Annotated in this window: 53 protein-coding genes, 3 tRNA genes and 1 riboswitch; of the genes, 26 read left to right on the forward strand and 30 right to left on the reverse strand. The window is 59.1% G+C overall.

Annotation, left to right across the window (positions count from 1 at the left end):
* The 9 genes from G5193_RS06675 to pncC form a co-directional block, all read right to left on the reverse strand.
* A tRNA-Arg gene (locus G5193_RS06675) sits at nt 1–77 on the reverse strand.
* Between the two features lie 100 nt (nt 78–177).
* Nucleotides 178–254, reverse strand: a tRNA-Arg gene (locus G5193_RS06680).
* Between the two features lie 3 nt (nt 255–257).
* Nucleotides 258–350: transfer RNA gene (locus tag G5193_RS06685), tRNA-Ser, on the reverse strand.
* A 214-nt stretch (nt 351–564) separates the two neighbouring features.
* The gene (csrA, locus tag G5193_RS06690; protein WP_005336053.1) at nt 565–753 is read right to left on the reverse strand and encodes a carbon storage regulator CsrA; all 189 of its coding nucleotides are present in this window, start codon (nt 751–753) and stop codon (nt 565–567) included.
* 103 nt (nt 754–856) lie between these two features.
* A complete protein-coding gene (locus tag G5193_RS06695) occupies nt 857–2,095 on the reverse strand; it encodes an aspartate kinase (protein WP_337073158.1) in 1,239 nt (412 codons plus the stop codon).
* Between the two features lie 16 nt (nt 2,096–2,111).
* On the reverse strand, nt 2,112–4,736 hold the full coding sequence (gene alaS / locus G5193_RS06700; RefSeq protein ID WP_337073157.1) for an alanine--tRNA ligase: 2,625 nt from the start codon (nt 4,734–4,736) through the stop codon (nt 2,112–2,114).
* Nucleotides 4,737–5,031: 295 nt separating this feature from the next.
* Nucleotides 5,032–5,532: a regulatory protein RecX gene (locus G5193_RS06705; protein ID WP_201990977.1), complete on the reverse strand. Its 501-nt coding sequence runs from the start codon at nt 5,530–5,532 to the stop codon at nt 5,032–5,034.
* Nucleotides 5,533–5,576: 44 nt separating this feature from the next.
* On the reverse strand, nt 5,577–6,641 hold the full coding sequence (recA, locus tag G5193_RS06710) for a recombinase RecA (RefSeq protein WP_421205514.1): 1,065 nt from the start codon (nt 6,639–6,641) through the stop codon (nt 5,577–5,579).
* An 80-nt stretch (nt 6,642–6,721) separates the two neighbouring features.
* Nucleotides 6,722–7,213 carry a nicotinamide-nucleotide amidase gene (gene pncC, locus G5193_RS06715; protein ID WP_216949740.1) on the reverse strand — a complete coding sequence of 164 codons (492 nt, stop codon included), beginning with the start codon at nt 7,211–7,213 and terminating at the stop codon, nt 6,722–6,724.
* A 250-nt stretch (nt 7,214–7,463) separates the two neighbouring features.
* Between pncC and mutS the strand changes: the two genes are divergently transcribed.
* On the forward strand, nt 7,464–10,055 hold the full coding sequence (gene mutS, locus G5193_RS06720; protein ID WP_421205516.1) for a DNA mismatch repair protein MutS: 2,592 nt from the start codon (nt 7,464–7,466) through the stop codon (nt 10,053–10,055).
* A 104-nt stretch (nt 10,056–10,159) separates the two neighbouring features.
* Here the strand turns inward: mutS and ydiK are convergent, their stop codons facing one another.
* Nucleotides 10,160–11,251, reverse strand: a complete 1,092-nt coding sequence (ydiK, locus tag G5193_RS06725) for an AI-2E family transporter YdiK (protein ID WP_216952793.1) — start codon at nt 11,249–11,251, stop codon at nt 10,160–10,162.
* Complete coding sequence (locus tag G5193_RS06730; protein ID WP_421205518.1) at nt 11,248–12,636, reverse strand: phosphatase PAP2 family protein; 1,389 nt, start codon at nt 12,634–12,636, stop codon at nt 11,248–11,250. Before G5193_RS06730 ends, ydiK begins: the two co-directional genes overlap by 4 nt.
* Nucleotides 12,637–12,821: 185 nt before the next feature.
* On the opposite strand from G5193_RS06730, the gene G5193_RS06735 reads away from it, so the two are divergent.
* The 9 genes from G5193_RS06735 (at nt 12,822) to G5193_RS06775 (ending at nt 20,962) form a co-directional block, all read left to right on the forward strand.
* Nucleotides 12,822–13,202, forward strand: a complete 381-nt coding sequence (locus G5193_RS06735) for a hypothetical protein (protein ID WP_005340143.1) — start codon at nt 12,822–12,824, stop codon at nt 13,200–13,202.
* Nucleotides 13,203–13,456: 254 nt separating this feature from the next.
* A complete protein-coding gene (hslR, locus tag G5193_RS06740; RefSeq protein WP_227341494.1) occupies nt 13,457–13,855 on the forward strand; it encodes a ribosome-associated heat shock protein Hsp15 in 399 nt (132 codons plus the stop codon).
* Between the two features lie 83 nt (nt 13,856–13,938).
* The gene (gene hslO / locus G5193_RS06745) at nt 13,939–14,823 is read left to right on the forward strand and encodes an Hsp33 family molecular chaperone HslO (RefSeq protein WP_421205520.1); all 885 of its coding nucleotides are present in this window, start codon (nt 13,939–13,941) and stop codon (nt 14,821–14,823) included.
* 149 nt (nt 14,824–14,972) lie between these two features.
* A complete protein-coding gene (gene pckA / locus G5193_RS06750; RefSeq protein ID WP_005340139.1) occupies nt 14,973–16,598 on the forward strand; it encodes a phosphoenolpyruvate carboxykinase (ATP) in 1,626 nt (541 codons plus the stop codon).
* Between the two features lie 193 nt (nt 16,599–16,791).
* Nucleotides 16,792–17,457, forward strand: a complete 666-nt coding sequence (locus G5193_RS06755) for a GntR family transcriptional regulator (protein WP_005340138.1) — start codon at nt 16,792–16,794, stop codon at nt 17,455–17,457.
* 33 nt (nt 17,458–17,490) lie between these two features.
* Nucleotides 17,491–19,293, forward strand: a complete 1,803-nt coding sequence (locus G5193_RS06760; RefSeq protein WP_421205523.1) for an aminopeptidase P family protein — start codon at nt 17,491–17,493, stop codon at nt 19,291–19,293.
* A gap of 88 nt (nt 19,294–19,381) precedes the next feature.
* Nucleotides 19,382–19,786 carry a nitrous oxide-stimulated promoter family protein gene (locus G5193_RS06765; RefSeq protein WP_139405190.1) on the forward strand — a complete coding sequence of 135 codons (405 nt, stop codon included), beginning with the start codon at nt 19,382–19,384 and terminating at the stop codon, nt 19,784–19,786.
* Between the two features lie 112 nt (nt 19,787–19,898).
* Nucleotides 19,899–20,375: a GNAT family N-acetyltransferase gene (locus G5193_RS06770; protein WP_139405189.1), complete on the forward strand. Its 477-nt coding sequence runs from the start codon at nt 19,899–19,901 to the stop codon at nt 20,373–20,375.
* A 119-nt stretch (nt 20,376–20,494) separates the two neighbouring features.
* The gene (locus G5193_RS06775) at nt 20,495–20,962 is read left to right on the forward strand and encodes a glycine zipper 2TM domain-containing protein (RefSeq protein ID WP_421205526.1); all 468 of its coding nucleotides are present in this window, start codon (nt 20,495–20,497) and stop codon (nt 20,960–20,962) included.
* Between the two features lie 82 nt (nt 20,963–21,044).
* Here the strand turns inward: G5193_RS06775 and amt are convergent, their stop codons facing one another.
* The gene (gene amt, locus G5193_RS06780) at nt 21,045–22,472 is read right to left on the reverse strand and encodes an ammonium transporter (RefSeq protein ID WP_266134591.1); all 1,428 of its coding nucleotides are present in this window, start codon (nt 22,470–22,472) and stop codon (nt 21,045–21,047) included.
* Between the two features lie 504 nt (nt 22,473–22,976).
* Between amt and G5193_RS06785 the strand changes: the two genes are divergently transcribed.
* The gene (locus tag G5193_RS06785; RefSeq protein ID WP_421205527.1) at nt 22,977–23,900 is read left to right on the forward strand and encodes a GGDEF domain-containing protein; all 924 of its coding nucleotides are present in this window, start codon (nt 22,977–22,979) and stop codon (nt 23,898–23,900) included.
* Between the two features lie 90 nt (nt 23,901–23,990).
* Here the strand turns inward: G5193_RS06785 and G5193_RS06790 are convergent, their stop codons facing one another.
* Entirely contained in the window at nt 23,991–24,611 is a 621-nt protein-coding gene (locus tag G5193_RS06790; RefSeq protein ID WP_421205751.1) for an outer membrane beta-barrel protein, read from the reverse strand.
* Nucleotides 24,612–24,862: 251 nt separating this feature from the next.
* Between G5193_RS06790 and G5193_RS06795 the strand changes: the two genes are divergently transcribed.
* Nucleotides 24,863–25,501 carry an exopolysaccharide biosynthesis protein gene (locus G5193_RS06795; protein ID WP_058056332.1) on the forward strand — a complete coding sequence of 213 codons (639 nt, stop codon included), beginning with the start codon at nt 24,863–24,865 and terminating at the stop codon, nt 25,499–25,501.
* Nucleotides 25,502–25,567: 66 nt separating this feature from the next.
* Here the strand turns inward: G5193_RS06795 and G5193_RS06800 are convergent, their stop codons facing one another.
* Complete coding sequence (locus tag G5193_RS06800) at nt 25,568–26,842, reverse strand: amino acid permease (RefSeq protein ID WP_421205529.1); 1,275 nt, start codon at nt 26,840–26,842, stop codon at nt 25,568–25,570.
* 471 nt (nt 26,843–27,313) lie between these two features.
* The gene (locus G5193_RS06805) at nt 27,314–28,204 is read right to left on the reverse strand and encodes a sensor domain-containing diguanylate cyclase (protein WP_159158084.1); all 891 of its coding nucleotides are present in this window, start codon (nt 28,202–28,204) and stop codon (nt 27,314–27,316) included.
* A gap of 350 nt (nt 28,205–28,554) precedes the next feature.
* On the opposite strand from G5193_RS06805, the gene G5193_RS06810 reads away from it, so the two are divergent.
* Nucleotides 28,555–28,872, forward strand: coding sequence for a DUF6968 family protein (locus tag G5193_RS06810; RefSeq protein WP_058056329.1), 318 nt, complete (start codon nt 28,555–28,557; stop codon nt 28,870–28,872).
* A 23-nt stretch (nt 28,873–28,895) separates the two neighbouring features.
* Nucleotides 28,896–29,531 (forward strand): Vat family streptogramin A O-acetyltransferase, encoded by a 636-nt coding sequence (locus G5193_RS06815; RefSeq protein ID WP_421205531.1) that lies wholly within the window; start codon nt 28,896–28,898, stop codon nt 29,529–29,531.
* A gap of 89 nt (nt 29,532–29,620) precedes the next feature.
* Here the strand turns inward: G5193_RS06815 and G5193_RS06820 are convergent, their stop codons facing one another.
* The gene (locus G5193_RS06820; protein ID WP_421205533.1) at nt 29,621–30,202 is read right to left on the reverse strand and encodes a penicillin-binding protein activator LpoB; all 582 of its coding nucleotides are present in this window, start codon (nt 30,200–30,202) and stop codon (nt 29,621–29,623) included.
* 287 nt (nt 30,203–30,489) lie between these two features.
* Here G5193_RS06820 and G5193_RS06825 point away from each other — a divergent pair, with 287 nt between their 5' ends.
* Together G5193_RS06825 and G5193_RS06830 are read left to right on the forward strand one after the other, a co-directional pair.
* Nucleotides 30,490–30,918 carry a GNAT family N-acetyltransferase gene (locus tag G5193_RS06825; protein ID WP_421205535.1) on the forward strand — a complete coding sequence of 143 codons (429 nt, stop codon included), beginning with the start codon at nt 30,490–30,492 and terminating at the stop codon, nt 30,916–30,918.
* Nucleotides 30,918–31,460: a GNAT family N-acetyltransferase gene (locus G5193_RS06830; RefSeq protein WP_421205537.1), complete on the forward strand. Its 543-nt coding sequence runs from the start codon at nt 30,918–30,920 to the stop codon at nt 31,458–31,460. The genes G5193_RS06825 and G5193_RS06830 overlap by 1 nt, the downstream gene beginning before the upstream one ends.
* Before the next feature lie 182 nt (nt 31,461–31,642).
* On the opposite strand, the gene G5193_RS06835 is transcribed toward G5193_RS06830, so the two are convergent.
* From G5193_RS06835 to G5193_RS06890, 12 genes are all read right to left on the reverse strand, one after another.
* The gene (locus G5193_RS06835; protein WP_259584280.1) at nt 31,643–32,308 is read right to left on the reverse strand and encodes an HNH endonuclease; all 666 of its coding nucleotides are present in this window, start codon (nt 32,306–32,308) and stop codon (nt 31,643–31,645) included.
* A gap of 3 nt (nt 32,309–32,311) precedes the next feature.
* Nucleotides 32,312–33,139, reverse strand: a complete 828-nt coding sequence (locus G5193_RS06840; protein WP_421205538.1) for an AAA family ATPase — start codon at nt 33,137–33,139, stop codon at nt 32,312–32,314.
* Nucleotides 33,140–33,147: 8 nt separating this feature from the next.
* Entirely contained in the window at nt 33,148–33,543 is a 396-nt protein-coding gene (locus G5193_RS06845; protein ID WP_421205539.1) for a hypothetical protein, read from the reverse strand.
* A gap of 617 nt (nt 33,544–34,160) precedes the next feature.
* Nucleotides 34,161–35,417: a 2-iminoacetate synthase ThiH gene (gene thiH, locus G5193_RS06850; protein WP_421205541.1), complete on the reverse strand. Its 1,257-nt coding sequence runs from the start codon at nt 35,415–35,417 to the stop codon at nt 34,161–34,163.
* An 8-nt stretch (nt 35,418–35,425) separates the two neighbouring features.
* Nucleotides 35,426–36,193, reverse strand: coding sequence for a thiazole synthase (locus G5193_RS06855; RefSeq protein WP_421205543.1), 768 nt, complete (start codon nt 36,191–36,193; stop codon nt 35,426–35,428).
* Between the two features lie 85 nt (nt 36,194–36,278).
* On the reverse strand, nt 36,279–36,485 hold the full coding sequence (thiS, locus tag G5193_RS06860) for a sulfur carrier protein ThiS (RefSeq protein WP_167573687.1): 207 nt from the start codon (nt 36,483–36,485) through the stop codon (nt 36,279–36,281).
* Nucleotides 36,482–37,258 (reverse strand): HesA/MoeB/ThiF family protein, encoded by a 777-nt coding sequence (locus G5193_RS06865; RefSeq protein ID WP_421205545.1) that lies wholly within the window; start codon nt 37,256–37,258, stop codon nt 36,482–36,484. Before G5193_RS06865 ends, thiS begins: the two co-directional genes overlap by 4 nt.
* On the reverse strand, nt 37,248–38,864 hold the full coding sequence (thiE, locus tag G5193_RS06870) for a thiamine phosphate synthase (protein WP_421205547.1): 1,617 nt from the start codon (nt 38,862–38,864) through the stop codon (nt 37,248–37,250). The genes G5193_RS06865 and thiE overlap by 11 nt, the downstream gene beginning before the upstream one ends.
* A complete protein-coding gene (gene thiC / locus G5193_RS06875; RefSeq protein WP_421205548.1) occupies nt 38,861–40,852 on the reverse strand; it encodes a phosphomethylpyrimidine synthase ThiC in 1,992 nt (663 codons plus the stop codon). The genes thiE and thiC overlap by 4 nt, the downstream gene beginning before the upstream one ends.
* A 279-nt stretch (nt 40,853–41,131) precedes the next feature.
* Nucleotides 41,132–41,244, reverse strand: a riboswitch (TPP riboswitch).
* A gap of 271 nt (nt 41,245–41,515) precedes the next feature.
* Complete coding sequence (gene aerA / locus G5193_RS06880) at nt 41,516–42,979, reverse strand: aerolysin AerA (RefSeq protein ID WP_421205753.1); 1,464 nt, start codon at nt 42,977–42,979, stop codon at nt 41,516–41,518.
* A 260-nt stretch (nt 42,980–43,239) separates the two neighbouring features.
* Nucleotides 43,240–43,725, reverse strand: coding sequence for a hypothetical protein (locus G5193_RS06885; RefSeq protein WP_376889940.1), 486 nt, complete (start codon nt 43,723–43,725; stop codon nt 43,240–43,242).
* 86 nt (nt 43,726–43,811) lie between these two features.
* Complete coding sequence (locus G5193_RS06890; protein WP_005340092.1) at nt 43,812–44,234, reverse strand: hypothetical protein; 423 nt, start codon at nt 44,232–44,234, stop codon at nt 43,812–43,814.
* 88 nt (nt 44,235–44,322) lie between these two features.
* Between G5193_RS06890 and G5193_RS06895 the strand changes: the two genes are divergently transcribed.
* On the forward strand, nt 44,323–44,991 hold the full coding sequence (locus G5193_RS06895; RefSeq protein WP_005340090.1) for a response regulator transcription factor: 669 nt from the start codon (nt 44,323–44,325) through the stop codon (nt 44,989–44,991).
* The gene (locus G5193_RS06900) at nt 44,988–46,232 is read left to right on the forward strand and encodes a sensor histidine kinase (RefSeq protein WP_167565606.1); all 1,245 of its coding nucleotides are present in this window, start codon (nt 44,988–44,990) and stop codon (nt 46,230–46,232) included. The genes G5193_RS06895 and G5193_RS06900 overlap by 4 nt, the downstream gene beginning before the upstream one ends.
* Nucleotides 46,233–46,327: 95 nt before the next feature.
* Here the strand turns inward: G5193_RS06900 and rimK are convergent, their stop codons facing one another.
* Both rimK and metH read right to left on the reverse strand, forming a co-directional pair.
* On the reverse strand, nt 46,328–47,224 hold the full coding sequence (rimK, locus tag G5193_RS06905; RefSeq protein WP_421205551.1) for a 30S ribosomal protein S6--L-glutamate ligase: 897 nt from the start codon (nt 47,222–47,224) through the stop codon (nt 46,328–46,330).
* 231 nt (nt 47,225–47,455) lie between these two features.
* Entirely contained in the window at nt 47,456–51,151 is a 3,696-nt protein-coding gene (gene metH, locus G5193_RS06910; RefSeq protein ID WP_421205755.1) for a methionine synthase, read from the reverse strand.
* A gap of 216 nt (nt 51,152–51,367) precedes the next feature.
* Between metH and G5193_RS06915 the strand changes: the two genes are divergently transcribed.
* The 8 genes from G5193_RS06915 (at nt 51,368) to G5193_RS06950 (ending at nt 57,532) form a co-directional block, all read left to right on the forward strand.
* Entirely contained in the window at nt 51,368–52,645 is a 1,278-nt protein-coding gene (locus G5193_RS06915) for a cation:proton antiporter (RefSeq protein ID WP_019446508.1), read from the forward strand.
* Between the two features lie 506 nt (nt 52,646–53,151).
* Nucleotides 53,152–53,328 carry a hypothetical protein gene (locus tag G5193_RS06920; protein ID WP_118854342.1) on the forward strand — a complete coding sequence of 59 codons (177 nt, stop codon included), beginning with the start codon at nt 53,152–53,154 and terminating at the stop codon, nt 53,326–53,328.
* 154 nt (nt 53,329–53,482) lie between these two features.
* Entirely contained in the window at nt 53,483–54,718 is a 1,236-nt protein-coding gene (locus tag G5193_RS06925) for a tyrosine-type recombinase/integrase (RefSeq protein ID WP_421205552.1), read from the forward strand.
* A 2-nt stretch (nt 54,719–54,720) separates the two neighbouring features.
* Nucleotides 54,721–55,755 carry a hypothetical protein gene (locus G5193_RS06930; RefSeq protein ID WP_421205553.1) on the forward strand — a complete coding sequence of 345 codons (1,035 nt, stop codon included), beginning with the start codon at nt 54,721–54,723 and terminating at the stop codon, nt 55,753–55,755.
* Between the two features lie 113 nt (nt 55,756–55,868).
* Nucleotides 55,869–56,054, forward strand: a complete 186-nt coding sequence (locus G5193_RS06935; protein WP_421205554.1) for a helix-turn-helix transcriptional regulator — start codon at nt 55,869–55,871, stop codon at nt 56,052–56,054.
* Nucleotides 56,054–56,278, forward strand: a complete 225-nt coding sequence (locus tag G5193_RS06940; protein WP_016349205.1) for a helix-turn-helix transcriptional regulator — start codon at nt 56,054–56,056, stop codon at nt 56,276–56,278. Before G5193_RS06935 ends, G5193_RS06940 begins: the two co-directional genes overlap by 1 nt.
* A gap of 171 nt (nt 56,279–56,449) precedes the next feature.
* Nucleotides 56,450–57,025, forward strand: a complete 576-nt coding sequence (locus G5193_RS06945) for a YagK/YfjJ domain-containing protein (protein ID WP_421205556.1) — start codon at nt 56,450–56,452, stop codon at nt 57,023–57,025.
* Between the two features lie 3 nt (nt 57,026–57,028).
* Nucleotides 57,029–57,532, forward strand: a complete 504-nt coding sequence (locus G5193_RS06950) for a hypothetical protein (RefSeq protein WP_421205558.1) — start codon at nt 57,029–57,031, stop codon at nt 57,530–57,532.
* Nucleotides 57,533–57,671 lie beyond the last annotated feature (139 nt).

The raw sequence follows: 57,671 nt of genomic DNA on the forward strand, positions 1-57,671 counted from the left end.
TGGTGCGCCCGAGAGGATTCGAACCTCTGACCACCTGGTTCGTAGCCAGGTACTCTATCCAGCTGAGCTACGGGCGCCCTGTTTTAAAACGATAAAAAAAGCTTACTTATCAGTAAGCCTTTTCCAAAGTGTCGACTTGCTGATGGTCAACACATGACTCTTGCTTGAGTCGTAATATGGTGCGCCCGAGAGGATTCGAACCTCTGACCACCTGGTTCGTAGCCAGGTACTCTATCCAGCTGAGCTACGGGCGCAAATGGCGGAGAAGGGGGGATTCGAACCCCCGATGCGGGTATAAGCCGCATACTCCCTTAGCAGGGGAGCGCCTTCAGCCTCTCGGCCACCTCTCCGTTTGCGGGGCTGATAATACTTCACAGGGATTTTTAGTCAAACACTTTTTTGGAGAAAAAAGTGCGTTCGCTCAGCATTTGGTCAAAGCGTGGAATATTCAAACAATATCGGCACTTATCCCGCAGTTTCGCGCCCTGCAGGGCGATTTCAGGGGGGCCGGAAAAACAAAAGGCGACACATGAGGTGTCGCCTTGTCACAGCCATGAAAGTGGCTTAGAAGCCCGGTTGGCCCGGAACTTTCTCGGCCTGGATGCGCTGGTAGATCTCTTCGCGGTGTACGGAGACCTCTTTCGGCGCGTTAACACCGATACGGACCTGGTTACCTTTAACGCCCAGTACGGTGACAGTCACTTCATCACCAATCATCAGGGTTTCCCCAACACGACGAGTCAAAATAAGCATTCGCTTGCTCCTGTATCCTGTTTTGTTTTTATATCGATATGCGACATTATCTAACAAAGATACCGATATGGTAAATGGTTGAAACTAAATCAATCAGAGATTGTTAGCCCAAGGGCTGCTCTTGCGGTGCCTGATCCAACCCGAAAGCCGCGTGCAGGGCTCGCACCGCCAACTCCAGATACTTCTCGTCAATCACCACAGAGATTTTGATTTCAGAGGTCGAGATCAACTGCATGTTGATCCCCTCCTCGCCCAATACCTTGAACATGGTGCGCGCAACACCGGGATGGTTCCACATGCCGACACCGACAATGGAAACCTTGGCAATTTCGCCATTTCCCTGCACGCAGGAGGCGCCAAGTTCGGTGGCGGTCTCCTCCAGCAGCGCCCGGGCGCGGCGATAGTCGTCACGATTCACCGTGAAGGTGAAGTCGGCGGTGCCATCTCCCAGGGTGTTCTGCACAATCATGTCGACATCAATGTTGGCGTCGCTGATCGGATTCAGGATCTGCGCGGCAACGGTTGGTCTGTCCGGCACGCCCAGAATGGTCAGGCTGGCCTCGTTGCGGTTAAAAGCGATCCCGGATACCAGGGGAGCTTCCATCCTATCACCTCCATATGTGATTAAGGTTCCCTCTCCATCGATAAAGCTCGACAGCACCCGCAGCGGGACGCGGTACTTGCCCGCAAACTCCACCGAGCGGATCTGCAACACCTTGGCGCCGAGACTGGCCATCTCCAGCATCTCCTCGAAGGTGATGGTGTCAAGACGACGCGCCTTGGGCTCGATGCGCGGATCCGTGGTGTATACCCCATCCACATCGGTAAAGATCTGGCACTCATCGGCCTTGATGGCCGCCGCTACAGCAACCGCCGTGGTATCCGAACCGCCGCGGCCCAGCGTCGTGATGGCGTTATGCTCGTCACGGCCCTGGAAACCGGCGATCACCACCACCTTGCCCGCAGCCAGTTCGGCATGAACCAGCCCGGTGTCGATGTGGGTGATGCGCGCCTTGCCATAGGCGGAATCGGTATGAATCCGCACCTGATCACCGGTCATTGAGACCGCAGGACAACCGCGTTTGTTCAACGCGATCGCCAGCAGCGCTATGGTGACCTGCTCACCGGTGGAGACCAGTACATCCATCTCCCGCCGGTTGGCATCAGGATCCAGCTGCTGGGCCATGCCCAGCAGCCGGTTGGTTTCGCCCGACATGGCGGAGACAACCACCACCACGTCGTGTCCCTGGGCGCGGGTCTGCTCGACCCGCTCAGCTACCGCCTCGATCCGCTCCAGTGTGCCGACCGAGGTGCCGCCGTACTTCTGTACATAGAGTGCCACAGATCACCTCGCCCGATTACAGGCGCTCTTCCAGCCAGGAGTGAACGGATTGCAGCGCTGCCGGCACCGCCTCAGGCTGGGTACCACCCGCCTGTGCCATGTCCGGACGGCCACCGCCCTTGCCACCCACCTGCTGGGCAACCAGATTGACCAGTTCCCCGGCCTTGACCTTGCCGGTCAGGTCGTTGGTGACACCGGCGATCAGGTTAACCTTGCCGTCGGCACAGGTGGCCAGCAGTACAACACCGGACTTCATCTGGTTCTTCAGTTCGTCCAGCATGCCGCGCAGGGATTTCGGATCGGCCCCTTCCAGCGCTGCAACCAGCACCTTCTGACCGTTGATCTCGATCACCTGACCCAGCAGGTCGTTACCGGCCTGAGCGGCCAGCTTGGCCTTGAGCTGCTCCAGCTCGCGCTCCATCATCTTGGCCTTGTCCAGCATCTGGCGAACCTTGTCGGCGATGCAGAACTGGTCGCCTTTCACCAGGGCGGCAGCCTCTTCAATCTGCTCGCCAACCTGATGCATGAAGTCGATGGCCGCTTTGCCGGTCACCGCTTCGATACGGCGCACGCCAGCAGCGATGCCGCTCTCGGCGATGATCTTGAAGAAGCCGATATCACCGGTGCGCTTGGCGTGAGTACCGCCGCACAGCTCGGTGGAGTAGTCACCCATGCGCACCACGCGCACGTCGTCTTCATATTTTTCACCAAACAGCGCCATGGCACCGGCGGACTTGGCCGCTTCCAGATCCATCAGCTGGGTGGTGATTTCGTGGTTGGCGCGGATCTGGTTGTTGACCAGCTCCTCGACCCGGCGAATGGTCGCCATGGTCAGCCCCTCGAAGTGGGAGAAGTCGAAACGCATGCGCTCGGCACCAACCAGAGAACCTTTCTGGGTGACATGCTCGCCCAGTGCCTGACGCAGGGCAGCGTGCAGCAGGTGAGTCACGGAGTGGTTCAGGGCGATGGCCTGACGACGGTCAGCGTCAACCACGGCTTCCACTTCGGCGCCCTTCTCCAGGGTGCCCAGCTCCATGTAACCCTTGTGGATGATCGCCTTGCCCGCTTTCAGGGTATCAGTCACGGCAAAGATGCCGTCGTCCACTTTCAGGATACCGCTATCACCGACCTGACCACCGGACTCGGCATAGAAGGGGGTCTGCTCCAGCACGATGACCGCTTCGTCACCGGCGATAAGACCGCTCACCTCTTCCACACCCTTGTAGATACCGACCACGCGGGTACGCTCGGTCAGGGTCTTGTAACCGGTGAAGGGGGTCTCGAAGTCGAGCTTGAGCATCTCGTTGTAGTTCACGCCGAAGCTGGAAGCCTCTTTGGCACGAGCACGCTGCTTCTCCATCTCGGCCTTGAAGCCCTCTTCGTCGATGCCGATCTCGCGCTCGCGCACCACGTCGGCAGTCAGGTCGGCCGGGAAGCCGTAAGTGTCATATAGCTTGAACACCACTTCGCCCGGAATAACCTTGGCATCACCCAGGTTGGCCAGAGCATCTTCCAGCAGCAGCAGACCGCGATCCAGGGTGCGGACAAACTGCTCCTCTTCGATGCGCAGCACGCGCTCGACCAGCGGCAGCTGGGCGATCAGCTCGGCAGCGACATCCTTCATCTGCACTGCCAGCTCGGCAGCCAGTTTGTAGAAGAAGACATCGGTCGCGCCCAGCTTGCGACCGTGACGCACGGCGCGGCGGATGATGCGACGCAACACATAGCCACGACCTTCGTTGGACGGCATCACGCCATCTGCCACCAGGAAGGCGCAGGAGCGGATGTGGTCAGCGATGACGCGCAGAGACTGGTTGCTCAGGTCGGTGGTGCCGACAATCTCGGCCGCTTTCTTGATCAGCGCCTGGAAGATGTCGATTTCGTAGTTGGAGTGGACACCCTGCATGATGGCGGAGATACGCTCCAGACCCATGCCGGTATCCACGGACGGACGCGGTAGCGGCTCCATGGTGCCGTCAGCCTGACGGTTGAACTGCATGAAGACCACGTTCCAGATCTCGATGAAACGGTCGCCATCCTCTTCCGGTGAGCCGGGACGGCCGCCCCAGATGTGATCGCCGTGGTCATAGAAGATCTCGGTGCAGGGACCGCACGGGCCGGTATCGCCCATCGCCCAGAAGTTGTCGGAAGCGTAAGGGGCACCCTTGTTGTCACCGATGCGCACGATGCGATCGGCCGGGACACCGACCTCTTTTTCCCAGATATCGAAAGCTTCATCGTCAGTCGCGTAGACGGTCACCAGCAGGCGCTCTTTCGGCAGCTGCAGCACCTCGGTCAGGAAGCCCCATGCAAACTTGATGGCATCCTGTTTGAAGTAGTCACCGAAGCTGAAGTTACCCAGCATTTCAAAGAAGGTGTGGTGACGAGCGGTATAGCCGACGTTTTCCAGATCATTGTGCTTACCACCGGCACGCACGCAACGCTGGGAAGTCGTCGCGCGATTGTAGGCACGCTTGTCTGCGCCAAGGAACACGTCCTTGAACTGGTTCATACCCGCGTTGGTAAACAACAGGGTCGGGTCGTTATGCGGTACCAGCGAGCTGGAGGAGACAACCTGGTGCCCCTGGGAACGGAAATACTCGAGAAACGCAGCGCGAATCTCTGACGTGGACATATACATGGAAAATCCTGCTTGATTCGAATACGGACTTTTAACCGCATTAATGTAAGTTTTCTGCGGGGTAAAGTAAAACGGACAGGGCCGCCACGGGCGAAAAAGCGCACATAAACGGGCCAGAAAAGAGCGGCACCGCCTACAGTGGCTTTTTCCACTGTCGAGAGGCAAAAAAGCAGCGCAGAAAGAGGGATGAGATAAACAAAAGGCGGCTTTTTCGGAATTGCGCTCGCAACCTACTGAGCCAGCAGGAAAAACCAGCCACAAGGAGAGGTAAAACGACTGTTGCCACGCAGTGGCGTTACTCCTCCCGCTCCTGCAGGGCCGAGATGGCATAACGGGCCTGATCCTGGGTAAAACCGCGCCCCAGCAGATATTTGAGCCACTTCATCCGCAGCTTGAAATCCGCCAGATCGGCCACCCTGGCGCGCCGTTCGAGCAGGGCAAACGCCAGTTCGAACCAGTCCAGCTCCGGCTGATCGAATGCGGCATCAATCTGCATATCGTCGAGCCCCTTGCGGCGCAGATCGAAGCGGATCTTGATGGGGCCATGGCCCTTGGCGGCACCGGCCCGTACAGCCATACCGCCGTAACGTTCGTCATTGACCCAGTTGTAACCGCGGCAGTAGTCGACCACCGCCTCGATCACCTCTTCATTGAAGCCCTGCTGGCGCAGCCGGTTGGCCAGCTCCGACTCGGCACTCTCGCGGCGGGCCAGACTGCGCATGGCATAGCCGCGGGCCGCAGCCAGTTGTTCTTCAAAGGTGAGTTCGACAGGTTTGTCAGCAGATTCATCAACCATCATAAATAACAAGGCCGGGTATCTACCCGGCCTTCCTTTGTTCCTTATTCGAACTCTTGTTCGCTTTCGGCATCGAACTCGTCTGCCTCAACCGGAACAGCCTTGTCATCGACTGGCACGGCACCGGAGAGCAGCAGCTCGCGCAGGCGGGCTTCCACTTCACCAGCCATCACCTTGTTCTCGGCGAACAGCTTCATCACGTTGGCCTTGCCCTGACCGATCTTCTCGCCGTTGTAGCTGTACCAGGCACCGGCCTTGTCGATCAGCTTGTGCTTGACGCCGAGATCCACCAGCTCGCCCTCTTTGGAGATACCGGCGCCGTAGAAGATCTGGAATTCGGCCTGCTTGAAGGGCGGGGCCACCTTGTTCTTGACCACTTTGACGCGGGTCTCGTTACCGACCACTTCGTCACCTTCCTTGATGGCACCGATACGACGGATATCCAGACGCACGGAGGCGTAGAACTTGAGCGCGTTACCACCGGTAGTGGTCTCCGGGCTACCGAACATGACGCCGATCTTCATCCGGATCTGGTTGATGAAGATGCACAGGCAGTTGGCGTTCTTGATGTTGGCAGTCAGCTTGCGCAGTGCCTGGGACATCAAACGGGCCTGCAGGCCAACGTGGGAATCCCCCATCTCCCCTTCGATTTCCGCTTTCGGGGTCAGGGCCGCCACGGAGTCGACGATGATGACGTCAACCGCGTTGGAGCGAACCAGCATGTCGCAGATCTCCAGCGCCTGTTCACCGGTATCCGGCTGAGAGATCAGCAGGTCGTCGACGTTGACGCCCAGCTTGGCAGCATAGATAGGGTCGAGGGCGTGTTCCGCATCGACGAAGGCACAGGTTTTGCCTTTCTTCTGGGCTTCCGCGATCACCTGCAGGGTAAGGGTGGTTTTACCGGAAGATTCCGGGCCGTAGATTTCGACGATACGGCCACACGGCAGACCGCCGATCCCCAGAGCCACGTCCAGCGAGAGGGAACCGGTAGAGATGGCTTCGATATCCATGGTCTTGCTGTCGCCCAGACGCATGATGGAACCTTTGCCGAACTGCTTTTCAATCTGACCCAGCGCAGCCGCCAGTGCCTTCTGTTTGTTCTGATCCATGCCAATCTCCGCTGGAAATCGTGAGTAAGAAGTGAAGTTGGGCTAAGTATACTGTCTATTCATACAGTATCAAGCCCAATTTATCTGAGCAGGGCCAACAGACCCGACAAGGCCTGTCTCACCGCCTGCTGGCGTACCTGTCGGCGATCTCCGTCGAAGCGGGCCAGCAGGGAGTGGTGACGACCATTGCGGTCGGCCCAGGCGAACCAGACGGTGCCGACCGGCTTGCCTTCGGTGGCGCCGCCGGGGCCGGCGATGCCGCTGATGGCAACGCTGATGGAGGCAGACGAGTGCGCCAGCGCGCCGCGGGCCATCTCCAGCACCACCGCCTCGCTCACCGCGCCGTGCCGCTCAAGGCTCTCGCTGCTCACCCCCAACATCTGCTGTTTGGCCTCGTTGGTGTAGGTGACAAATCCGCGATCGAACCAGCCGGAGCTACCCGCGATGTCGGTGATGGCCGTAGCCACCCCACCGCCGGTACAGGATTCGGCGGTCGCCGCCAGCCAGCCCCGTTGACCGAGGGCCCGTCCCAGCTCGATGGCAAGGTGCTCTATCTCTGCATCCAGTTTCATCACGACTCCTTCTGATCCGCTCAAGAGGCACATTATGCGATCCCGCTAGCGCCGCCCGCAACCACGGCAGACCGCCCTTGCCTGCCGCAATGTGAGGTACCGCACCGGAGCCATGCCTTCAATAGTGCAGAACAACCGCGCCCGGAACACCCGCTCCCCCGCCGCGGCGCTTATGTGTAGAATGGCGCCATCAAGCTCAAGGCTCATCACCGCAGACACCGGCCCGCAGAGGCCCCTTCTGGAACAGAACATGACCGCACAACACCAAGCCAGCGGCGCCACAAGCTCCGCTCCCGGCGCCAATCTGAGCGCCCACACGCCCATGATGCAGCAGTACCTTGGCCTCAAGGCCGAGAACCCGGAGATCCTGCTGTTCTACCGGATGGGCGACTTCTACGAGCTGTTCTATGACGATGCCCGCAAGGCCTCTCAGCTGCTCGACATCTCCCTGACCAAGCGCGGCCAGTCGGCGGGCAGCCCCATCCCGATGGCGGGGGTGCCCTATCACGCTATCGAAGGGTATCTGGCCAAGTTGGTGCAGCTCGGCGAGTCGGCCGCCATCTGCGAACAGGTGGGGGATCCCGCCACCAGCAAGGGGCCTGTGGAGCGCAAGGTCATTCGCATCATCACCCCGGGTACCGTCTCCGACGAGGCTTTGCTCAGCGAGCGACAGGACAACCTGATCGCCGCCGTCTATCACGATGGCCGCCGCTTCGGTTACGGCACCATGGACATCGGCTCCGGCCGCTTCTTCATCAACCAGTTCGAGAAAGAAGAGACCTTGCTGGCAGAGCTGCAGCGCACCAATCCGGCCGAACTGCTCTACCCGGAATCGTTCGAGTTCCTGCACCATATAGAGGGTCGCCGCGGCCTGCGTCGCCGCCCGGAGTGGGAGTTTGAGCTGGGCACCGCCCGCAAACTGCTCTGCCAGCAGTTCGGCACCCAGGATCTGGTGGGATTTGGCGTCGACAAGAGCGAGACCGCCCTGTGCGCCGCTGGTTGTCTGATGCAGTACGTAAAGGACACCCAGCGCACCGCCCTGCCCCACATCCGCAGCGTGCGCCTGGAGCAGCCGGATCACGCGGTCATCATGGATGCCGCCACCCGCCGCAATCTGGAGCTGACCCAGAATCTGGCCGGTGGCTACGAAAATACCCTGGCCGAGGTGCTGGATCGCACCGCCACCCCCATGGGCAGCCGCCTGCTCAAGCGCTGGATCCACCAGCCGATCCGCGATCGGGTGATCCTGAAAGGTCGCCAGAGCACCATCCATACGCTTATCGAGCAGAACCTCTACGATGAACTGGGCAGCCTGCTGCGTCAGGTCGGGGATGTGGAGCGGGTGCTGGCGCGCCTCGCCCTGCGCTCGGCCCGCCCGCGCGACCTCACCCGGCTGCGTCAGGCCTTCGCCCAGCTGCCCGAGCTACAGCGTCTGCTGGCGGACAACGAACACGAAGCGGTGCAACAACTGGCCGAGCGTGCCAGCACCTTCCCCGAGCTGCTCGACCTGCTGGAGCGCGCGGTGATGGAGGTGCCGCCGGTGCTGATCCGCGATGGTGGCGTGATCCGTGACGGCTTCAATCAGGAGCTGGACGAGCTGCGGGATCTCGCCAACGGCGCCACCGCCAGCCTCGCCCGCATCGAGGAGCGGGAGAAGCTGCTGACCGGTATCAACACTCTAAAGGTGGGTTACAACAAAGTGCACGGCTTCTATATCGAGGTGAGCCGCGCCAACAGCCATCTGGTGCCGGCCCACTACATCCGCCGCCAGACCCTCAAGAACAACGAACGCTACATCATCGATGAGCTGAAGAAGTACGAGGACAAGGTACTCACCGCCCAGTCCCAGGCGCTGGCGCTGGAAAAACGGCTCTACGAAGAGCTGCTCGATGCCCTGCTGCCCCACCTCGGCGATCTGCAGGATTCCGCCGCCGCACTGGCGGAGCTGGACGTACTGGCCAACCTGGCCGAGCGGGCCGAGACCCTCGACTATCGCTGCCCGACCCTCATCGATGAGGATCAGATCCTGATCGAGGCGGGCCGCCATCCGGTGGTTGAGCAGGTAATGACAGATCCCTTTATCGCCAACCCCATCCGGCTGGAGCGGGAGCGGCGGATGCTGATCATCACGGGTCCCAACATGGGCGGTAAATCGACCTACATGCGCCAGACCGCGCTGATCGTGCTACTGGCCCATATCGGCGCCTTCGTCCCCGCCGACAGCGCCCGCATCGGCCCCATCGACCGTATCTTCACCCGCATCGGGGCGTCAGACGATCTCGCCTCCGGCCGCTCCACCTTTATGGTGGAGATGACCGAGACTGCCAATATCCTCAACAACGCCACCGCCCGCAGTCTGGTGCTGATGGACGAAATTGGCCGCGGCACCAGCACCTACGACGGCCTCTCGCTGGCGTGGGCCTGTGCCGAACAGCTGGCGAGCAAGATTGGCGCCTACACCCTGTTCGCTACCCACTACTTCGAGCTGACCCGCTTGCCCGAGCTGATGAGCGGGCTGGCCAACGTCCACCTCGATGCGGTGGAGCACGGCGACACCATCGCCTTTATGCACGCGGTGCAGGAAGGGGCGGCCAGCCGCTCCTACGGTCTGCAAGTGGCGGCGCTGGCTGGGGTACCGAAATCGGTGATCCAGCAGGCCCGCCACAAGCTGCATGAGCTGGAGAGCGCCACTCCGGTGGCCGCCGGTGAAAGCCGCCCGGCACCGGTGGCCCTCGCCCCGCAGCCTCATCCGGTGGTGGAAGAACTGGAAGCGGTGCGCCCGGACGAGCTCACCCCGCGCCAGGCACTGGACCTGCTCTATCGCCTCAAGCAGATGCTGTGAACAACCGCTGCGGCTCAGGTATGAAACAACTGGCCTGACGCTGTCATCATCAACAAAAGAGCCGCCCATCGGGCGGCTCTTTGCATCGTCTTTTTATAGAACCGTCAATCTATACTGGGCGCTGCCGCGATATGGGTCGCCTCTGACTGGTGGTCACCCTCCTTGATCCAGGCATCCAGCAAGGTATAAGCCACAGCCAGCACCACGGGGCCGATAAACAGACCGATGATCCCCATCGCCAGCAGGCCGCCGATAACCCCCACCAGAATGAGAATGAGGGGCAGATTGGCACCGCGTTTGATCAGGAAGGGACGCAGGAAGTTGTCCATTGTGCCGGCGATCAGCGACCAGACCAGCAGGAAGGTGCCCCAGGTAGTATCACCGCTCCAGTAGAGATAACCGACACAGGAGATCAGCACCGGAAAGGGACCTATCTGGGCGACGATGAGCAGGAACATTACCACCACCAGAACCATGGTGTAGGGGATGCCAGCGATCCACAGCCCCACCCCGGCCACCGAGGATTGCACCAGCGCAGTAACCACCACCCCCATGGCCACGGCGCGGATCGCCTGGGAAGCCAGCACGGTCGCATTGTCACCGCGATCCCCGGCCAGCCGGTGGGCAAAGCGGCGAATGCCGGTCGCCACCACTTCACCGGAGTGATAGAGCAGACCACAGATACCGACCGTCAGCAGGAAGTGGACCAGCAGCATGCCCAGATTACCGGCCTGAGCAGCCAGCCAGCGCGCCGTCTGGCCGAAGTAGGGCGCCAGTTTGGCAAACAGCACCTGACCACCGCTCGCCAGAATTTGCTGCCAGAAGTCATAGAGCTTGCCGCCCACCAGCGGGATCTGCTGCAACCAGAGCAGCTCGGGCGGAGGCGACTGGCTGATATTGGTCCCCAGTTCGATCAGCATGGGGGCTTTCTCCGCCACATTGGCCAGTGTCATAAAGAGCGGAATGACAAACATCAGCAATAGCACCAGGCTCATAAAGAGAGCGGCCAGCGCACGCTTGCCCCACAGCAACCGCTGCACCATCAACATCAGTGGCCAGGTAGCGATGGTGATCATGGTGGCCCACACCAGTGCGGGCAGGAAGGGGCGCAGCACCATAAAGCAGGAGATGATCAGGAGGCTGAGAAACAGCACCCCCAAGGTTATCTTGGCCAAATCCACTTTTTTCATATTCATAGAGTTCCCCTTGCAGGGCGTCCGCCCCTGGGTCGTGAGTCTTGTTTCAAGAGAGAGAGTATCCACCAGAGGCCGACGCTCAACCAGAGCCCCAGCCCGAAAAAGAGCACAAACTGTCCGAGCAGTATGATCAACGAGCTACTGGTTAGCAGCGGCAACAGCCACAGGCCGGCACCGTTCAGCAAGCCGCCCGCCAGCACGACGCCCCCTGTAAGCAGCGGGGGATAACCAGCACGAACGAGGGCAGCCTTTCCCCCGAGCCAGAGGCCCAGCGCTACCAGCCCGATACCGGTCAGATGGGCCGATTGGGTCATTCCCCCGAGCGCCAGCGCCGCGGCAATCAGCAGCAACCAGCCTGCCCCACCCCCATCGGTACGCCAGCAGGGACAAGCAGCCAGCAGTATGGCACCCATCAGCAGCCCCGCCGCTACGTCAGAGATAAAGTGCACCCCGAGCCAGACCCGCGCCAGACCTGTGGTCAGCGCCAGCAGCAGCGCCAGCGAATAGGCCAGCCCGCGCCGGGCAGGCCAGAGCCAGCCAAGCAGCGCCCCCCAGAACAGCAAGGCCGAGGCGGTATGGCCGCTCGGCATGCCAAAGCCTTGGGCACTCTGGGTTGCCAGTTCAGGTTGCAGATGGAAGGGGCGCGGCCAGCCGATCCCCTCCTTGCTTGCCTGCACCAGCAAGCCGAGCCAGAGCATGGCAAACAGCAGCTGGCGCAGTCGCGGCCACCCCAGCAGCGGGAGCAGCAAAGGTATCAGGGCAAGCTGAAAGCCGCCTGAACCAAACAGATTGCTGACCGACAGCCACCAGACATCGGGCCCCAGCCACTGTTGCATGTGCAGCATCAGCGGGATCTCGGCCTGATGCAGCGCATTGCCCTGCATCACGAAATCGGCCTGCCAGCGCACCTCGCTCTCCGGCACCTGATCAAGCCTGGCTTGCAGCCAGTCGAGCTGATCCGGGAAGCGGCGCTGCTCGCGGGGGAGCTGGTCGATGGCGATCAGCCGGGCGTTAAGGATCTCGCCACCCAGATTGGAGGCCTTCAGGATGGAGACAAACGCGGCGCCTTGCTGCGCGACAATCGGTTCCAGAGTGCGACAAGCGAAGATAACCGCCCGCTGCCAGCGACCCAGCTCCTGCACAACCCCCCCCCGCAAGCCGGTCTCTTCATAGAGTTCGCGCAGCGCCGCCTCTTCGGGGCGCTCATCGCCATCTATGTAGCCGCCGCTCAGACCGTAGCGGGAGGAGATGCGATCCTGCACCAGCAGCAGTTGATCCTGATGGCGGATGGCGCAGGCCGCCGCCGAGGGAGCCGCCGGTTCGGCACTCAGGGCTGGCAGAGCGGCAAACAGCGCCAGCAACAGTAAAAAGAGGGTTCTCGACATCAATTTGCTTTCCCTATGCACAATGGCGACAAGCCTCCCAGAAATCAGATAGTTGGGCAACGGTAGCGGCCGGATTGCCGCCGTTCCAGCCGCGCTGGCGGTGCACGGAAGATTGCGATGAAGCAGGGCACTCCCTACTATTGGCGGCTATCTTCAATTTCATGCAGCAAACGCTGGAGCCCTCCATGAGACAGTTCGGCTTTTTCCTCGGCATCGCCATCGGTGTCATTTTGATCCTGTTCGGCAGCATCGTCATCTTCCAGGCGCTCCCTGCCGCACTGGATGTACTGGAGATGCCAAGCCGCATCCCGTTCGTGCGCGAGGTCTACACTTGGCTGATGACCAGCGCCAACGGCCTGACCGCCCAGCTGGAGCAGAACTTCCTGGAAGCGTTCCAGACCGTGCTCAAGCTGATCCTGCTCATCACCTTCATGTGGGTCTGCGTCAAGCTGGTCAACATGGGGGTGCTGATTATCCGCGCCGGGGTTGATCTCATCCGCACCGCCATCGCCCACAGCGAAGGCCCCCACGACCAGAAGAAGCCGGATCAGCACGATCACTTCTGACTAAGCAGTGGTCAACGGATGTGAACGCTGCCGCCCCCAACAGGGGCGGCAGTGCTATATGCGCGGTATGAAGGCCCCTCCCTGCCCCATGGATACCCGATAAAGCAGCGCTTTCCCTTGTGAATCAGCAAACTGCCCATATGTTGCATCACCTTGACATGGTTTGCGCCCCGCGCGGTGGTTGCCCGGTTTCTATCCCGCCCCCGGGCTCTGGTATAATCGACCGCCTCTTTTCCCCGTTATGGAGCCTGTTCATGGCCAATCATGCAGAAAACGCCCTCGAGGTTCGGCTCGACAAGTGGCTGTGGGCGGCCCGGTTCTACAAGACCCGCTCGCTGGCGCGGGATCAGATTGACGGCGGCAAGGTGCACTACAATGGTCAGCGCAGCAAACCGGGCAAACAGGTGGAAGTGGGTGCGCTGATCCGCTTCTGGCAGGGGCAGGATGAGCGGGAAGTGCGGGTGCTGGCCATCAGCGATCAGCGCAAATCGGCACCGCTTGCCCAGCAGCTCTATGAAGAGACCGCCGAAAGCCTGAAAAAACGGGCAGAAAACAGCGAGGCGCGCCGCTTCAACAGCCAGTTTGCGCCGAGCCCGGAGCGTCGCCCCGACAAGCAGGAGCGGCGTCAGCTGCTCAAGGTCAAGCAGTACTGACCGACCCCGATTTGATAGCGCAGTGACGGCCACAGGCGGTCACTGCGTCCGATTTACCTCACCGAAGAACTCAGGAATATATGATGAGCAACCAAGATCTGCTGTATCGCTATCTGTTTGAAGAGTACGAAGTACGTGGCGAGCTGGTCCAGCTGGATCACACCTACCGCCACGTGGTGGAAGCCCAGAACTACCCGGTGCAGGTGCAAAAACTGCTGGGCGAGCTGCTGGTCGCCACCAGCCTGCTGACCGCCACCCTCAAGTTTGAAGGTTCCATCACCGTTCAGCTGCAGGGCGATGGCCCGGTGCGTCTGGCCGTCATCAACGGTGACCACAACCAGCAGCTGCGCGGCGTGGCCCGCTTTGAAGGCGAACTACCGAGCGACAACAAGCTGCAGAGCCTGATCGGCAACGGCCAGCTGGTCATCACCATCACCCCGGATCAGGGCGAGCGCTATCAGGGCATCATCGCGCTGGACGCCGACACCCTGGCTGGCTGTCTTGAGCACTACTTTGCCCAGTCCGAGCAGCTGGCGACCAAGCTGTGGATCCGCACCGGTTACCACGAGGGCGAACCGCGCGCCGCCGGCATCATGCTGCAGGAGCTGCCCGCCCAGAGCGAGGATCACAGCAACGACTTCGATCACCTGACCCAGCTCACCAGCACCATCAAGGATGAAGAGCTGTTCGGCCTGCAGGCAGAAGAGATCCTCTACCGTCTCTACCATCAGGACAAGGTGCGGGTGTTCGATCCGCAGGCGGTCGAGTTCCGCTGCACCTGCTCCCGCGAGCGCTGCGAAGGGGCCCTGTTGCAGATAGAAAAGGAAGAGGTCATGGAGATGGTGCAGGAGCTCGGCAAGATCGACATGCACTGTGATTATTGCGGCGCCCAGTACCAATTTAATGGGATCGATGTCGAAACCCTGTTCAGCAGGGCTCCCGGCAATGATGCAAACCAGTTACACTAATTAAAGGCGGGCAAAACCCGCCTTTAACTTTAATAACAAAAAAATACCCTATTTTATAAAGTTTGATGGCGATCGCTAAACTCTACCACCTAAGTGATAGGATGACCGTCAGATAGAACCCTACCAACCTCTGAACCCAGGAGAATACAATGACAATCGTGGCAGAACCCACCCTGGCCCAACAATTAGGACTGGACCAGTACGGCATCAAAAACAGCCAAGAAATCGTTCGCAACCCCTCTTACGAGCAGCTTTTCGCGGAAGAGACACGCCCTGACCTGGAAGGGTTCGAGCGCGGTGTGGTGACCGAGCTGGGCGCAGTCAACGTCAACACCGGTATCTTCACCGGTCGCTCCCCGAAAGATAAATATATCGTCAAAGATGCCACTACCCAGGATACTGTATGGTGGTCTGACCAGGGTAAAAACGATAACAAAGCGATTACCCCGGAAGTGTGGTCACATCTGAAAGGGCTGGTCACCAAACAGCTCTCCGGCAAGCGCCTGTTTGTAGTCGACGGTTTCTGCGGTGCCAACCCGGATACCCGCCTGGCCGTGCGCATCATCACCGAGGTGGCCTGGCAGGCACACTTCGTGAAAAACATGTTCATCCGCCCGAGTGATGAAGAGCTGAAAACCTTCAAGCCTGACTTCGTGGTGATGAACGGTGCCAAGTGCACCAACCCGAACTGGAAGGAGCAGGGTCTCAACTCCGAGAACTTTGTTGCCTTCAACATGACCGAGAAGATGCAGCTCATCGGTGGCACCTGGTACGGTGGCGAGATGAAGAAGGGCATGTTCTCCATGATGAACTACTTCCTGCCCCTGCGCGGCATTGCCTCCATGCACTGCTCCGCCAACGTGGGTCAGGACGGCGACGTTGCCATCTTCTTCGGCCTCTCCGGCACCGGCAAGACCACCCTCTCCACCGATCCCAAGCGTCAGCTGATCGGCGATGACGAGCACGGCTGGGATGACCACGGCGTGTTCAACTTCGAAGGGGGCTGCTACGCCAAGACCATCAAGCTCTCCGAAGAGGCCGAGCCGGACATCTACCACGCCATCCGTCGCGATGCGCTGCTGGAGAACGTGACCGTTGCTGCCGATGGCACCATCGACTTCGATGATGGCTCCAAGACCGAGAACACCCGCGTCTCCTACCCCATCTATCACATCGACAACATCGTCAAGCCGGTCTCCAAGGCAGGTCACGCCACCAAGGTGATCTTCCTGACTGCCGACGCCTTCGGCGTGCTGCCCCCGGTCTCCAAGCTGACCAAGGAGCAGACCAAGTACCACTTCCTCTCTGGCTTCACCGCCAAACTGGCCGGTACCGAGCGCGGCATCACAGAGCCGACTCCGACCTTCTCCTCCTGCTTCGGCGCAGCCTTCCTCTCCCTGCATCCGACCAAGTACGGTCAGGAGCTGGTAAAACGGATGGAAGCGGCAGGTGCAGAGGCCTATCTGGTCAACACCGGCTGGAACGGCACCGGCAAGCGCATCTCCATCAAGGATACCCGCGCCATCATCGATGCCATCCTGGATGGCTCCATCGAGAAGGCCGAGACCAAGGTGCTGCCGATCTTCAATCTGGAGATCCCGACCGCGCTGCACGATGTGAACCCGGCGATCCTCGACCCGCGCGACACTTACGCCGACAAGGCCGAGTGGGATGCCAAGGCCGTCGATCTGGCAGGGCGCTTCATCAAGAACTTCGAGCGCTTCACCGATAACGATGAAGGCAAACGTCTGGTTGCGGCAGGCCCGCAGCTGTAACAGGCTCGCTTCGTATCAGTGACATCATGCCGGTCAGTCACGCTGACCGGCATTTTTGTTTTTGTGGAGCCCCGAACGCCGCCATCACCCTCGTTAAAGGGGCCAAAACCTTGCCTTTGCCCATTGCGACAGGTTAGATTCAGCCAAACTTTATACAATATACAATTTTGTAACGCCCAATCGTGACCCGACCATGACCCCACCCTACAAGACCCGAACCCAGATGGTGATGGAAAACCTCCGTGGCCGGATCCTCCGTGGGGAGTTCCCCGCTGGCGCCCCCTTGCGTCAGGATGCCATCGCCAAAGAGCTGGCCGTGAGCCGCATCCCGGTGCGCGAAGCCCTGATGCAGTTGGAAGCGCAGGGGCTGGTGAAGTTCGAAGCCCATCGCGGCGCCGTGGTCACCATGCTGGACGCCTCGGCCATCGAAGAGCTCTTTTATTTGCGAGCGCTGCTGGAAGCCGATACCCTGTTTCACGCCGTCGACAAGATGACGGAAGCCACCTTCGCGCAAGCGGAGGCGATCCTCGCCCAGTTTGATCACGCCCTGGAGTCAGGCACCCAGATCGAACATTGGGCCGAGTTGAACCACAGCTTTCACGCCACCCTCTATCAGGCAGCCGGTCGCCCCCAGGCACTTGAACTGATCGCCCAGATCAATCTGAGCTGTGACCGCTATGTCCGCTTCGAGCTGCTCTTTGCCAGCGACGGCGTGGACAAGGCGGAGCGTGAACACGCCCAATTGCTGGAGCTGTGCCGCGCCCGGCGCAAGCACGAGGCGGTGGTGCTGCTCAGGCAGCATATCGAAGCGGCAGGTCAGTCGATCAAGCGGATCCTGGCCAGCGGCCATAAAAACTGAACACTCATATAGCAACCATCTGGCACTAACGACATGAATAATTTCGAGATAATTGAAACCCGCGTCGCCCAAGTCAGGGCCGAGCTGGCCATGCAGGAGTTGGACGCATTTATCGTCCCCCACGATGATGAGCACCTCGGCGAGTACATCCCCGCCTATGCCGAGCGGCTTGACTGGCTCACCGGTTTCAACGGCTCTGCCGGGGTCGCCATCATCATGGCCCAGCGGGCAGCCCTCTTTGTCGATGGTCGCTATACGGTGCAGGCGCGGATGCAAACACCCGCCGAACTGTTCGAATTCCTCCACCTCATTGAAAATCCTCATGTGCAGTGGCTGGCCGAACAGCTGCCGTCAGGCTCCCGGGTTGGCTTCGATGCCCGCCTGCACAGCCTGATCTGGTACAAGAACGCCAAGGCCGTGCTGGCCGATCGCGGTATCGAGCTGATCCGCGTCGAGCAGAACCCCATCGACCTGAACTGGAGCGATCGCCCGGAGCCGACCAAGAGCCCGGTCATCCTCTACAGCGAGGAGCTGGCAGGCCAGTCCAGCCAGTCCAAACGTGAACAGCTGGCAGCCGATCTGCGCAAGCGCGGGTTGGATGCCGTGCTGCTGACCCAGGCCGAGCCCATCAACTGGCTGCTCAACCTGCGCGGCCGCGACATCGACCGGCTGCCGGTGGTGCTGGGCTTTGCGGTGCTCTACGCCAACACCAGCATGGATTTCTTCGTCGATACCGACAAAATTGACTGCTTCGCCTTTACCCAACACGTTGGCCAGGATGTCTCCGTCTACCCCATCGACAAGCTGGGCGACGTGCTGCAGCGCATCGGTGAAGATCAGCAGAAGGTGCTGGCCGATCCGGACAGCGCCAACGCCTGGACCCAGCTCGTCATGGAAGAGGCGGGTGCCATTCTGGTGGCTGGCCAAGACCCCACCATGCTGCCGAAAGCGTGCAAAAACGAGATCGAGCTGACCGGCATGCGTGCCGCTCACCTGCGTGATGGCGTGGCCATGACCCGCTTCCTCGCCTGGCTGGATCGGTTGGTCGCCTCCGGCGAGTTCGAAGGGGTGGATGAAGGCACCCTGGCCGATCAGGTGGAAGCGTTCCGCCGCGAGCAGGAGCACTACGTCGAGCCAAGCTTCGACACCATCTCGGCGCTCGGCCCCAACGCCGCGATGTGCCACTACCGCCATACCAATGGCACCCCCCGTGCGTTTGGTCAGGACAGCCTCTATCTGCTGGACTCCGGCGCCCAGTATCTGGATGGCACCACCGACATCACCCGCACCATCAAGGTGGGTGAGGTGACCGACGAGCAGAAAGCGATGTTTACCCGCGTATTGCAGGGCCATATCGCGCTGGATCAGGCCCGCTTCCCCCGCGGCACTGCCGGGATCCAGCTCGACGTGCTGGCCCGCATGCCGCTGTGGCAAGCCGGTTACAACTACGACCACGGCACCGGCCACGGCGTCGGCCACTTCCTGAGCGTCCACGAAGGGCCCCAGCGCATTGCGCCGAAAGGGAGCATGGTTGCCCTGCAACCGGGCATGGTGCTCTCCAACGAGCCGGGCTACTACCGTGAAGATGGCTTCGGCATCCGCTGCGAAAACCTGGTAGTGGTGACCGAGCTGGAACAGGTTGGCGAGCTGCCGATGCTGGGCTTCGAGCGTCTGACCTACGTGCCGTTCGATACCCGTCTGATCGACCGCAGCCTGCTGAGTCCGGCCGAATTCCGCTGGATCAACGAATACCACGTTGAGGTGTTCCGCCGCCTGAGCCCGCTGCTCGAAGGCGAGGATCTCGCCTGGCTGGAGCAGGCAACCAGCCTCATCTGATGACACAGGGCCTGCGGGCCCTGTTTTTTATCCCCCCCTTTTGACCTGTATCAACACCCAAAGCGAGCAGGTCAGGACAATGGCGAGCATGAAAAGTCATCATGCCAGCCCAGCCCGGGGCTCACACGCCGCAGCCAGCAAAAAGGCGAGTGACCATCCCAGACTCATGCGCGAGCAGCAGACGGTCAGCGCCATGATCCGCCTCTACTGCCAGCACCATCATCAGGATCCCCATTGCCGCCACTGTCGCCAGTTGCGGGATTTCGCCCATCAGCGCCTGCGTCGCTGCCGTTATGGCCACGGCCACAAACCAACCTGCGCCAACTGCAATATCCACTGCTACGCCCCGGCGATGCGCAAACAGATCCAGCAGGTGATGAAGTGGAGCGGCCCGCGCATGTTGCTGCGCCACCCCTGGCTCACCCTTCGCCACCTGCTCGACGGCTTGCGCAAGGCTCCCAAACTGCCCCACAGCAGACCGCTGCCGCCATAACCGCCAATCCCTTGCATCCGGCAGGGGATGACCACTACCCTATGACTCCTTTTCTGCCGTTGGCCCCAAGGTCAGCGGCATTGCCGATCCGTTTTCTGCCGATGGAGTCCTGATGCACCACAACCCGCCCCTGCTACGCACCGCCACCCACAATGACATGCACGCCATCTGGCAGATCGATGCCAAGGTGTTTGGCGAAGATGTCTATCCCGCCTTCTTCTTCCGTCAGGCGATGGATTTGTGGCCCGAGTTGTTGCTGGTGGCCGAATACGAGGGGCAACTGGTGGGTTATGTGCTGGGTGGCTTTGGTCAGGAGCGGTCGCAAGGCTGGGTGCTCTCGCTGGCGGTGCTGCCCGAGGCGCGCGGTTTCGGCCTCGCGGAGCGGATGATGCGCCAGATGGAGGCCAACCAGCAGGCGCTGCAGATAAGCGAACTGCGGCTCACGGTCGATCCGGCCAATCCGGCCCAGCGCCTCTACTACCGTCTTGGCTATCAACTGGTTGAAGAGGTCGCCGACTACTTCGGCCCCGGCGAGGATCGGCTTGTGCTGGTTAAAACCCTCTCCGGTACAGCTGCGATTCAAGGATAAAACCGGTTACAGAACGCATAATTGGTTACATTTTGCCGATTTCATGTCCCGCTTGCTTGGAGTAAAGTTCAATTCATCAAACTGATTGTTTGAATTCTATTCAGCCTTGGAGGCCCATCATGTTGAAACGTATGACCCTTATTGCCCTGCTGGCCGCCACTACCGTCACCGGTTGCGCCAACAGCGATGTCTACTCTGGCGATGTCTACACCAAAGACCGTGCCAAACAGGTACAAACCGTAAGCTATGGCACCATCATCTCCACCCGCCCGGTGAAGATCCAGGCTGATGAAAACTCCCTGCTCGGCACTATTGGCGGCGCCGTGGTCGGCGGCCTGCTGGGCAGCACCATAGGCGGCGGCACCGGCCGTGATATCGCCACAGCAGGTGGTGCCATTGCCGGCGCGGCAGCCGGCAAGGCCGCTGGCGACAAACTCAACCAGGTCGACGGCGTCGAGCTGGAGATCAAGAAAGAGAACGGCGAAGCCATCGTGGTCGTGCAGAAAGCCAGCCCCACCTTCACCCCGGGTGCTCGCGTGCGCATGACCCAGGGCAATGGCAGCATCAACGTGGCCGTCGTGAACTAAGCGTGTGAACTCAGGCTTTGCAGCTTTAGAGTCATAAAAAAACCGCCGGTTCCGGCGGTTTTTTGTTGTCTGGCATTCGGGATTACATGCTGTAAGCCTTCTCGCCGTGGGAGGTGACATCCAGCCCTTCCCGCTCGGCATCGCCGTTCACCCGCAGACCCACCAGCATGTCGACCGCCTTGAAGGCAATCGCCGCCACGGCACCGGACCAGAACAGGGTGACACCGACCCCGATGGCCTGGATCTTCACCTGAGTCAGAATGGAGTAGCCATCGGCAACCTGATTGGTGACATAGTCCCACACCCCGGTGCCGCCCAGATCCGGGCTGGCAAAGACGCCGGTCAGCAGGGCGCCGAGAATGCCGCACACCCCGTGCAGACCGAAGACATCCAGGCTGTCATCGGCCCCCAGCAGACGCTTGAGACCGTGGACGCCCCACAGACCGGCCACACCACTGACAAGACCCATCACCAGCGCGCCACCGACACCGACAAACCCGGCCGCCGGGGTGATCATCACCAGACCGGACACCGCTCCGGACGCCGCACCCAGCAGGGAGGGACGCCCCTTCATCACCCACTCGGCCAACGTCCATGACAGAGCTGCCGCAGCCGGTGCCACCCAGGTGTTGATAAAGGCGAGCGCAGCCACCCCGTTGGCTTCCAGCGCGGAGCCCGCGTTGAAACCGAACCAGCCGAACCAGAGCAGGGAGGCGCCGATCATGGTCATGGTCAGGCTGTGGGGGGTCATGGGATCACGACCGTAGCCCAGACGCTTGCCCACCAGATAGGCCCCCACCAGACCCGCCACGGCGGCGTTGATGTGCACCACGGTGCCGCCAGCAAAGTCCAGCGCACCATGCTGGAACAGATACCCGGCAGTTGCGGTCGCGGTTGCTGCGGCTTCGGCGCTGGTATAGGCATCCGGACCCGCCCAATACCACACCATATGAGCCAGCGGGATATAGGCGAAGGTGAACCAGATCACCGAGAAGAGCAGCACGGCGGCAAACTTGATGCGCTCGGCAAACGCCCCCACGATAAGGCCGCAGGTGATGGCGGCAAAGGCCCCCTGGAACACCACATAGATCAGCTCGCTGATCCCGACACCCTTGCTGAAGGTGGCGGCGATGGAGTCAGGGGTCACCCCCTTGAGCAGCACCTTGCTGAAGGAGCCGTAGAAATTGCCCCCCTCGGTAAAGGCCAGTGAATAACCGTAAATTACCCAGAGCACGCAGATAAGGCAGAACAGGGTAAAGACCTGCATCAGCACGCTCAGCATATTCTTGGCCCGCACCAGACCACCGTAGAAGAGGGCCAGACCGGGGATCGACATCAGGATCACCAGGGCCGCCGAGAGCAGCATCCAGGTGTTGTCACCCTTGTTGATTGTCATGGCGGCAACCGGTGCCACCGCCGCCTGTACCTGAGCGACCTCTTCGGCCCAACTTGGGGTAACCAGCAAGGCAGGCAACATCGTCAGACCCGCCATCATCCATTTTTTGACCATAGAGCACTCTCCTTCCCTGTCGTACCGGTACAAGACCGGCTCCGTTTCCCTGATTGAATCTGTGGCGAACCGCAAGGTGTTGCTGCAACCCGCCAGAATCACACCCGCGCCCGGCACGGGGATGCCTCTTGCCACTTCCTCATCACTGCGTCTGCCGCCGATGAGCGCAAGAGACCGTCTGACATGTAAAAAGCATAAAGTGGGCCATAATTTTAAATCCTTAAAAATCATTAAATTAACTATCTCAGCCATCGTTAACGCACCAAAATGGCGCACGCTCTGCGCTAACCGGTACTGAACCGCCCTGTCACAGGGCAGGGCATGGCCGGCGCACCACAAATGCGCAAATCCTGAACCAGCCCACAAGCTGAAGCCCTCGATATCGCGCGCTGCGGGCCAACTCGTTTACACTGGCAGACCAGCCGTTTCTGTTATCCGACTACGGCATACCATTACGCAGCGCCTTGTTTGCAACGTGATGGCGGGCCCAATCCGAGGAACACCATGCAGTTTGATCGTCTCGATATCAGCCTCTCCCACTACCATCAGCTCGATCGGGAGCATCGTTCCCACATCTTGTTGCTGGGGGGATTGATGCTGGCCATCATGGCCCTTCATCTGTTGCTGCTGCCCCACTTCCCCTACGAGCGCTTTTACGCCGTCAGCTTTGGCTTCGAGGTGATCAACTGGCTCACCATGCTGTTCCTGTTCTGGGTGGTGCAGTGCGCCCACCTGCCCACCCACACCTACCGCATGCTCTCCTGCGGTCTGATGTTGTGGATCATGGGGGCCACCGCCGACATCATGGATGAGCTGGTGGCGCAGCCGCTCTGGCTCGCCATCTATGCCGAGGATCTGCTGCGCTCCAGCGGCATCCTGCTCAGCAGCATCGGCATCCTGAGCACCATGCACCACCTCTTTCACATCAATACCCAGCTCAGACAACAGGCGCTGTTCGACGATCTGACCAAGCTGCCAAACCGGCGCTACTTTCATCAGCAGCTGTTTCTGGAACAAGGGATTTGCCACGCCCTCATCCTGCTGGATCTGGATCACTTCAAGGTGATCAATGACAACTACGGCCACGATATCGGGGATCGGGTGTTGCAGCAGTTTGGCGAGCTGTTGCAACAGCACTGCCCGCCCGGTGCGCTGGCGGCCCGTGTCGGGGGTGAAGAGTTTGCCCTGCTGCTGCCCGTCGCCCACGAAGCCGAGCTGCAGCAACTGGCCAACACCCTGCTCACTGCGACCCGCACCATAGCCCCCGACCCGACCCATACCATGACGGTCAGTCTGGGAGTGGGAGTCCGCGAGCCCAGGGAACCGGCAGTCTCGCTGTTCAAACGGGTGGATCAGGCGCTTTATGGCGCCAAGGAGGCGGGCAGAAACTGCGCTGTATGGGCGACGCCGACTAATAAAGAGGCGTGAAGAGCTACCGATTGATTGCCGATCACGGCGGAAGATTGCTGCTGAGACAGGGGCCCAATGACCCCTGTTTTATGGGGAAAATCCCCCCGCCTAAAAGCGGAAGGTAAGACCGATATTGGCCTGCCATTGGGTTACCAGCTCCCCGCGCACCTTGAACACGCACTGCTCCGGGTTGCAGAGAAACTGGTTGTTGTCGTTGACCAGCGAGCCATAACCGCGCACCTCTGCCCGCAGGGCCAGATGCTCGGCGAGGCGCGGTTGCACCCCGAGCGCCAGCGACATGGAAGGGGTCACCTCGCTGTCGTAGGCGGCAAAACGGGTCACCCCGATCCCGGCGCCGATATAGGGCGCCATCAGGTTGTCAGAGAGGGTCAAGGCACCGGCAAAGTGCAAAGTATCCACCGTCAGGCGATCCGGCTGGTCGGGAGAGAGGGTGGTGGACTGATGGCTGTAGAGCAGCTCAATCATGCCGGGATCATCCACCTCCTTGCTGATAAAGAAGCCCCAGCTGCCGGAGCTCTGCCCCTGCAGTGAATCAAACGATGCAGAAAGCGGCACCGGCTGCACCTCATCGCTCTTCTCGAAGTCGATGGCTGAGCTGTAGCCAAAAAATGGCGTCACCTGCCAACCGGATGTGGTCGCGGCCTCGCTACTCCAGGCCTGCCCCAGTGGCAGCAACAGCCCCATCATCACTATCCTGGCTCTCTTCATCATCATCCCCTGCTCCCTGTGTGATTGTGCAGAAAGCATACCAGAGGCGTCCTAGGCCCATCCTAAACGGCGGCTGTACCGGATCACTTTCATCGCGGGATTTCCCTCTCGCCGGAACCTCTGCCGAGCCGCCCCACTGGCGCCGCTATGCGCCCCTGCCACCATTCATCGACGGTTAACCTCTGCCACGTATGCTGGCGCCAAATCGGGTCATCGGGGCCCGTTATCACTACTCAAAAGGACATCAGGGAATGGTTGCCGCGCAACTCAACGACCCCAAAACTACCCTCGCGGACACCCTGCGGGCCACCGCGCATGCCATCGACGAGAGCCACATCAGCCTGCGCCAGATGCTCGCGCTGGTGGGTGAACAGGGCATGCTGCTGTTTTGCGTGCTGCTCACCGTCCCCTTCCTGCTGCCGGTCTCCATTCCCGGGGTCAGCACCCCGTTTGGCCTGTTGATCCTCTTTATCGGCATCGGCATCACCCTCAATCGGGTGCCCTGGCTGCCCGCCATGCTGATGGAGCGCCGCTTCGCTGCCGACCAGCTCAAGCCGACCCTGCACAAGGGGGCGGATCTGCTGGCCCGGGTCGATCGCGTTATCCGCCCGCGCCTGCTGGTGCTGACCGGCAGCAACACGGTCAACCGCTGCAACGGCCTGCTGATCATGCTGGCCGCCCTGCTGCTGATGCTGCCCCTGGGCGCCATCCCGTTCACCAACGCCATGCCTGCCTGGGCCATCCTGCTGCTGGCCACCGGCATGTTGCAGCGGGACGGTCTGTTCGTCGCCAGCGGCTATCTGCTGGTAAGCGCAACCCTGGTCTGGTTCAGCGTGCTGGCCATCGGCTTGCTGATGGCGGGCCAGAGCGCCAGCGGCCTGCTCGGCTAACCCCGATGCACAGAAAAAGGGCGACCAGATGGTCGCCCTTTTTGATTTGTGCGGGATACCGCCCGGTCAAAGCAGATCGTAGATAAGGGCCGAGATGGCAAGCAGCCCCATCACCAACACAAAAAGGGTACTCGGCCCGCGATAACGCTTCAGTGCGGGCAAGCGATAGATGGAGCAGGCCGGCAACAGAAACAGGATCACCGCGATCAGCGGGCCACTGACGCGCTCGATGATGTCGAGCACGTTGGGGTTCAGATAGGTAATGACGGCGGTCACCATAAACAGGATCACCGATGACACCCGGGCGATGGTCGACTCCTTGAGGGAGAGCCCCAGCCCCTGACAGGCACCGCTCACCATGCTCACCGTCCCCTCGCTAACCCCCATGGAGGTGCCGAGGAAGGATTTGGACATGGCCAGAATGGCGATAAGCGGCCCCACATAGGCGATCAGCGGATTGGAAAACTTGTTCGCCAGCGCCGACAGCACGGAGATATTGTCGGTGCGGGCCAGCGCCATCTCGGCCTGACTCAGGCTCATCACGCAGCTCACCACGAAGAAGAGCACGCTGCCGCAAATCAGCATGCTGCTGCACTTGATGATCCGCTTGGCACGCAGGTCGGCACTATCCTGACAGCGCTTTTTCTGCGCCGCGCTGAAGGAGGAGATAATGGGCGCATGACTGAAGGAGAAGACCATCACCGGCACGATTAGCCAGAGGGATTTCCAGAACGCCGGGTCACGCCACTCCACTGCCTGACTCTCTGTGAAATAGGAGAGGCTCCACTGGGGCAGCAGATAGATGGAGAGGCCAATCAGAAAGGCGACCATGGGCAGCGCCAGCACGCTGATGGCCGACACCACGATCTGTTTGCCGGCCAGCAGCACCAGATGCAGGCCCAGCATCACCCCCAGCACCAGCAAGCCGCGGGGAAGCTCGGCATCCCCCAGCTGGTGAACCACGAAGCTCTGGATCGCGTTGGTGATGGAGATGCTGTAGACCAGAATGATGGGGTAGAAGGCCATCAGATAGACCAGCATCAGCAGTTTGCCCGCCCTGGCACCGAAGTGCTCCTCCACCACATGGGTGATATCCCCTTCCCGATGGGAGCTGGAGAGCACAAAGCGGCTCAATGCCCGGTGGGAATAATAAGAGAGCGGAAAAGCCAGCAATAAAATAAACAGCAAAATAACCGGGGAATTACTGCCGACAGTAATAGGAAGAAATAACGTACCGGCACCGACAGCAGTGGCATATAGGCCCATGGTCCATACCGAATCGCTTTTCTCCCATTTCAATTTTGAAACAGGGTGACTCTTTTCAGCAATAGAAACACTCATTGCAATATATACCTTATTAGTCTGTCATCATTATTTTTATTAGCCCGAATAACAGGCTGGAGATATGTCGTTGCATATCGCCCTGCACATGAAAAAACAACGCCGCCAGCGGCCAACAGGGCCACCGGAGAGAAACGGAGCTGCCACGCTACCATCGTTGAAATCGCTATCCGGGTCAAGGTTAATAATTCATAACTGTTTGAATCGGAATGTTTCAAAAGACAACAGGATGTATCACATTCGTCACCCAAAACCAGATTCACGCCTGTTTGATAACATACCGATAAAACCTCATGCTGTTGCCCAACAACATAAATAAGACCAGCGATCAGGCCGATAATATTAACACCTTAAGCTATGGAATATGAGTTAAATAATACGGCCAACTTTTCGACTAATTGACAGTGATGTCAGCCAATTTATTTATGGCAAAAGGAAAGGTGATGTCTGCCAATAACAGGACCAATCAGCTCAGCGTGCCGGGCAGTGTGCCACCCGGTTGCGCCCTGCCCGCTTGGCCTGATAGAGCCACTCGTCGGCCCGGGCCAGCGCCTGATTGATCTCCTCCTCCGGCTGCACCAGGGTTGTGCCCAGACTGACCGTGATGGCGACCGGATCGGCAGGCAATGCTTCGACAGCAGCACGGATCTGCTCCGCCATCTGCAGCAAACCGGCCTCATCGATCCGTGGCAACAGGATAAGAAACTCCTCGCCGCCGCTGCGCACAAAGAGATCGTCCGCCCGCAACAGGGCATCGATGCAGCCACTGAATCGCTGCAAGGCCCGATCTCCCTGCTGATGGCCGTAGTGATCGTTGATCTGCTTGAAGTGATCGATGTCGAGCATGATAAGGCCACAGGGCGCCTCCCCTGTCCGCAGCGGCTGGCAGTGCTCGAAGAAGAAGCGGCGGTTGTAGAGACCGGTCAGCTGATCGGTCTCGCTCTGGCGCTGCAGTCGCTGCTGCAACTCGTACTGGCGGGTAATATTGCGAGTCACCCAGGCCACCGCCCGCTTGCCGTCATAGAGGGAGGGCAGCGGGGCAATCTTGCCCTCGAAGCGTTGTACCCCCTGCGGCCCGACGGCGGCATTGATCCCCCCCACCTCGGCTGCTGATAGCTCATACTCCACCACCCGCACCTGACCGCTCGCCAGTGACTCGGCAACCTGTGCCTTGACCCACATGGCCATCTCGGGTGGCAGCACATCGGCCAGTTGCTTGCCCGCCAGCGGATTGCCATCGTGATAGGATTGCTGCTCCATGCCGCCGATATATTCCACGTAATAACCATCTTCACTGAGGATGAAGATGGGATCTGGCAGTTGGGCCATCACTTCATAAAGCTGGGTTACCGAAAGCGCCACGGAGACTCCTGTACGTTAGGGTCAAACAGGGGGGAGATATTCTGCCTTAAAAGGACTCACTCGCCCTCATCGGCAACGGAGAAAAATCTGCCGTCATAGCCAACAATCCTTTACATCTAGCAGCATGCAGACGTCTCGGCCAGCAAGGATTGCCTGCGCCCACCGCCGCTCTGACTTGCGACCGTTCGCAGTGGCGGATGGCCCCTCCCTCGCTCAATGATATCTCATTGTTTCAACTCACAAGTTCATTTACGCTGGCCGTCACGAGTCCAGTTTTCACCTCATCAGCCATCAGGAACGCCAGCCCCCCCGCAACCGCAGGGGCTGTACCACGGAAAAGGAATCGCCAGATGAAAAACGCCATCGTTACCGCCCGCTTCGACGCTATCAGTACCGAAGGGGAACAGCTCACCCTCAAGATCGCCATCAAGGCCCCCGAGCCGGATCCCAAGTCCGCCAGCGGTGACTGGCGCTGCAAGGTGAAGCTGGCGGGGCTGAGCGACAAAACCTTTATCTACGGCATCGACAGCCTGCAGGCCCTGAGCCTCGCCATCAAGTTTGTCGAGACCGAACTGCGCGCCTTCTCCGATGCGGGCTGGCAATTCTATCTGCCAGGCTGCCCCGATCACCCCATCGACATGAGCGCCTGCTACTTCCCGGCGCTCTAGCCCGGCCAACCCAAGGAGCCCGGATGCACGGACCCGACCCCGCCAATCCCCACCCCATGAATGGCTTCCCCCAGGTGTGTTTTATCAAGAACACCATCAAGGGGTCCAATATCGAGGTGGGTGACTACACCTATTACGACGACCCGGAGGATTCGGCGGGCTTCGAGCGCAACGTCCTCTACCACTTCCCCTTCGTCGGCGACAAGCTCATCATCGGCAAGTTCTGCGCCATCGCCCGCGGGGTGAAGTTCATCATGAACGGCGCCAACCACCAGACCTCCGGCTTCTCCACCTACCCCTTCTTTATCTTCGGCAACGGCTGGGAGAGCGCCGCACCCGCCCCGGGCAGCCTCCCCTACAAGGGGGATACCGTCATCGGCAACGATGTCTGGATTGGCTATGAGGCTCTGATCATGCCGGGGGTAAAGGTCGGCAACGGCGCCATTATCGCCGCCCGCTCCGTGGTCACCGGTGACGTGCCCGCCTACGCCGTGGTCGGCGGCAATCCCGCCAGGATGATCCGCTACCGCTTCGACGACGACACCATCGCCCGTCTCAACGCCATCGCCTGGTGGGACTGGCCGGTGGAGCAGATCAGCCGTAACCTGCCGCTTATCAGCGGCGGCGAGATAGCCGCGCTGGAAGCGGCAATCCGCTAGAGACAAGCCCCATCAGGCATAGGGCCAGAAATGAGAAGAGGGTTGAGCGTACAGGCACTCAACCCTCTTTTTGATTGGTCGCAGACCGCTCAGTGGCTGGCGGAGCGACTACCGCTCCAGATCAGCTCGCCGCTGCGCAGCTCCATCAGGGTCATCGACAACCGATAACGGCTCCCCTCTGTCACCAGATCCCCGTAGAGCATGTAGCCGGCGCCGGTCTGACGGCCAAGCCGCACCAGGGAGGCCGGGTTCATCCTGCCCTGCTGATACTCCAGCTGGCCGGTGATGGCTGCCACCTGCCCTTGGTCGACAAAGTGAAAACCGCTCTTGCTCTGGATGCGCTTGCTCATGGCCGCCGCCATGGCGCGGGTGTCCACCGGCTCGCCGGTGCCGTTCTGGGGCGGGGTGAGCAGCAGCACCGGCTGACCGGTTTGTGCCAGTTCCCGCACCTCGGGGGCCTGCACAAAGAGATCGGCCATGGCCTGCGCCAGTCCTGTCGGCGCCACCGGCTTGGGCTGAACGTCCCCGCTATCCGGTTTGGTCACCGGCTTGCCCGGCTGGCTCACTGGCTGATCGGGTTCACTGACAGGAGCCTGAGTACCACCGTAGGGATTGACCGCACAACCGCCCAGCAGCAGGGCCCCCACCATCAACAAGGAACGCAGCTTCATCTTTTCTCTCCGCCAGAAATCCGTAAACGGGCATCAACACATGCCCGCATGGCGGAGCCCCTGCCCCGCATCCTCCATATGCTAGGGACAAACCCCGGCGGGGTCGATACGCTCACCACCACAGGGCGACAGAGACTGGCGAACCTGGGCCCACGAAAAAGCTGGCACGGCTCCACCCGATTCCGTTAGGGTAGTGTCGGTAAAACATCAACAGTAACGCAGCGGTAAGCCCGGCGCACAACACGTCGCAACCCGACAGAGATCATCACACTCAAGCAGGAAGCACTATGCAACTCACCCCACCCCAACCGCCTCAGGACGATGAGATCGAAGCGCTGCGCATTGGCCTGACGGGCTACAACGTCAGCCAGGCAGGCACTCAACTGTTCGAACTTCGGCGCGAGCGGATCGCCAGCTTTATCAAGGATGAAGAGGGCAAGGTACACGGCGGCATCATCGCCGACATCAAGTGGGGCTGGCTGCACGTCGACTGGCTCTGGATCGCCGAAAGCATCCGCCGCGATGGCTGGGGCGGCCGCCTGCTGGGCACCATGGAGCAGTACGCCCAAAGCAAGGGCATCAGCAACTACCATCTGGAAACCACCAGTTTTCAGGCCCTCCCCTTCTACCAGAAGCAGGGTTACGAAGTCTTTGGCCAGCTGCCCGATATGCCACCGGGGCATATCAGTTACTTTCTGAAAAAGCAGGATAAGTGATGCCATTCAAGCGCCTTGCCAACGCTCAACTCGTGATCCGCCCGTTCGAACTGGCCGATGCCGATGAGTTTGTCCGCGCGGCCCACGAATCGATCGAGACGGTCGGCAAATGGATGAGCTGGTGCTCCCCTTCATTTACCCGGGAGAGCGCGCTGGAGTGGTTTGCCAGCTGCGATCAGGATCGTGCGGCGGGACGCGCCTTTGACATGGGCATTTTCTGCGCCACCACCGGCCAACTGCTGGGTGGCGCAGGAATCAACCAGCTGTCACCCCATCATCGCTACGGCAATATCGGTTACTGGGTACGTCAATCCCGCCAAGGCTGTGGTATCGCCCGACAGGCGGTCACCCTGCTCCGTGACTTTGGCTTTCAGCAGTTGGGACTATTTCGGCTGGAGATCGTGATGGGAATCGGCAACAGCGCCAGCGAAGCTGTTGCCATCGCCGCCGGGGCCACCTTTGAGTGCCGGGCAAGAAACCGCATATTTCTCCATGGCCAGCCTATGGATGCGAATGTTTATGCCCTTATTACAGCCTACTAAATCTTGCAGTAGAGTAAATCTTATCGACCTCGATAACCTGCATGGACGATGGTCATGGAAAACTCACTCTGCACTTGCACCTAGGCACCCCAGACACAGAAGCCAAAATAGCGTACCCCTCAGAATTTCATTATATAAGACCCTATTATTTATGTTGGGACGTATATAGTATTCGCTTCAACTTAAAAACCAACTCTTAAGTGAGCATATGTATTAACCAAGAAGGTGTCACCTAAATAGTAGTAACGCCAAAATATTGAAAATGGATGTTTCACTGTCAACATTGCAGAAATAGTTTGCTCTGCACGAATTTTGTCCACCTCTGGAGATTTTTTATTTCTTAAAACGCGTCTAGCATTCAATAAATCTGTGTAGTGATCCCATAGCTGCTCCATCAAGGCCTCACGACTTATACCTCGCAATGCAGTATTTTCAAGGTTAAAACATTCATCAAGTAATCTTGCCGTGTTTATCATTTCTTGAGTCGGATTCTGGCTAGTAGTTCCGACCATCACCCTATCTGACGGTGCTGATGGCATCTTGCAACTAATTAATGAGCCTACATCCAAGGTACCATCTGTACAGTCAAGAAGATTGACATGTCGATTACTTTTGATGCTATTACAACGCGAGCAAGAGTAAAAAAGATTCTCCCAAGAATATTTTAACGCATCATCACCCTCATGAGGAATAAAATGTTCTACTTCTACATCTTGAATCTCATCACGTTCACAAAGATAACATTTTTCAAAGAACATTGGTTTTAACACTACGAGAACTTCCTCTTTAGTGTAATGACCTCTTGCTATACATGCCGGTGCCGGATAAATTCGAGTAACATTAAACATCTGCTACTCCTCACCATCATTAGCATCAAGAAGTGCATTCTTACCAAGGAGAAGAAACGCTTTCGACTTCGAATCCAATCGTGCTTCATGAGGCTCAATTAAATTAACAACCTTTTGCACCTCATCTTTGTTAATAGGCCTTTTATTTATAAGTTTAGCCATCAACTCCAGCTGCTCATTTAATAGGTGAGATGTACTATCAACACCTAGCAAACCTTTCAAAATTGACTCATAAGAATACATAGATAAGTCTTCTAAACACTCCATTTTGCTTAAGTCATAAATGACAGCGTCATTTACTGATTGGACCACAAATGGTGAATGCGTTGTAATAATAAACTGTATTTTGGGGAATGCATTATCGAAAAATGAGAATATCTTTCTTTGAATTGAAACATGTAAATGTGCATCTATCTCATCAATCAAAACAAATCCAACGATTTCATCTGCTGATACATCCCTCAGCTCAACCTTCATTAACAAATCAGCATATATACTCAGTATAGAGCTATACCCTGATGATAATTCATTAAATCTAAATGGTATTTTACCTGGCTGAACAATGTAAAAAACTTGCTCCTCCGGACTATATTGCAGCGCCAATGCTGGGTCTTCAAATAAACTTTGTAGATCTTTCTCTACCTTTTTAAACCATTCATCAATAAATTCCGCCTTGCTTTTGTCATTTTCTCTAGCAATAATATGACTTCCATAATTGAAATATCCAACCAGATACTTCTCAAATTTATCACTTGAGTCGACCTGAAGCCATTCATGTTTCCCACTACTTTTTATCGATGCTATGCTATCAACCTTACCATCACTTGCCAATTGATTGGCTAGACGATTAGCTTCAAAAAAAAACGGAATATAAGAATATTTGAATCAACTAACCTAAATATTTCTTCGACATTGGTAAATCCTATTTTACTTTTTGAATTTTGTGCAAGTTCAAATTGCAACTCCTTAAGTCTATGTTGATTATAAGGATAGTTGGCATCTGAAACGTCCATTGAAGAAAGTCTTCTGTTACGCGATTCTATCTCATTTAAGATAGTAGCTTCTGACCTGATATTTCGTTTTAAAAAACTCTGTAAATATTTATCAAGTTGATTTAGAAGTCTTGTCTTACCACAACCATTAGCTCCTGTTATGATAAGATTTTTATTATCTAGCTTTATTTTTATTTTTTTGTCTAAACTACCATCCAGTTCGAAATCAATGTACTCAATCATCCGCATCTCCTAAAAAATCAAAAGTAATTTCAAATGAATGAATTCTACACGAACCACATTAACATTAAAGCTATTAGTTAATTATGGAAGGCGGTACCGTAATTCAGTAGGGTTAATATTGTGTGTAATGCTCTCTGTTTATTGAACTCTCTGACCACCTCTGAAACTATCGCGGGCACGGTTTTGGTTCCCCCTCTTATTCGCTGAGGCGAGCCCGCTTGTCCAGGCCGCGAGACAGGATGTCGAGCGAGCGGCGCCGGGCCATGGATGGCCCGTCGGCGCGTGCCGTCGGACAAGCGGGTGAGCCGAAGGAACCCGACGAAGTCGGGCGAATAAGCGGGGGAGAAGACCTTTGGTGACTTTGGGTCTTTCCAAAGTCACTCGCCCCGGCCCGAAGGGCGGGCGAAACCCCTTCGAGGAAAGCGGCCTCGCGTCCTGCACGGCGAAGCCGTGCCACCACACAACGGCTCCTGCCGCCAACGCCATACCTCGGAACGGACGATTACGCCTACCGGCTAATCGACCCTACGATTGCAAGGCGCAGCCGTGCCTGCTCGCCACAGGTACGGAGTCTGGCTGAACGCCGTGATGCCACCGGCAAAGGGGCATGGCCGCCCCTATCGGCCCAAGAAGGGTTCCCAGTCTTTAAACACCGGCTGCAACCCCGCCTGCCGCACGGCGGCGGCCACTTCCCCCACCGGGCGGTCGTCGTGGATGGCGAACTGCTCCAGCTCTTCTGCATCCCCCTCGGCATAGCCACCCGGCTGGGTGCGCGACTCGGCCGACATCTGGGTGATGCCAAGGCGCACCGCGCCGTTGCGAAAGGTGGCCGACTCGCGGGTAGAGAGGGACAAGTCCAGCGTGGGCGAGAAGAGGCGCCAGGCGCAGATAAGCTGGGCCAGCTGGCGATCCGACATGACCACGGCAGGCTCCAGCCCGCCGGTGCAGGGGCGCAGGCGCGGGAAGGAGAGCGAATAGCGGCTCTGCCAGTGGTGGCGCTCCAGCCAGCTCAGATGCTCGGCAACAAAGTAGCTGTCGGCGCGCCAATCCGCAGAGAGACCTATCAGCGCCCCCAGCCCGATTTTGTCGATACCGGCGCGGCCCAGCCGATCCGGCGTGGCGAGGCGCCATGCGATGTCCTGCTTGTTGCCACGCAGATGGTGGCGGGCGTAGGTGGGGGCGTGGTAGGTCTCCTGATAGACCATGACGGCATCGAGGCCGAGGCTTTTCAGCTCGGCATAGTCGGCCTGCGAGAGGGGCTGCACCTCCATCCCCACCGTGCTGAAGTGGCGGCGGATGATGGGCAACACCTGCCGAAAATAGGCGAGCCCCACCTTGTGCTCGTGCTCGCCGGTCACCAGCAGCACGCTGTCAAAACCGCGCGCCTTGATGGCCAGACACTCGCGCTCAATCTCCTCTGCATTCAAGGTCTTGCGCTTGAGGCGGTTGCTCATGGAGAAGCCGCAGTAGGTGCAGTCATTGGCGCACAGATTCGACAGATAGAGGGGCACATAGAAGCCGATGGTGTTGCCAAAGCGCTGACGGGTGAGCCGCTCGGCCTCGGCCGCCATCTGCGGCAGATAGGCCTCGGCAGCAGGCGAGATCAGCGCCATAAAATCGGCCAGGGTACGGCGTGGTGCGCTCAGGGCGCGGGCCACATCGGCGGCCGTCTTGGCACGGATCTGCATGCCGATATCGTCCCAATCAAGCTCCTGCCAGCGATTGGCAAAATCCCCCCCCCTCCCGGTCTCCCCATTGGGAGGGGGAGGAGCGCAGAACTCGCCCCCTTCAAGCACCGAATCTGCCTTAGCCCTCACCCCCGGCCCCTCTCCCAAAGGGAGAGGGGAGGAAGAATCTCCCCCAGTGATAGCCATTCCCTGACTCATAACGCCCCCAGAAAATCGGTGAGCGGGCTGGAGGCTTGGGCCTGCAGGGCGGGGGCACCAAGGCCTGCCTCATAGGCGCTGCGACCGGCAGTGCAGGCCAGCGAAAAGGCACGGCCCATGGCGACCGGGTCGCCGCTCACCGCGATGGCGGTGTTGACCAGCACGGCATCGGCCCCCAGCTCAAAGGCGGCGGCGGCGTGGCTCGGCGCACCGATCCCCGCATCCACCACCACAGGCACATTGGCCTGCTCGACGATGATGGAGAGAAACTCCCGGGTTACCAGCCCCTGATTCGAACCAATCGGCGCGCCGAGCGGCATCACGGCGGCGCAGCCCACCTCTTCCAGCCGCTTGCAGAGCACGGGGTCGGCGCCGCAGTAGGGCAGCACCACAAAGCCCTCTTTCACCAGCTGCTCGGCGGCTTTCAGTGTCTCGATGGGATCGGGCAACAGATAGCGCGGATCGGGGTGGATCTCCAGCTTCAACCAGTTCGTCCCCAGCGCCTCGCGAGCGAGGTGGGCGGCAAACACCGCCTCGGCGGCAGTCTTGGCGCCGGAGGTGTTGGGCAAGAGCTTGACCCCGAGTTGCAGCAAGGGGCTCAGGATATCGTCGTGGGCCTTGCCCGGTTCGAGCCGCTTGATGGCCATGGTGACCAGTTGGGAGCCGCTCGCCTCGATGGCGGCGGCCATCAGTTCCGGGCGGGCAAACTTGCCGGTGCCGGTAAAGAGGCGCGATGAGAAGGTGTGATCGGCAATCTTGAGCATGTCAGCCTCCTGCCACTGCGATAAGAAGAGATGAGGTTCCACCGCAAGGCAGAGCACGCGAAGATGGGACTGTGAGCATCATGGGTCAGCCTCCCGCAATGGCGGTGAAGAGGTGAATTTCATCCCCGTCATTAAGACGGGTCTCGGCCCAGCGGCCACGGGGCAGCACGGCGCCGTTAAGGGCCACCGCCACCCCTTGGGGATTAACCCCCTGTGCAGCCAGCAGGTCGGCCACGCTCTGCCCTGCCGCCAGCGGTTGGGCTTTATCGTTGAGTCGGATGGTGAGGGTCATGGGGTGATCTCCTTATCGTGTGTCGGGCATCGGCGCTGTCCGCAGACCGGGCAATCGGGATCGGGAGCCAGAGTGAGGGTCTGCCACTGATGGGTCAAAGCATCGAAGCGGCGCAATGTGCCAGCGACCGGGCTCGGCATCCCGAGCAGCAGTTTCAATGCCTCTAGCGCCTGCAAAGAGCCCATCACTCCGACCAGCGGGCCGGTGACGCCGCTGGTCTCGCAGCTCTGGGCGAGCTTGGTATCCAGCGGATAGAGGCAGGCGTAGCAGGCGTGATCGCTGCTGGTGCGCGCCATCAGCTGCCCCTGCCAGCCCACCGCGGCGGCGGAGAGCCAGGGCTTGCCCTGAGCCACGCAGGCGACGTTGATGGCCTGGCGGGTGGCGAGGTTGTCACAGCAGTCGATCACCAGATCAACCTCGGCCACAAACTCCGGCAGGCTGGCGGCATCGAGCCGCTGGTTGATGGCAATCAGCTCCACCAGCGGGTTGTGGGCGGCCAAGCGCTCGCGGGCCAGCTCCGCCTTGGAGTGGTTGACCGCCTCACTATCGAACAGGATCTGGCGCGGCAAGTTGCTGGAATCCACCGTATCACCATCGGCCAACCACAAGGTACCCACCCCGGCCCCCGCCAGATAGAGGGCGAGCGGTGAGCCAAGCCCGCCCAAGCCCACGATCAGCACGGATTTATCCTTGAGCCGTGCCTGCCCTTCTTCACCCACTTCCGCCAGCATCAGCTGGCGGCCGTATCTGAGGTATTCCGCATCAGAGAGCATGTTCCACCTCCTGCATGTCGGTCATGAGCTGCGCCGAGCGCGGCTCATCCCCTGCCCCCACGGCAGCAAGCAGCCGCTCGGTCGCCCCCTGCCAGTCGTCACTGGCGGTGATGGCCGAGACCAGCGCGATACTGCCGACTCCGCTTGCCTTGACCGCCGCCACCCGCTCCTCGCTGATGCCGCCGATGGCCACCGTCGGCCACTCCGCCATCAGGGCGCGGTAGCGATGCAGCCGCACCAGCCCCTGCGGGCGTGAGGGCATCGCCTTGGTGTTGGTCGGGAAGATATGGCCCAGCGCGATATAGGAGGGGGCCAGCTCGCGGGCCCGCATCAACTCGAAGTAGCCGTGGGTGGAGATGCCAAGGCGCAGCCCGGCCGCCTGAATGGCGGCGAGATCGGCGGTTTCCATATCCTCCTGCCCCAGATGCACGCCCCAGGCGCCCGCCTCGATGGCCTGCTGCCAGTAGTCGTTGATAAAGAGCCGCGCCCCATGGCGGCGACCAAGCTCAACCGCATCGCGAATGGCCGGTGCTACCTGAGCGGCGGGCAGATTCTTGATCCGCAGCTGGATGGTCTTGACCCCCTGCCCCAGCAGGCGGCGCAGCCACTTGACCGAATCGACCACCGGATAGAGACCGAGGTTGTGTTCGGTCGGCGCGAAGGGGCCCTGCGGCAGGCGGGCACTGCTTGTCTCATAAAGTCCGAAGCGGCGATCGAGGGTTGACCCCGCCAATACGGCGCGGGGGAAGTGAGCCAGATCGGCGGGCCAACCGAGATGGGCGATGGGGCCGGGGCCCGCGCCCACTCCTTGCGCCGCCGCCAAGCCCTGTTGCAGGTAGGCACGAGCGAGGGTGATGGCATCCTCTACCGGATAATCCTGCGCCACCACGGCGGCGATGGCGCTGGCGTAGCAGCAGCCGGTGCCGTGGCCGTGGCGGGTATCGAGGCGCGGCGCTGCCAGCCAGAATTCGCGGGTCTCATCCTGGTAGTAGTCCAGACACAGCTCGCCGCTCCACTCCAGATGGCCGCCCTTGACCAGCACGGCGCGAGCGCCGAGTTCACGCAGGCGGCGGGCGGCAAGGCGCACCAGTTCGGGGCTGCTGACCGGCAGTCCGGTCAGGGCTTCCAGCTCGGGGCCGTTGGGGGTAATAAGCGACAGACGTGGCAGCAGCTGTTCGCGCACCGCCTCCAGCATATTGGGCTCCGCCATCGGGGTGCCGGTGCTGGCGATGGCCACCGGGTCGTAGACCACGAAGGGTGCCTCGATAGTTGCCAGTCGGCGAGCCAACACCTCGACGTGGAGCCGGGTCGGCAGCAGACCGATCTTGATGGCGGCGGGCGGCAGATCGACGCCGAGGGCATCGATCTGGGCGGTGAAGGTCTGCATCAGCACGGGGTCAACCATCTTCACCGCCACCGAGTTCTGGGCGGTGATGGCGGAGATAACCGAGCAACCGTGCACGCCAAGGTCGTGCAATGTGTGCAAGTCGGCCTGAATACCTGCACCGCCGCCGGAGTCTGAACCGGCGATGGTCCAGACAACTGGGCGAGAGTCCGTCACGGGCGACAGATCGGCGGGGCTGACAGCCCCGCTTGCGCTGCTCACGCCTCCTCCCCTGCGGCCTGTTTCAGCGCCGCTGCCTGATGATAGATCTCGCCGCCGGTCTCCTTGAAAGTCTCAGCCATGCGGGCCATGCCGCTCTCCACCTGAGCCACTACCTGCTCCTGCTGGCCATCCATGCCGACCAGCTTGATCTCCACAGCCTCCAGCTTTGCTGCGTAGTCACGCACATCCTGAGTGATCTTCATGGAGCAGAACTTGGGCCCGCACATGGAGCAGAAGTGGGCCACCTTGCCGGACTCCTGCGGCAGGGTCTCGTCGTGGTAGGCACGGGCGGTGTCGGGATCCAGCGCCAAGTTGAACTGATCCTCCCAGCGGAACTCGAAACGCGCCTTGGACATGGCGTTGTCGCGGATCTGGGCACCCGGATGCCCCTTGGCCAGATCGGCGGCGTGGGCGGCGATCTTGTAGGTAATCAGCCCCTGCTTCACATCCTCCTTGTTGGGCAGCCCCAGATGCTCCTTGGGGGTGACGTAGCAGAGCATGGCGCAGCCGTACCAGCCGATCAGCGCGGCGCCAATGCCGGAGGTGAAGTGATCGTAACCCGGTGCGATATCGGTGGTGAGCGGGCCGAGCGTATAGAAAGGCGCCTCGTGGCAGTGCTCCAGTTGCTCGGTCATGTTGCGCTCGATCATGTGCATCGGCACATGACCCGGCCCCTCGATCATCACCTGCACGTCGTATTCCCACGCGATCTTGGTCAGCTCGCCCAGAGTGCGCAGCTCGGCGAACTGGGCCTCATCGTTGGCGTCATAGACGGAGCCCGGGCGCAGACCGTCACCAAGGGACAGGGCCACGTCATAGGCGGCGCAGATCTCGCAGATTTCGCGGAAGTGCTGGTAGAGGAAGTTCTCCTTGTGGTGGGAGAGGCACCACTTGGCCATGATGCTGCCGCCGCGCGACACGATACCGGTGAGGCGCTTGGCGGTCATCGGCACAAAGCGCAGCAAGACGCCGGCGTGGATGGTGAAGTAGTCCACCCCCTGCTCGGCCTGCTCCAGCAGGGTGTCGCGGAACAGCTCCCAGGTGAGCTCTTCGGCGATGCCGTTGGTCTTCTCCAGCGCCTGATAGATGGGCACGGTGCCGATGGGCACCGGGCTGTTGCGCAGGATCCACTCGCGGGTCTCGTGGATATAGCGACCGGTGGAGAGATCCATCACTGTGTCGGCGCCCCAGCGGGTGGACCAGACCAGCTTCTCTACCTCCTCTTCGATGCTGGAGGTGACCGCCGAGTTGCCGATGTTGGCGTTGATCTTCACCAGAAAATTGCGGCCGATGATCATCGGCTCCGCTTCCGGGTGGTTGATGTTGCTGGGGATGATGGCGCGGCCGGCGGCCACCTCATCGCGCACGAATTCAGGGGTGATGTTCTGGGGCAGACGGGCACCGAAATCGCGGCCCGGATGCTGGGTGCGCAGGAGCTCGGAGCGCACCCGCTCGCGCCCCATGTTCTCGCGAATGGCGATAAATTCCATCTCGGGGGTGACGATGCCGGCACGGGCGTAGTGGAGCTGGGTGACCCGGCGACCCAGCTTGGCACGGCGCGGTTTCGGCAGATGCTCGAAGCGCAGATGATCCAGCCCCTCGTCGGCCAGCCGCTCCTGAGTGAAGGTGGAGCTGAGCCCCGGCAGTTCGTCGGTGTCATCGCGCTCCAGCACCCAGTTTTCCCGCAGGCGCGGCAGGCCGCGGCGCACGTCGATGGCGACCCCCTCCTCCCCGTAACGGCCCGAGGTGTCATAGACCGGCACCGGCTCGTTGGGCTCGAACCGGGGGTCTTCTTTGGTGCCGCCGACGAAGGTGTCGGCCAGCTGGATCTCCCGCAGCGGGACACGAATATCGGGGCGGGAGCCTTCGATAAAAATGCGACGGGAGTTGGGATGAGCCATCCCTTTGAGGCTGTCGATAAAGGCCTGAGCGCTGGAGCGCTGCTCGCGGCGGCTGGATTTGGCGGTATCAGATACAGAAGTAGACATAGCAAAACTCACATTAACTGGTTGAAGTTATGGGTGTTTGCTTGTCTGGAGTTCGAGGAGAAGATGAACTTGCGGCGGGGTGTTTATCTCGGGAGGGAGTGCGCGCGGGATAGATCTCCGCGCTGCTGTTCTGCCGCTTCCCGCTCTCTGCACGCTGTGGGCAAGGCGCCCCACGTGCTGGACAACCGGACGGGACAGACTCCCTCCTGTGCGCCCTGACCCATCAGGGTTACCCCTTCGATGAGCGGAAGAGGCTTGTTCCTCCTCCGGCGCGGTAACCCGCAAGTTACCCTTGTTCCCTTCGCAGGTTTTAACCTGATCAGGTTCCACGGATCCCGAATTAACGGTCTCAGCTTCGCGTCGTTCGACGGTCAGCACTCCGACAAGATGGCGCCAGTATAAGGGGGAAAATTTAAAGCACAAGCCGTTAACAATCTGGCCAACACGCCTCTTTCAACAAATGAGTGAACGATGCCTCGCTCACGGGGCCACCCCAAACAGAGGTCAAACCTGCGTTGGCATCACCTTGGCAAGCCATAGCTTCCCGCTGTGATCATTCAGGTACAGGAGGACAAAAAGAGGGAAAATCGAGGGGCGCAGGGCAAGTACAGCGTCTTGCGCAGAACAGAAACAGGCCCCTATGAAAGGGGCCTGAGAGGGAGGTTATTGAACCGGCACTATGGTCAGGGATACATTGCCAAACCCTTCGTTGGCAAGGGCCTCGCTGTCCAGATCCACACCGGTAAGCGCCACCTCATCGGCAGAGGCACTGCGCAGCTGGGCAGCCTTCGCGGAACGGGTCTGGGGCTGACCGATTTCGATATCGCCGGCAAACTGGCTCTCGGCATAGAAGTCACCGGTCACTGCCGAACGGATCGGGCGCAGCACACGACCCAGGTTATTCTGCATGGTCGACAAACCATACTCGCTGATGGTCCAGTTCCAGTCCCACCACTTCACTTCACCCGGGATATAACGCTTGTCCCACTGATAGCGGATGCTGCTCGCCTTGTCGCGGAACGGGCCGACGGCAAAGGTGTGCTCCCAGGTCGGACGATTCTCCGGATGGGTATACCAGGCATTGCCGCCCCAACGCAGGAAGCCCTTCATGGTCAGGTCATAATTGACCTCGGCCTTGAACTCGTAGGGGTAGGAGATGTTGGACTTGTAGAGGGCAACCCGCACCGGCAGGCTGGAGTGAGGCGGCACCGTGGGGCGCGCTTCAACCGAGACGGTCTCGGTGGTCGAGCCCCCGTGTTGGGAAGCCCAGCTCTGGCTCGCCGCAATCTCGATGGCAAGCTCGGTCTCACCCACCAGCGGCCACTGGAACTTGTTCTTGGTGGTCACCTTCTCGCTCAGACTGTAGGTGTCGGTCTTCGACCAGTTGGTGGCCTTGTCGTACTTCAGGGTCACCACCACCTGCTGGGGCAGGTCGGTGTAGTTGGTCGCATTGGCCGTGATGGTCTTGACCAGCTGCTTGCCGCTCTCGGTGACCTGACCATGGCTGAAGGAGTCGGGTTCCAGGGTATATGAGAAGTTGCTTACCTTGATGGAACTCTTCTCCCCGCAACGATATCCGGAGCAGCCGCCGTCATTATTTCCCTTTATCAACCAGCCATCACCAACCCGGGTAACATCCATATCTTCCCCGACATAAGGGCTATGATTCCCACCCACCCAGGCGTATCCCAAATAATGGGCGAGATAACTGACTGGCTTGATAAAATAATCATTATCATGGACAAGCCGCCATTGCACATCGACCTCATCACCCGCTGGAATATTCCAGTCAGAGAGTGTCGGTATTTCTCCGGAAACCGGTGAGTTGGGATAACACCAGGTTTCTCCGGCAGTGCCCTGTTTGATTTCGCCATTATATCCCGGCCCCATAATCACCCAGCGATCCGCCAGCCCGGTGATCTGCCACTGCCCCATGCGGCTGACCAGATTACCCTTGATACTCATGGCTTCATCGCGGGTCAGAGGACGGTAACCACTGGCACAGACGCCCGTGCCAAGACCCGCCCACTTGACCTGATCAGGGTAGACAGGTTCAGCCGCCTGCACCTGAGCGAGCATCAATGAAGACGCAAAAAACGCCAGATTGGCGGTAATTATTCTATTCATCATTTATCCCTCTTTCAGACATGCGATAATTGTTATTGTGTAGAAATATCCTTTTTCATTTGACAGGTATGGACTCCGACAAAACCTGACACAAATAAAATAAACCACCAAAAAACATCCATGACAAACAAAATAATGGTGATACAGGAAAATAATTAGAGCGATGACTTTATTGAGGAATAAATCATAAATATTGTGACAGTCATTATTTAATGGCTGCCACAATATGGTGAAACCATATTAAATAAGAAGATGCTGAATTACTCTTCCGGATTGATCACTTCAATTCCCTGCAATATTCCATCCGCCGAACGGATCAATACCAGCTCGCTCCCGGCATGCAGATCGGCGGCCGAGCCGTTGACCCAGCGCACCTGCGGATTGAGTCGCACAGTGCCCAGGGTGGCCAGCGTGAGCTGCCGGTCATCGAAGGATTGCAGGCGATCTTGCGCCCGCAGCCAGGGCTGATTGGCCAGCGGGGCTCTGGCGGCCAACAGCTCAATCCGGGTGGCAACGCCATTAGCCACCAGCAGGGCGAGCTGGTCGCCGGGTTTGAGTGGCTGCGGCCAAATATCCCCCTGCCGCCAAACAGCGGCACTGCCCTGCTCCACCTCGGCCCCCTGAAATTGCAGGCGGATGCCGTCGCTGTGCTCCAGCTCCACCAGCCACAATTCGTTGGCTCCCGCCTGCGCCGCCCAGAGCGGTACACCCAGCATCCATGCACACCACTTTCTCGATTGTTCCATCTTCGTTCGTCCCTGAACAAAAAGCCCATGCTGGACAAGCATGGGCTTCATTCGGGAGCATTTCTAATCGGAACGCAGAGATCGGATCAGTCATCCTCGCGGCAGCGGCTCAGGCGCATGCCGTCAAACTTGCACTCCAGCTCAAGCCAGCGCCCTTCAAACGGCGCCAGACTGTTATCCGAAGTGGTGTAGCCCCAGATCCGCCCCCCTTCGACTGGCCCCTCCAGATCCATCTCGTCCTTGTCATCTTCGTCGAGGGCTTCGACCTTGCGCACATAGCGCACGCCGTTCTCCACCACCCCCTTCATCTCGACCCAGGTACCGCCGAGATCATCCTCGTTGAGCCAATCCTTGAAGCGGGTCTGGTCGTCGATCACGAACGGCATGCCGTTGACCATCAACTGGCCAAGCTGCCAGGTGGTGCGGCCGGTCAGTTTGAATTCGGTCGCCTGTGCGGTGCCAAGTGGCAACAAGATCAACAGCAGGAGGGCGCAGAGAGACTTCTTCATCAGGGATCCTCGGGGTTACACTGGCAAACAGGATGCCGAATCCGGTGTGAAAAGAGCGTGAAACGCTCGCCAACCAGGAGAGCAAAGCATGAAGATTTTGGTAGTGGAAGACAATCCTCAGGTGGCGGAAACCATCATGGATTATCTGGAGCTGGCCGGTCACCGCCTCGATTGTGCCTATCACGGTCAGGCGGCGCTGCAACTGCTGGAGGAGCAGCGTTTTGACGTCATCATCATGGACGTGATGATGCCACGCCTCGATGGGCTCAGCACAGTGGCGCGCCTGCGCGAGCAGGGGATTGCCACTCCCGTGCTGTTTCTCACCGCCCGCGACAGCCTGGAGGACAAGCTGGCAGGCTTCAAGGCGGGAGGGGATGACTATCTGGTCAAGCCGTTCGCCATGGAGGAGCTGGAGGTGCGGCTGCAAGCCCTCAGCCTGCGCGGCCCGCGCGGCGATGTGGGGGCCATCAGCTTTGGCGATCTGACCGTCGATGTCGCCAGCGGCCGCGCCACCCGCGCCGGTGAGCCCCTCAAGCTCGGCAAGATCCCGTTCCGGATCCTCGCCCTGCTGGCCCGCCGCGCCCCCGCCATCGTCAGCCGTCAGGAGGTGCTCGACACCGTCTGGGGGGATGAGGAGCCCGACTCCGATGCCCTGCGCAGCCATATCTACGCCCTGCGCAACGCGCTCGACAAACCCTTCCCCACTCCCATGCTGGAGACCCTGCACGGCCAGGGCTACCGACTGGTGAGCGCATGAGCCTGCCGAGCCTGCGCCGCCGCCTGATCATGGCACTCGGCGGCGCCGGGGTGGTGCTGCTGATCCTGCTCTCCGGCCTGATGCTGGTGGCCGAGGACAAGATGGAAGAGCTGAGCCTGCGCCACTGGCTGGAAGCCGAAGTGACCCGCTACAGCGATGACTGGCTGCGACTCGGCCCGGCCGCCGCAGCCCCGAGCCCCAGACAGTTCTCCAGCTACTGGACCGAGGCGGGCCGCCTGCCGAAATGGCTGAAGCCCTACCAGACCCCCGGCTTTTTCGAACATCAGCTGGGCAAGGAGGACAAACACTTTCTGGTGGCCCGTCACCCCTCCGGCGAGGGACTGCTCTATCTGGTGTTCAACGACGACGCCGATGACTACCTCGACCCCTACGAAGACAAGCTGCATCTGGCGACCCGGCTGATCGGGCTGGCGCTGCTGCTCGCCTGCCTCGGCTTCGGCATCTGGCTGGTACGCCATATCACAGGGCCGCTGCAACGGCTGCAACAGAGGGTCGCCCACCTCACCCCGGATCAGGCTGATTTCGAGCCCGACGCCCCCTGGCAGGAGCTGCGGGATATCGAGCTGGCGCTGCTGGCCGGCAAACAGGAGGTGAGCGCAGTGTTCGCCCGCGAGCAGGAGTTCAGCCGTTTCGCCAGCCACGAGCTGCGCACCCCCAACATGGTGATCCAGGGCTCGGCGGCCCTGCTCGGCAAGGTGACGGACTTGCCCGCACCGGCCGCCCGCGCCACCACCCGCATCCGCGCCGCCGCCGACGAGATGGCGCTGCTCACCGAGACCTTCCTGCTGCTGGGCCGCAAGGAGGCAGTGGAGCGACCGCTGCAACAGGTCACCCCGCTGATCCGTCAGGAGCTGGCCCGCCTCGCTCCGCTGTTGCAGCGGGAGGCCCTCGATATCCGGCTGAACCTGGACGAGAGCAGCGAAGTAAACGCCCCCCTCTCCCTGCTCGCCATCGCCCTCGGCAACCTGCTGAAAAATGCCCTGAGCTATGCCGAGGGACATATCGACATCGAGCTGTGTGGCCCGGTGCTCACCATCAGCAACCCGACGGCGGCGGCGCCGGATCAGATCCTCGGCTACGGCTGTGGCCTCACCATCATTCAGCGCATCTGCGAGAAGCTGGGCTGGCAGATCGACACCCGGCTCGAGGATGGCGTATTCAGCGCAAGGCTGGCGATGATCACTGCCGAACAGTTCCCTCTCCCTTTGGGAGAGGGTTAGGGTGAGGGCGCAGTGGCACCGCCAACCCACCAGCCAGATAGCAACAAGGCGCCCGAGGGCGCCCTGTTTCTATCTGATGGATGCAAGCGTTAGGCTCACTCCGCCGGTTTATTCTTGCGGCTCGCCTTGAGTTCGAGGAACTCGATGATCTTGCCGGCCACATCCTTGCTGGAGGCGGCTTCCACCCCTTGCAGGCCGGGGGAGGAGTTGACCTCCAGCACCAGCGGGCCACGGGCGCTGCGCAGGATATCGACCCCCGCTACATCCAGCCCCATGATCTTGGCGGCCTGCACCGCGGTTGCGCGCTCTTCCGGAGTGATCTTGATCGCCTCGGCGGTGCCGCCACGGTGCAGGTTGGAGCGAAACTCCCCCGGCTGGGCCTGGCGGCGCATGGCGGCAACCACCTTGCCGTTGACCACCAGACAGCGGATATCGGCGCCATTGGCCTCGCGGATATACTCCTGCACCAGAATGTTGTTGTTGGTCTGGATAAAGGCCTCGATCACGCTCTCGGCGGCCTTCTGGGTCTCGCAGAGCACCACGCCAATCCCCTGGGTTCCCTCCAGCAGTTTCACCACCAGCGGCGCCCCGCCCACCATGGTGATGAGGTCGGGCACGTCGTGGGTGCTGTGGGCATAGCCGGTGATGGGCAGGCCGATACCGTGGCGGGAGAGCAGCTGCATCGCCCGCAGCTTGTCGCGGGAACGGCTGATGGCCACCGAGCTGTTGAGGGCCATGGTGTTCATCATCTCGAACTGACGCAGCACGGCGGTGCCGTAGGCGGTAATGCTGGCCCCGATCCGCGGGATCACGGCGTCATAACTTCCCAGCTCCCCACCCTCGTAGTGAATGGAAGGGTTGTGGGAAGCGATATTCATATAGCAGCGCAGGGTGTCGAGCACCTCTACCTGATGACCGCGCGCCTGTGCCACCTCGACCAGACGGCGGGTGGAGTAGTTTTTCGGCTCACGGGATAAAATGGCGATCTTCATGACAATTCCGCTAGAAGGCTGTGCCTGGGCAGGATGGGGCGGGAGAGTATAAGGTGCCACAGCGCCAAGACAACGCCAATTGTTTATCCTGACAACAAGACAAACCACGCCAAACCGCACTCTACCCTGTCACTGTGACCAACAGGTTAAACGGCGGCTCTGCGCAGGTTGTTCAACCCGTGCAAGGATGCCGCCGTTTCTCGTTAAAAATCAACCGATGTCACGCGGGAGTCAGTTCAGGTTTGGCCCCAACCAGCGCTCGGCCTCTGCCAGCGTCATCCCCTTGCGGGCGGCGTAATCTTCCACCTGATCTTGCTGGATCTGCGCCACTGCGAAGTATTTGCTCTCGGGATGAGAGAAGTACCAGCCGGACACCGCCGCCCCCGGCCACATGGCGTAGGATTCGGTGAGCTGCATGCCAATGGCCTGCTCGACATCCAGCAACTCCCAGATGCTCCCCTTCTCGGTGTGCTCCGGGCAGGCCGGATAACCGGGGGCCGGGCGGATACCCTGATAGTTCTCGCGGATCAGCTCCTCGTTGCTGAGGGCCTCGTCGGGAGCATAACCCCAATGTACCTTGCGCACCTGCTCGTGCAGATACTCGGCAAAGGCTTCGGCGAGACGGTCGCACACCGCCTGAATAAGGATGGCGTTGTAGTCATCGTGCTGTGCCTTGTAGGCCTTGGCGATGGCCTCCTCACCGATACCGCCGGTCACCGCGAAGGCACCGATCCAGTCGGGTTTGCCGCTCTCTTTCGGCGCCACATAGTCCGCCAGACAGTAGTTGGGGAAGCCCTGCTTCTCGCTCTGCTGGCGCAGGTGGTGCAGCACCTTGATGACCTCGGTGCGCGACTCGTCGCTGTAGACCTCGATGCTGTCCCCCACCGCGTTGGCCGGGAACAGACCGATCACCCCGGCGCAGCGCACGCTCTGATCCTTTTCCAGCTGATCCAGCATGGCGTTGGCATCGGCAAACAGCTTGGTCGCCTCCTCGCCGATGATCTCGTCCTCGAGGATACGCGGATACTTGCCCGCCAGCTCCCAGCTGAGGAAGAACGGCGTCCAGTCGATGTAGGGGCGCAACACCGAAATGGCCACATCTTCGAACTTCTGCACCCCGAGCTCGCGGGGCTTGGGCGGCTGGTAGCCAACCCAGTCCAGCTGGTGCCGGTTGGCGCGGGCATGAGCCAGACTGACCGGACGGGAGCGCGGCTGCTTGCGGGCATGCTGATCCCGGGCGATCTCGTACTCCTTGTCGATGCGGGCGACAAACGCCTCCTTGAGATCCGGACTGAGCAGGCTCTGGGCCACCCCTACCGCGCGGGAGGCGTTGGAGACATAGACCACGGGCTCCGAGTAGTTCTGTTCGATCTTCACCGCGGTGTGCGCCTTGGAGGTGGTGGCACCGCCGATCAGCAGCGGCAGCTTGAAACCCTGACGCTCCATCTCCTTGGCCACGTGCACCATCTCGTCCAGCGACGGGGTGATGAGACCCGACAACCCGATGATATCGGCGCCGACCTCACGCGCCGTCTTGAGAATCGTCTCGCAGGAGACCATGACCCCGAGGTCGACAATCTCGAAGTTGTTGCACTGCAGCACCACCCCGACGATGTTCTTGCCGATGTCGTGCACGTCCCCCTTCACGGTGGCCAGCACGATTTTGCCGTTGCTGGAGCCGCCCGACTTTTCCGCCTCGATATAGGGCTGCAGATAGGCAACCGCCCGCTTCATCACCCGCGCCGATTTCACCACCTGCGGCAGAAACATCTTGCCCGCGCCGAACAGGTCGCCGACCACGTTCATACCATCCATCAACGGCCCTTCGATGACGTGCAGCGGCTTCTCGGCACCAGCGCGTGCCTCTTCGGTATCCTCTTCGATAAAGTCGGTGATCCCCTTGACCAGTGCGTGCTCCAGCCGCTTGCCCACCGGCCAGCTGCGCCACTCCTGATCCCGCGGATCCTCAGCCTGGGCACCGGCTCCGCGATACTTCTCGGCGATGGCCAGCAGCTCTTCGGTGGCATTGTCATTGAGGTTGAGCACCACCGCCTCGACCTTCTCTTTCAGCTCCGCCGGAATGTCTTCATAGATGGCGAGCTGACCGGCGTTGACGATCCCCATGTCCATGCCGTTCTTGATGGCGTGGTAGAGGAAGACGGCGTGAATCGCTTCCCGCACCGGCTCGTTGCCGCGAAACGAAAACGAGACATTGGAGACGCCGCCGGAGATCATGGCGTGAGGCAGGTGCGTCTTGATGTCCTTCACCGCCTCGATGAAGTCCACCGCGTAGTTGTTGTGCTCGTCGATGCCGGTCGCTACCGCGAAGATATTGGGGTCGAAGATGATGTCTTCCGGCGGGAAACCGACCTGATCCACCAGGATCCGGTAGGCACGCTGGCAGATCTCGAACTTGCGGGCGCGGGTGTCGGCCTGACCCGCTTCATCGAACGCCATCACGATGACGGCGGCGCCGTAGCGGCGCAGCAATCTGGCCTGCTGGATGAACTTCTCCTCCCCCTCTTTCATGGAGATGGAGTTGACCACCGGCTTGCCCTGCACGCACTTGAGGCCCGCCTCCAGCACCTCCCACTTGGAGGAGTCGATCATCACAGGCACCCGGGCGATATCGGGCTCACCGGCGATGAGGTTGAGGAAGCGCACCATGGCCGCTTCGGCGTCCAGCATCCCCTCATCCATGTTGATGTCGATGATCTGGGCACCGTTCTCCACCTGCTGCTTGGCAACGTCGAGCGCCTCGTCGTACAGCCCCTCCTTGATCAGCCGTTTGAACTTGGCCGAACCGGTGACGTTGGTGCGCTCCCCCACGTTCACGAACATGGATTCAGGGGTAATGATCAGCGGCTCAAGACCCGACAGGCGGCAGGCCACCGGCAGCTCGGGCAGCACACGCGGCTTGATGCCCGCCACGGCGTCGGCCATGGCGCGGATATGAGTCGGGGTGGTGCCGCAGCAACCGCCGACCAGGTTGAGAAAGCCGCTTTGGGCCCACTCGCGGATATGCGCCGCCATCTCGACGGCATCGAGATCGTACTCGCCAAACGCATTGGGCAGACCGGCGTTGGGGTGGGCGCTGACGCAGGATTCGCTGATGCGAGACAGCTCCTCCACATACTGGCGAAGCTCATCGGGCCCCAACGCACAGTTGAGGCCGAACGAGACCGGTTTGACGTGGCGCAGCGAGTGGTAGAAGGCTTCGGTGGTCTGGCCGGAGAGGGTACGGCCGGAGGCATCGGTAATGGTGCCGGAGATCATCACCGGCAGGCTGTAGCCCAGCGCCTCGAACACCCCTTCCACCGCGAAGGCGGCCGCCTTGGCGTTGAGGGTATCGAAGATGGTTTCGATCAGGATGATGTCAGCGCCGCCCTCGATCAGGGCATGGGTCGATTCGGTGTAGGCGGCCACCAGCTGGTCATAGGTGACGTTACGCTTGCCGGGATCGTTCACATCCGGCGAGATGGAGGCGGTACGGTTGGTGGGGCCCAACACCCCTGCCACGAAACGCGGCTTGGCGGGATCTTTTGCCGTCCACTCGTCTGCCACGGCGCGGGCCAGACGGGCGGCTTCACGGTTGATCTCGGCCGAGAACTCTTCCATCTCGTAATCGGCCATGGCGATGCGAGTGGCGTTGAAGGTGTTGGTCTCGAGAATGTCGGCCCCGGCAGCGCAATACTGCTCGTGGATCTCGCGGATCACCGCCGGACGGGTCAGCACCAGCAGATCGTTGTTGCCCTTGATGTCGGTATGCCAGTCGGCAAACCGCTCACCCCGATAATCCGCCTCACCGAGTTTGTAGCCCTGGATCATGGTGCCCATGGCCCCGTCGATGATCAGGATCCGCTCCCTGAGGCAGGCTTCCAGCTTCTTTGTTACGTCCGACTGCTTGCTCAGCTCTCTGCTCGACATTACGTTCGACACCGCGTGTTCCTCTTACATCCATGCAACTGCGTAAACAGCATCCTAACAGCAAACAAATAAAATGGAAATCTAGCCGTCTATCAGTCCAAATGCGCCACCATATACTCATTTATGGGTAATGAGTAACATAGGGCCCGAGAGTAACCTATGCCCGTCCTGCATAGGGATACGTGCTTGCTGTCTACCAACGAGAAAAAAATAACTATGAGCGTCTACTACACACTCTGTTTTCTGGCAGCGTTGGCGATTTTTATCGCCTTTGCCAACCAGTATGTTGTGAAGATCCAGACCACCATCGCCATTACTGCGGGCTCCATGCTGATCTCCGCACTGCTGGTGCTGTTTGGCAAACTGGGCTGGTTCAACCTGGAACCTCTTGCCGTCAAGACCATGGAGAGCATCGACTTCCAGAACTTCCTGCTGAAGGGGATTCTGGGCTTCCTGCTGTTCGCCGGTGGCCTCGGCATCAACCTCAAGGCGCTGCGTAGCCAGAAGTGGGAGATCACCATTCTGGCCATCATTGCCACCCTGCTCTCCACCTTCCTCATCGGCTACGGCTTCTGGTTTATCGCCAAGCTGCTGGGCTGGGAGTTGCCGCTGGTCTACTGCATGCTGTTCGGCGCGCTGATCTCCCCCACTGACCCGATTGCCGTACTGGCCATCGTCAAGAAGATGAAAGCGCCACCCCAGATCGCCATCCAGATCGAAGGGGAATCCCTGTTCAACGACGGTGTTGGCCTCGTCATCTTCGCTACCGTGTTTGCCGTCGCCTTTGGCGGTGTCGAGCCCACCTTCGGTAGCGTGGCCGGTCTGTTCCTGCACGAAGCCCTCGGTGGCATCCTGTTTGGCGCCGTGCTGGGCCTCATCGCCCACGTGATGATCAGCGCCACCGACGATGGTTCATTGGAGCTGCTGCTGACCCTCTGTATCCCGACCGCCGGCTTTGCCTTTGCCAACATGATCGGCGTCTCCGGCGCACTGGCCATGGTGGTCACCGGCATCATGATCGGCAACTGGACCCGTCACTCCGGCTTCTCCGAGCAGAGCAGCCATCACCTGGATCATTTCTGGGAGTTGATGGACCAGTTCCTCAACGCCCTGCTGTTCCTGCTGATCGGTCTGGCGCTGGTACTGCTGGATCTCGCCTGGCGTGACTGGATCCTGCTGGTCATTGCGGTACCGCTCTGCCTGGGTGCCCGCTTTATCAGCGTGTCGCTGCCCTATGTGGCTTTCCGCCGATTCCGCAATTACAACACCTTCTCGGTACGGATCCTCACTTGGGGTGGCCTGCGCGGTGGTCTGGCCATGGCGATGGCGCTGGCACTCCCCTCCGGCGTCATGATGATCCCGGAACATGGCGTCGACCTGCGGGAGGTCATCCTGGTGATGACCTACTCGGTGGTGATGTTCTCCATCGTGGTGCAAGGCATGACCATCACCCCGATGATCACGGCCGCCAAGAAGGCCTGTGGCGACTACTGAGTCGGCCCACTGTGCTGGTTGCAGAATGAGAGAGGGCTCCCGTCGGGAGCCCTCTTTTTATGGCGGATAGATGCGAATATTTGCTGCTCATAGCCCCTTGATTACACAGAGGAAAAGCGTACTGACTTCAACATTGGCAAATTATTGTTTGCTTTTTATTCATTTCGAGGAGAGAATGCGCGCCGGCTAGTTAATCAGCCCTGTTTATGTTTATCCTGCAATGCTTCACCTCACGATGAATCCTGCCAGTACCCGCATAACCTTCTTCTGATTTACTCGCCTTGAGAACCGTCAGGCTGTCTGCCTGCGTTGCCCGGCTCTCACGGTGCAGACCCGATCTGCCCACCCAATTTGATTTATGCATCAGCATATTCCTTGAAAGTGCAGACGCCCTTTAACCGGGCTGGGTATTCCTGCGCGCTTGTCGTTCACCCAATCGACCGCGCCCATTGACCTGACATTTGCCAATACAAGGAGCAAACACCTAATTTATATAGAGAAATACCATGATGAAAGCAGTACAAACACACAAGCCCCTGCGTCGCAGCAAGCCCATCAACCTGCCTGTGCAAGAGCACGACAATGATGCGTTTCTGATCCAGTTCAGCACCCGCTTCAGCGGCGGTTTCGCCATCTCCTGTGATGGTATCGCTGGCGAGTTCTCCATCGAAGAACTCAACTGACGTTTCGTTACGTCCAATTAAAACCCGCCTTGCCTACAAAAGCCCCATGATATATAAGGCCCACTGAGAATTCATGTCCCATCAGGTGATGGGAGGTGATACCAGTTAGGGATACATATGTGGGGTTTTTTATGGGGTTTTGTGGGGGTATAAAATGGCATTAGTGGTCACTGCACTCAGGAAAATGCTTGGCACCCCCCACGGCGGCAAGAAGCCCATCCGTAAAGTGGATCGCGGCGATGGACTGAATGCCTTCTGGCATCCAAGCGGGTCAGTCAGCTTTGTTTTCCGCTATCGCTTTAATGGGAAAAATCTGGAAGTGACCTTGGGGAAGTTCACCAACAACAGCGCAGGGATCGATATTGAAGAAGCCCGCAGGAAAACCGAGCAATGTAAAGGATGGCTAGCGGCCGGCCACAATCCAGCGTTGATGCTCAAACTGGCCAAAGAAGAACGACTGAAACCAGTCACGGTAGAAGATGCGATTTGTTATTGGCTGGATAACTACGCAGCTAAAAACAGAAAGAATGCCCCAAAGATCCGGCAACAATTCCAAAAATGGATCTTTCCCAAGATAGGCTATCTCCCACTCATCGATTGTGAGACCAGACACTGGCTGGTGGCTTTTGATGAATGCAACAAGCAGGTACCTGTTACCGCTGGCATGCTCTTCCAGATCTCCAAACAGGCGCTGAAGTATTGCCGTGTTCGATGCTATGCCGTCTCGAATGTACTCAATGACCTGACTATTGCAGATGTAGGTAAACGGGGTGGAAAAAGGGATCGCGTTCTGAGTCTTGCAGAAATCCACGCTCTGATGGAATGGATCCAAAGCCCCTCCTCCAACACCTACTATCGTGCACTATCTCTCTTGCTACTATCTTTCGGAGCAAGAACACGTGAAGTGCGGGAATCCCATATAACAGAGTGGGATCTAGCCGCAGGGATATGGACCGTTCCTATCGAACATTCAAAAACGGACCACAAAATTGTCCGCGCCATACCTGAGCGACTCAAACCGATGCTCGCCGAACTTATCGCAACCGCAAAAAAGAACAAAACGCCCTATCTTCTCGGCCAGCTCAAGAAAGTGAGCACGGTGGCGACCTACGGCCACAAGTTGTCAGTAAGACTTGGACATAGCCCTTTCTGGACCTTCCACGATTTACGACGCTCTCTTGCAACCCATCTCACAGCTGCTGGGATCGCCCCACATGTGATCGAAATCATTGCCGGCCATAGTCTAAAGGGAGTCATGAGTCATTATATTCACGACCACCGGCTATCAGAACAAAAAGCCACCCTCGAGTTATGGCAGTCAATAATCTGGAACTCCACAGCCAGCAGCAATATCATCCACTTAAATAAGGCTGCATGGCGACATCAATAACTATGAAGAGATGCAATTTACCGGACACCGACTACCTCAAGATTACCAAGGCAGCCAGCGAACTGGGTTGCAAGGTAGAAGACATAATCCATTGGGCAGCCAATCAGAAGACCACGCTCTATTTGATGCTAGAAGAGTCAGAATGTGCCGTCATCGTACGCAACCTGGACCCAGCACAGCCAAATGATGCCTTCGACAAGCAGATGGGAGCTCAGGACCGGTTGGTCAATGCGACGCTGAAGATCACTCAGGGTGAATTTGGGCTGGCACGACTCCACTTTAATGATGTGCGTCCAAGCAAACTGTTTGGTGGCGTCCCCATGTTCTACCGCTTCAGTTACGGCGGGGTTACCTATCCATTAACCTTGATGGCCAAGGCTTCCGGACTCTGGACTGTGGGCCACAGCTTTGCCAAGCAGTTGGAAACTCACGGGATGGTGGAGTTCCGCTCCTTCTTTGTGACACACGGTTATCTGCTCACCCTCAACAATCCCATTGATGGCTTTCAGGTCTCCATTGTGCCAGTTACCTCTGCCAAAAACCCCGAGGTGCCAGATTGCCGTGTATTTCCCGAGCACTTGTGGTTGACTCATGAGAGCGTGAAGCAACTATTCAGCAACACGGCCCGGCATTCATCTCGTTCGGGGATTACAGCCCTCAACAAACACCCCAGATATTCCCCCAAAAAACATGCAATGCTCATCTTCCTGACGGAATTGCTGGTGGAGCATGATGACGTGCTGGCAACCATCGCCGTTGATCGGGATACCTTCACATCCTCTCACTATCACCAACTGGTCATCGAGCTGCGTCACGCTCTACAGTGTCCTGATAAGGAGTTGGTCAAGCAGCTTATCAAACGGTGTGCGCACACCTCGGCAGGCTTTCTCTTTCTGGCTAACAGGCCGTTTGAAGAGTGGTCGAATACCGCGATTGCAGAAGCGATTCAAACGCTGATGTGCTCAAGGCCACGAGATCAAATACAGAGCCAGTTGGCCAATGTCGACAAAAACACCATCCGAGATTGGTTAAATTAACGACCATCACGGTGAGTTAACCTAACTCACCGTGATTTAGCCTTTACTCACCTCACATCTCAAAATAATTCCGAGAAGATGCACTCATCAAATCCAATGAGACGAGGTGAACCATGAATTCTCAAAAAATACTTTCCATTACAACAGTTTGCGACCTTGTCGGACGCAATCGCCGCACTCTGTGGGCATGGGTTCGTGACGGGGTTTTTCCCGAACCCATCAAGATCCATGGCAAAACAGTCGGCTGGCCAGAGTCGGTATACCAACAATGGCTCGCAGAATTGATGGAGAGCAAGTGATGGCCAAATCACCCTTCAGCTATCGTTCGTTGGCGGCGGCAGACAGCGGAACGCTGCAACCCATTCTCAAACACAAAGACCTGCAGCGAGTGCTGGGGTGCTCCAGAACGACGATCTACCGGTGGCTCGCTTTGGCCAAGCTCCCGGCACCGCTCAAACATAGCAACGGACGGATCATGGGGTGGACAAGGCAGCAAATTGAAGCGCTGTTAACAGTGGATTGAAGAATAAATGGGGGCAGCAGCCTCCTTTATTTGGCACCGAATGTAACAAACTGGCACATCATCCCCGATTTTCTCCAAGGCCTAGTCTCTGCTTGCAAAGCGCCCCGTCCACGATCGGCGGGGGGTTAACTGCACCCAGCCGCCATCACTGCTTCAGGATATTGATAATATATGCCCGGTATTCATCACGATTCTTCTTTGACTCTTCCCCTGAACTATGAGTATCAAGGCCATGCTTGGGCGGTCATGAACAACATACGTATCAGGCGGGACATCATGGATGGCATCTTCCGATTACTGGAAAGATTCTTTAGCAAGACCAGCAAGTTACTTGCCATCCGCCTGGAGCTTAAAATGCAACAGGGCACAGACAACAATCAACCCATCAGTCGTTTCTGCAGACAGTTCAAATCAACACTGATCCAGCACTACGGCCCCTGTTATCACGGTTACATCTGGGTCAGAGAGAAAGCCAAATCCGCAGCCCAACACTACCACTTGGCCCTGTTTTTGGACGGACAAAAGGTCAAGCACTCTGACAATGTCTACCGGTTAGCCAAAGCAGAATGGACATATGGCTACCTAGCCCTACCGATGAATCCCTTTTACTTCGTCCACCGTGATCGCCTGGATGAACATAGATTGCTTGTCTACCGCTTAAGCTATTTGGCCAAAACCAAAGACAAGGGAAAGCGGCCACCAGCGGTCAAGGACTACCAAATCAGTCGCAGTATCAGGAAGCAATGAACGATGAAAAGCCGAATTTATGCTCCGAGAATCCCAACCCGCATTAGGAAACCGAGCGAAATGGGGTTCTATGAACGCAAGGTGTTCTGGCGTCATCATCAGGAGAACTTTGCCAATCTGGTGCTGCTTCAAGGTATCAGCATCAAGTTCTACGCAGAGCTATACAAACTTGATTTGAGACTCGTCTATGTAAAGTTTCGGGATCTGGGCAGTGCGGAGCTAAGGCGACGCTTCTGGGAACGTCATCGTCAACAATACCAATCTGAGCAGGCTGAAAACGGCCTGTCGGTAGAGGCCTATATACAAACGCATAAGCTGCATCATAAGACAGCAAGACTGGAACTGAAGCGACGGTCCATGAGTGAAAAGTGGGAGACCCACTGTAGACGCTACGCTCTGCAGTCGAAACATCGAGATATCACCATTGCCCAGTATGCGAGGGAAAACAATCTGAATCCCTCGACAGCACGGCGTTACATACGAAAAGCCATCACATCTAATAGATAAAAAGCACCATAGGTATTTGGTCCCCCCCCCCCCCTAGGATGCCCATCAATGGCAGGGATCGGTTACCATAAACGCAAAGTCTAAAAACACATGTAAAAAATTACCAAAAACAATAAACTTAAATAAAATCAGTAACATA

The sequence above is a fragment of the Aeromonas sp. 601027 genome (genome assembly GCF_049174455.1).
Taxonomy (GTDB): domain Bacteria; phylum Pseudomonadota; class Gammaproteobacteria; order Enterobacterales; family Aeromonadaceae; genus Aeromonas; species Aeromonas veronii_A.

Coding starts and splice junctions, on each gene's coding strand:
- G5193_RS06705 (WP_201990977.1), bottom strand. CDS start 5,532: ATGGTTGATGAATCTGCTGACAAACCTGTCGAACTCACCTTTGAAGAA.
- hslO (WP_421205520.1), top strand. CDS start 13,939: ATGAGCAACCAAGATCTGCTGTATCGCTATCTGTTTGAAGAGTACGAA.
- G5193_RS06915 (WP_019446508.1), top strand. CDS start 51,368: ATGAGCGTCTACTACACACTCTGTTTTCTGGCAGCGTTGGCGATTTTT.
- alaS (WP_337073157.1), bottom strand. CDS start 4,736: ATGTATATGTCCACGTCAGAGATTCGCGCTGCGTTTCTCGAGTATTTC.
- G5193_RS06895 (WP_005340090.1), top strand. CDS start 44,323: ATGAAGATTTTGGTAGTGGAAGACAATCCTCAGGTGGCGGAAACCATC.
- G5193_RS06735 (WP_005340143.1), top strand. CDS start 12,822: ATGAGACAGTTCGGCTTTTTCCTCGGCATCGCCATCGGTGTCATTTTG.
- G5193_RS06885 (WP_376889940.1), bottom strand. CDS start 43,725: ATGGAACAATCGAGAAAGTGGTGTGCATGGATGCTGGGTGTACCGCTC.
- G5193_RS06795 (WP_058056332.1), top strand. CDS start 24,863: ATGGTTGCCGCGCAACTCAACGACCCCAAAACTACCCTCGCGGACACC.
- G5193_RS06755 (WP_005340138.1), top strand. CDS start 16,792: ATGACCCCACCCTACAAGACCCGAACCCAGATGGTGATGGAAAACCTC.
- G5193_RS06825 (WP_421205535.1), top strand. CDS start 30,490: ATGCAACTCACCCCACCCCAACCGCCTCAGGACGATGAGATCGAAGCG.
- G5193_RS06765 (WP_139405190.1), top strand. CDS start 19,382: ATGAAAAGTCATCATGCCAGCCCAGCCCGGGGCTCACACGCCGCAGCC.
- G5193_RS06890 (WP_005340092.1), bottom strand. CDS start 44,234: ATGAAGAAGTCTCTCTGCGCCCTCCTGCTGTTGATCTTGTTGCCACTT.
- pckA (WP_005340139.1), top strand. CDS start 14,973: ATGACAATCGTGGCAGAACCCACCCTGGCCCAACAATTAGGACTGGAC.
- G5193_RS06785 (WP_421205527.1), top strand. CDS start 22,977: ATGCAGTTTGATCGTCTCGATATCAGCCTCTCCCACTACCATCAGCTC.
- metH (WP_421205755.1), bottom strand. CDS start 51,151: ATGTCGAGCAGAGAGCTGAGCAAGCAGTCGGACGTAACAAAGAAGCTG.
- hslR (WP_227341494.1), top strand. CDS start 13,457: ATGGCCAATCATGCAGAAAACGCCCTCGAGGTTCGGCTCGACAAGTGG.
- pncC (WP_216949740.1), bottom strand. CDS start 7,213: ATGAAACTGGATGCAGAGATAGAGCACCTTGCCATCGAGCTGGGACGG.
- thiH (WP_421205541.1), bottom strand. CDS start 35,417: ATGGCTATCACTGGGGGAGATTCTTCCTCCCCTCTCCCTTTGGGAGAG.
- G5193_RS06835 (WP_259584280.1), bottom strand. CDS start 32,308: ATGTTTAATGTTACTCGAATTTATCCGGCACCGGCATGTATAGCAAGA.
- G5193_RS06770 (WP_139405189.1), top strand. CDS start 19,899: ATGCACCACAACCCGCCCCTGCTACGCACCGCCACCCACAATGACATG.
- aerA (WP_421205753.1), bottom strand. CDS start 42,979: ATGAATAGAATAATTACCGCCAATCTGGCGTTTTTTGCGTCTTCATTG.
- G5193_RS06775 (WP_421205526.1), top strand. CDS start 20,495: ATGTTGAAACGTATGACCCTTATTGCCCTGCTGGCCGCCACTACCGTC.
- G5193_RS06940 (WP_016349205.1), top strand. CDS start 56,054: ATGGCCAAATCACCCTTCAGCTATCGTTCGTTGGCGGCGGCAGACAGC.
- G5193_RS06920 (WP_118854342.1), top strand. CDS start 53,152: ATGATGAAAGCAGTACAAACACACAAGCCCCTGCGTCGCAGCAAGCCC.
- amt (WP_266134591.1), bottom strand. CDS start 22,472: ATGGTCAAAAAATGGATGATGGCGGGTCTGACGATGTTGCCTGCCTTG.
- G5193_RS06815 (WP_421205531.1), top strand. CDS start 28,896: ATGCACGGACCCGACCCCGCCAATCCCCACCCCATGAATGGCTTCCCC.
- G5193_RS06730 (WP_421205518.1), bottom strand. CDS start 12,636: ATGTCGAGAACCCTCTTTTTACTGTTGCTGGCGCTGTTTGCCGCTCTG.
- G5193_RS06830 (WP_421205537.1), top strand. CDS start 30,918: ATGCCATTCAAGCGCCTTGCCAACGCTCAACTCGTGATCCGCCCGTTC.
- ydiK (WP_216952793.1), bottom strand. CDS start 11,251: ATGAATATGAAAAAAGTGGATTTGGCCAAGATAACCTTGGGGGTGCTG.
- thiS (WP_167573687.1), bottom strand. CDS start 36,485: ATGACCCTCACCATCCGACTCAACGATAAAGCCCAACCGCTGGCGGCA.
- recA (WP_421205514.1), bottom strand. CDS start 6,641: ATGGATCAGAACAAACAGAAGGCACTGGCGGCTGCGCTGGGTCAGATT.
- G5193_RS06945 (WP_421205556.1), top strand. CDS start 56,450: ATGCCCGGTATTCATCACGATTCTTCTTTGACTCTTCCCCTGAACTAT.
- G5193_RS06855 (WP_421205543.1), bottom strand. CDS start 36,193: ATGCTCAAGATTGCCGATCACACCTTCTCATCGCGCCTCTTTACCGGC.
- mutS (WP_421205516.1), top strand. CDS start 7,464: ATGACCGCACAACACCAAGCCAGCGGCGCCACAAGCTCCGCTCCCGGC.
- thiC (WP_421205548.1), bottom strand. CDS start 40,852: ATGTCTACTTCTGTATCTGATACCGCCAAATCCAGCCGCCGCGAGCAG.
- G5193_RS06865 (WP_421205545.1), bottom strand. CDS start 37,258: ATGCTCTCTGATGCGGAATACCTCAGATACGGCCGCCAGCTGATGCTG.
- G5193_RS06950 (WP_421205558.1), top strand. CDS start 57,029: ATGAAAAGCCGAATTTATGCTCCGAGAATCCCAACCCGCATTAGGAAA.
- G5193_RS06900 (WP_167565606.1), top strand. CDS start 44,988: ATGAGCCTGCCGAGCCTGCGCCGCCGCCTGATCATGGCACTCGGCGGC.
- G5193_RS06925 (WP_421205552.1), top strand. CDS start 53,483: ATGGCATTAGTGGTCACTGCACTCAGGAAAATGCTTGGCACCCCCCAC.
- G5193_RS06810 (WP_058056329.1), top strand. CDS start 28,555: ATGAAAAACGCCATCGTTACCGCCCGCTTCGACGCTATCAGTACCGAA.
- csrA (WP_005336053.1), bottom strand. CDS start 753: ATGCTTATTTTGACTCGTCGTGTTGGGGAAACCCTGATGATTGGTGAT.
- G5193_RS06820 (WP_421205533.1), bottom strand. CDS start 30,202: ATGAAGCTGCGTTCCTTGTTGATGGTGGGGGCCCTGCTGCTGGGCGGT.
- G5193_RS06845 (WP_421205539.1), bottom strand. CDS start 33,543: ATGATTGAGTACATTGATTTCGAACTGGATGGTAGTTTAGACAAAAAA.
- G5193_RS06935 (WP_421205554.1), top strand. CDS start 55,869: ATGAATTCTCAAAAAATACTTTCCATTACAACAGTTTGCGACCTTGTC.
- G5193_RS06790 (WP_421205751.1), bottom strand. CDS start 24,611: ATGAAGAGAGCCAGGATAGTGATGATGGGGCTGTTGCTGCCACTGGGG.
- G5193_RS06930 (WP_421205553.1), top strand. CDS start 54,721: ATGAAGAGATGCAATTTACCGGACACCGACTACCTCAAGATTACCAAG.
- G5193_RS06800 (WP_421205529.1), bottom strand. CDS start 26,842: ATGAGTGTTTCTATTGCTGAAAAGAGTCACCCTGTTTCAAAATTGAAA.
- rimK (WP_421205551.1), bottom strand. CDS start 47,224: ATGAAGATCGCCATTTTATCCCGTGAGCCGAAAAACTACTCCACCCGC.
- G5193_RS06760 (WP_421205523.1), top strand. CDS start 17,491: ATGAATAATTTCGAGATAATTGAAACCCGCGTCGCCCAAGTCAGGGCC.